Origin of the sequence: Raineya orbicola (genome assembly GCF_002843425.1) — a bacterium.
GTDB lineage: Bacteria > Bacteroidota > Bacteroidia > Cytophagales > Thermonemataceae > Raineya > Raineya orbicola.
On record NZ_NKXO01000001.1, the window covers coordinates 57,672 to 115,342 of the forward strand.

At 37.4% G+C, this 57,671-nt stretch carries 50 protein-coding genes and 1 riboswitch (2 of these 51 cut by a window edge); of the genes, 25 read left to right on the top strand and 25 right to left on the bottom strand.

From position 1 onward, the window contains the following. Positions 1-766, bottom strand: the 5' portion of a protein-coding gene (locus Rain11_RS00290) for an SPOR domain-containing protein (protein WP_101357318.1). The gene continues 389 nt to the left of window position 1, outside the view; only the first 766 of its 1,155 coding nucleotides appear in the window; the start codon lies at positions 764-766; the stop codon falls past the left edge of the window. A gap of 180 nt (positions 767-946) precedes the next feature. Between Rain11_RS00290 and Rain11_RS00295 the strand changes: the two genes are divergently transcribed. Then, on the top strand, positions 947-2,257 hold the full coding sequence (locus Rain11_RS00295; protein WP_101357319.1) for an NAD(P)/FAD-dependent oxidoreductase: 1,311 nt from the start codon (positions 947-949) through the stop codon (positions 2,255-2,257). Positions 2,258-2,333: 76 nt separating this feature from the next. On the opposite strand, the gene metH is transcribed toward Rain11_RS00295, so the two are convergent. From metH to Rain11_RS00330, 6 genes are all read right to left on the bottom strand, one after another. Continuing rightward, positions 2,334-6,578, bottom strand: a complete 4,245-nt coding sequence (gene metH, locus Rain11_RS00305; protein WP_243390514.1) for a methionine synthase — start codon at positions 6,576-6,578, stop codon at positions 2,334-2,336. Positions 6,579-6,593: 15 nt separating this feature from the next. Next, complete coding sequence (locus Rain11_RS00310) at positions 6,594-6,833, bottom strand: type II toxin-antitoxin system HicA family toxin (RefSeq protein WP_101357320.1); 240 nt, start codon at positions 6,831-6,833, stop codon at positions 6,594-6,596. Continuing rightward, a complete protein-coding gene (locus tag Rain11_RS00315) occupies positions 6,830-7,033 on the bottom strand; it encodes a type II toxin-antitoxin system HicB family antitoxin (protein ID WP_101357321.1) in 204 nt (67 codons plus the stop codon). The genes Rain11_RS00310 and Rain11_RS00315 overlap by 4 nt, the downstream gene beginning before the upstream one ends. 82 nt (positions 7,034-7,115) lie before the next feature. Continuing rightward, a riboswitch (SAM riboswitch) is annotated at positions 7,116-7,230 on the bottom strand. Positions 7,231-7,280: 50 nt separating this feature from the next. Then, the gene (locus tag Rain11_RS00320; protein ID WP_101357322.1) at positions 7,281-8,360 is read right to left on the bottom strand and encodes an agmatinase family protein; all 1,080 of its coding nucleotides are present in this window, start codon (positions 8,358-8,360) and stop codon (positions 7,281-7,283) included. Between the two features lie 7 nt (positions 8,361-8,367). Further along, a complete protein-coding gene (locus Rain11_RS00325; protein WP_101357323.1) occupies positions 8,368-8,667 on the bottom strand; it encodes a HesB/IscA family protein in 300 nt (99 codons plus the stop codon). A 58-nt stretch (positions 8,668-8,725) separates the two neighbouring features. Next, the gene (locus Rain11_RS00330) at positions 8,726-9,886 is read right to left on the bottom strand and encodes an anhydro-N-acetylmuramic acid kinase (RefSeq protein WP_101357324.1); all 1,161 of its coding nucleotides are present in this window, start codon (positions 9,884-9,886) and stop codon (positions 8,726-8,728) included. A gap of 214 nt (positions 9,887-10,100) precedes the next feature. Between Rain11_RS00330 and Rain11_RS00335 the strand changes: the two genes are divergently transcribed. Together Rain11_RS00335 and Rain11_RS00340 are read left to right on the top strand one after the other, a co-directional pair. Beyond that, positions 10,101-11,693: a zinc metalloprotease gene (locus Rain11_RS00335; RefSeq protein ID WP_101357325.1), complete on the top strand. Its 1,593-nt coding sequence runs from the start codon at positions 10,101-10,103 to the stop codon at positions 11,691-11,693. A 185-nt stretch (positions 11,694-11,878) separates the two neighbouring features. Next, positions 11,879-14,068, top strand: coding sequence for a T9SS type A sorting domain-containing protein (locus Rain11_RS00340; protein ID WP_101357326.1), 2,190 nt, complete (start codon positions 11,879-11,881; stop codon positions 14,066-14,068). A 37-nt stretch (positions 14,069-14,105) separates the two neighbouring features. Here the strand turns inward: Rain11_RS00340 and truA are convergent, their stop codons facing one another. After that, positions 14,106-14,924, bottom strand: a complete 819-nt coding sequence (gene truA / locus Rain11_RS00345; protein ID WP_317042732.1) for a tRNA pseudouridine(38-40) synthase TruA — start codon at positions 14,922-14,924, stop codon at positions 14,106-14,108. Here truA and Rain11_RS00350 point away from each other — a divergent pair. Continuing rightward, positions 14,911-15,450 carry a cyclic nucleotide-binding domain-containing protein gene (locus Rain11_RS00350; RefSeq protein ID WP_101357328.1) on the top strand — a complete coding sequence of 180 codons (540 nt, stop codon included), beginning with the start codon at positions 14,911-14,913 and terminating at the stop codon, positions 15,448-15,450. The two genes, truA and Rain11_RS00350, sit on opposite strands and share 14 nt — an antisense overlap. Positions 15,451-15,496: 46 nt before the next feature. Further along, positions 15,497-15,943 carry an acyl-CoA thioesterase gene (locus tag Rain11_RS00355; RefSeq protein WP_101357329.1) on the top strand — a complete coding sequence of 149 codons (447 nt, stop codon included), beginning with the start codon at positions 15,497-15,499 and terminating at the stop codon, positions 15,941-15,943. Positions 15,944-15,945: 2 nt separating this feature from the next. Here the strand turns inward: Rain11_RS00355 and Rain11_RS00360 are convergent, their stop codons facing one another. After that, complete coding sequence (locus Rain11_RS00360) at positions 15,946-17,028, bottom strand: alkane 1-monooxygenase (RefSeq protein ID WP_317042733.1); 1,083 nt, start codon at positions 17,026-17,028, stop codon at positions 15,946-15,948. Between the two features lie 167 nt (positions 17,029-17,195). Here Rain11_RS00360 and Rain11_RS00365 point away from each other — a divergent pair, with 167 nt between their 5' ends. From Rain11_RS00365 to Rain11_RS00385, 5 genes are all read left to right on the top strand, one after another. Next, positions 17,196-17,864 carry a DnaJ domain-containing protein gene (locus tag Rain11_RS00365; RefSeq protein WP_207764400.1) on the top strand — a complete coding sequence of 223 codons (669 nt, stop codon included), beginning with the start codon at positions 17,196-17,198 and terminating at the stop codon, positions 17,862-17,864. A 21-nt stretch (positions 17,865-17,885) separates the two neighbouring features. Continuing rightward, positions 17,886-18,413, top strand: coding sequence for a 3-hydroxyanthranilate 3,4-dioxygenase (locus Rain11_RS00370; RefSeq protein ID WP_101357331.1), 528 nt, complete (start codon positions 17,886-17,888; stop codon positions 18,411-18,413). Between the two features lie 151 nt (positions 18,414-18,564). After that, complete coding sequence (locus tag Rain11_RS00375; protein WP_101357332.1) at positions 18,565-20,703, top strand: peptidylprolyl isomerase; 2,139 nt, start codon at positions 18,565-18,567, stop codon at positions 20,701-20,703. A gap of 41 nt (positions 20,704-20,744) precedes the next feature. Then, complete coding sequence (locus tag Rain11_RS00380) at positions 20,745-21,863, top strand: glycosyltransferase family 4 protein (RefSeq protein WP_101357333.1); 1,119 nt, start codon at positions 20,745-20,747, stop codon at positions 21,861-21,863. After that, the gene (locus Rain11_RS00385) at positions 21,863-22,753 is read left to right on the top strand and encodes a glycosyltransferase family 2 protein (RefSeq protein ID WP_101357334.1); all 891 of its coding nucleotides are present in this window, start codon (positions 21,863-21,865) and stop codon (positions 22,751-22,753) included. Before Rain11_RS00380 ends, Rain11_RS00385 begins: the two co-directional genes overlap by 1 nt. Here the strand turns inward: Rain11_RS00385 and Rain11_RS00390 are convergent. From Rain11_RS00390 to Rain11_RS00425, 9 genes are all read right to left on the bottom strand, one after another. Further along, positions 22,750-23,631 (bottom strand): tetratricopeptide repeat protein, encoded by an 882-nt coding sequence (locus Rain11_RS00390; RefSeq protein ID WP_101357335.1) that lies wholly within the window; start codon positions 23,629-23,631, stop codon positions 22,750-22,752. The two genes, Rain11_RS00385 and Rain11_RS00390, sit on opposite strands and share 4 nt — an antisense overlap. Then, positions 23,628-24,104 carry a MarR family winged helix-turn-helix transcriptional regulator gene (locus Rain11_RS00395; protein ID WP_394341581.1) on the bottom strand — a complete coding sequence of 159 codons (477 nt, stop codon included), beginning with the start codon at positions 24,102-24,104 and terminating at the stop codon, positions 23,628-23,630. The genes Rain11_RS00390 and Rain11_RS00395 overlap by 4 nt, the downstream gene beginning before the upstream one ends. Positions 24,105-24,219: 115 nt before the next feature. Beyond that, a complete protein-coding gene (locus Rain11_RS00400; protein WP_101357336.1) occupies positions 24,220-24,948 on the bottom strand; it encodes an LOG family protein in 729 nt (242 codons plus the stop codon). Positions 24,949-25,043: 95 nt separating this feature from the next. Continuing rightward, positions 25,044-25,172 (bottom strand): hypothetical protein, encoded by a 129-nt coding sequence (locus tag Rain11_RS14115; protein WP_262502148.1) that lies wholly within the window; start codon positions 25,170-25,172, stop codon positions 25,044-25,046. An 84-nt stretch (positions 25,173-25,256) separates the two neighbouring features. Next, the gene (locus Rain11_RS00405; RefSeq protein WP_101357337.1) at positions 25,257-26,330 is read right to left on the bottom strand and encodes a gliding motility protein GldB-related protein; all 1,074 of its coding nucleotides are present in this window, start codon (positions 26,328-26,330) and stop codon (positions 25,257-25,259) included. A gap of 29 nt (positions 26,331-26,359) precedes the next feature. Next, positions 26,360-27,418: an ABC transporter permease gene (locus Rain11_RS00410; protein WP_101357338.1), complete on the bottom strand. Its 1,059-nt coding sequence runs from the start codon at positions 27,416-27,418 to the stop codon at positions 26,360-26,362. An 83-nt stretch (positions 27,419-27,501) separates the two neighbouring features. Then, on the bottom strand, positions 27,502-28,302 hold the full coding sequence (locus Rain11_RS00415; protein WP_101357339.1) for an inositol monophosphatase family protein: 801 nt from the start codon (positions 28,300-28,302) through the stop codon (positions 27,502-27,504). Next, on the bottom strand, positions 28,302-28,790 hold the full coding sequence (locus tag Rain11_RS00420; RefSeq protein ID WP_133121451.1) for an FKBP-type peptidyl-prolyl cis-trans isomerase: 489 nt from the start codon (positions 28,788-28,790) through the stop codon (positions 28,302-28,304). Before Rain11_RS00420 ends, Rain11_RS00415 begins: the two co-directional genes overlap by 1 nt. Before the next feature lie 185 nt (positions 28,791-28,975). Next, complete coding sequence (locus Rain11_RS00425; RefSeq protein ID WP_101357341.1) at positions 28,976-33,601, bottom strand: translocation/assembly module TamB domain-containing protein; 4,626 nt, start codon at positions 33,599-33,601, stop codon at positions 28,976-28,978. Between the two features lie 89 nt (positions 33,602-33,690). Here Rain11_RS00425 and tsaD point away from each other — a divergent pair, with 89 nt between their 5' ends. Then, positions 33,691-34,695, top strand: coding sequence for a tRNA (adenosine(37)-N6)-threonylcarbamoyltransferase complex transferase subunit TsaD (gene tsaD / locus Rain11_RS00430; RefSeq protein WP_101357342.1), 1,005 nt, complete (start codon positions 33,691-33,693; stop codon positions 34,693-34,695). Here the strand turns inward: tsaD and Rain11_RS00435 are convergent. The 4 genes from Rain11_RS00435 to hisG all read right to left on the bottom strand — a co-directional run bounded on the left by Rain11_RS00435 (position 34,692) and on the right by hisG (position 38,252). Next, positions 34,692-35,492 carry a hypothetical protein gene (locus Rain11_RS00435; RefSeq protein ID WP_101357343.1) on the bottom strand — a complete coding sequence of 267 codons (801 nt, stop codon included), beginning with the start codon at positions 35,490-35,492 and terminating at the stop codon, positions 34,692-34,694. The genes tsaD and Rain11_RS00435 overlap by 4 nt on opposite strands. 37 nt (positions 35,493-35,529) lie before the next feature. Beyond that, entirely contained in the window at positions 35,530-35,964 is a 435-nt protein-coding gene (locus tag Rain11_RS00440; RefSeq protein WP_165778043.1) for a PAS domain S-box protein, read from the bottom strand. A gap of 108 nt (positions 35,965-36,072) precedes the next feature. Further along, positions 36,073-37,368, bottom strand: coding sequence for a nucleotide sugar dehydrogenase (locus tag Rain11_RS00445; RefSeq protein WP_207764401.1), 1,296 nt, complete (start codon positions 37,366-37,368; stop codon positions 36,073-36,075). Between the two features lie 26 nt (positions 37,369-37,394). Then, positions 37,395-38,252 carry an ATP phosphoribosyltransferase gene (gene hisG, locus Rain11_RS00450; protein ID WP_101357345.1) on the bottom strand — a complete coding sequence of 286 codons (858 nt, stop codon included), beginning with the start codon at positions 38,250-38,252 and terminating at the stop codon, positions 37,395-37,397. A 194-nt stretch (positions 38,253-38,446) separates the two neighbouring features. Between hisG and hisIE the strand changes: the two genes are divergently transcribed. From hisIE to Rain11_RS00480, 6 genes are all read left to right on the top strand, one after another. Further along, complete coding sequence (gene hisIE / locus Rain11_RS00455) at positions 38,447-39,055, top strand: bifunctional phosphoribosyl-AMP cyclohydrolase/phosphoribosyl-ATP diphosphatase HisIE (protein ID WP_101357375.1); 609 nt, start codon at positions 38,447-38,449, stop codon at positions 39,053-39,055. Positions 39,056-39,121: 66 nt separating this feature from the next. After that, entirely contained in the window at positions 39,122-39,862 is a 741-nt protein-coding gene (fabG, locus tag Rain11_RS00460) for a 3-oxoacyl-[acyl-carrier-protein] reductase (protein ID WP_101357346.1), read from the top strand. Between the two features lie 38 nt (positions 39,863-39,900). After that, on the top strand, positions 39,901-41,022 hold the full coding sequence (gene dprA, locus Rain11_RS00465; protein WP_101357376.1) for a DNA-processing protein DprA: 1,122 nt from the start codon (positions 39,901-39,903) through the stop codon (positions 41,020-41,022). Continuing rightward, positions 41,019-41,405, top strand: coding sequence for a methyltransferase domain-containing protein (locus Rain11_RS00470; protein ID WP_101357347.1), 387 nt, complete (start codon positions 41,019-41,021; stop codon positions 41,403-41,405). The genes dprA and Rain11_RS00470 overlap by 4 nt, the downstream gene beginning before the upstream one ends. 18 nt (positions 41,406-41,423) lie before the next feature. Next, complete coding sequence (locus Rain11_RS00475) at positions 41,424-41,915, top strand: methyltransferase domain-containing protein (RefSeq protein ID WP_101357348.1); 492 nt, start codon at positions 41,424-41,426, stop codon at positions 41,913-41,915. Positions 41,916-41,919: 4 nt separating this feature from the next. Beyond that, the gene (locus Rain11_RS00480; protein WP_133121452.1) at positions 41,920-43,017 is read left to right on the top strand and encodes a glycosyltransferase; all 1,098 of its coding nucleotides are present in this window, start codon (positions 41,920-41,922) and stop codon (positions 43,015-43,017) included. On the opposite strand, the gene hutG is transcribed toward Rain11_RS00480, so the two are convergent. Then, positions 43,004-44,011, bottom strand: a complete 1,008-nt coding sequence (gene hutG / locus Rain11_RS00485; protein WP_101357350.1) for a formimidoylglutamase — start codon at positions 44,009-44,011, stop codon at positions 43,004-43,006. The two genes, Rain11_RS00480 and hutG, sit on opposite strands and share 14 nt — an antisense overlap. A gap of 196 nt (positions 44,012-44,207) precedes the next feature. On the opposite strand from hutG, the gene Rain11_RS00490 reads away from it, so the two are divergent. The 5 genes from Rain11_RS00490 to Rain11_RS00510 are packed head-to-tail and all read left to right on the top strand — an operon-like array spanning position 44,208 to position 53,397. Beyond that, positions 44,208-48,803, top strand: a complete 4,596-nt coding sequence (locus Rain11_RS00490) for a PAS domain S-box protein (RefSeq protein WP_101357351.1) — start codon at positions 44,208-44,210, stop codon at positions 48,801-48,803. Between the two features lie 50 nt (positions 48,804-48,853). Further along, positions 48,854-49,408 carry a peroxiredoxin family protein gene (locus Rain11_RS00495; RefSeq protein WP_101357352.1) on the top strand — a complete coding sequence of 185 codons (555 nt, stop codon included), beginning with the start codon at positions 48,854-48,856 and terminating at the stop codon, positions 49,406-49,408. Between the two features lie 4 nt (positions 49,409-49,412). Then, complete coding sequence (locus Rain11_RS00500) at positions 49,413-49,970, top strand: Uma2 family endonuclease (protein WP_101357353.1); 558 nt, start codon at positions 49,413-49,415, stop codon at positions 49,968-49,970. 27 nt (positions 49,971-49,997) lie between these two features. Continuing rightward, positions 49,998-51,260: a diaminopimelate decarboxylase gene (gene lysA / locus Rain11_RS00505; RefSeq protein WP_101357354.1), complete on the top strand. Its 1,263-nt coding sequence runs from the start codon at positions 49,998-50,000 to the stop codon at positions 51,258-51,260. 22 nt (positions 51,261-51,282) lie between these two features. After that, a complete protein-coding gene (locus Rain11_RS00510) occupies positions 51,283-53,397 on the top strand; it encodes a S9 family peptidase (protein ID WP_101357355.1) in 2,115 nt (704 codons plus the stop codon). Between the two features lie 69 nt (positions 53,398-53,466). Here Rain11_RS00510 and Rain11_RS00515 read toward each other — a convergent pair whose 3' ends face one another. Then, positions 53,467-54,165, bottom strand: a complete 699-nt coding sequence (locus Rain11_RS00515) for a CoA transferase subunit A (RefSeq protein ID WP_101357356.1) — start codon at positions 54,163-54,165, stop codon at positions 53,467-53,469. Between the two features lie 205 nt (positions 54,166-54,370). Here Rain11_RS00515 and Rain11_RS00520 point away from each other — a divergent pair, with 205 nt between their 5' ends. The 3 genes from Rain11_RS00520 to Rain11_RS00530 all read left to right on the top strand — a co-directional run bounded on the left by Rain11_RS00520 (position 54,371) and on the right by Rain11_RS00530 (position 57,219). Continuing rightward, a complete protein-coding gene (locus Rain11_RS00520) occupies positions 54,371-54,889 on the top strand; it encodes a DUF6398 domain-containing protein (RefSeq protein ID WP_101357357.1) in 519 nt (172 codons plus the stop codon). A 148-nt stretch (positions 54,890-55,037) separates the two neighbouring features. Beyond that, positions 55,038-55,709, top strand: a complete 672-nt coding sequence (locus Rain11_RS00525; protein WP_101357358.1) for a hypothetical protein — start codon at positions 55,038-55,040, stop codon at positions 55,707-55,709. Then, complete coding sequence (locus Rain11_RS00530; RefSeq protein ID WP_101357359.1) at positions 55,675-57,219, top strand: Eco57I restriction-modification methylase domain-containing protein; 1,545 nt, start codon at positions 55,675-55,677, stop codon at positions 57,217-57,219. Before Rain11_RS00525 ends, Rain11_RS00530 begins: the two co-directional genes overlap by 35 nt. Before the next feature lie 33 nt (positions 57,220-57,252). On the opposite strand, the gene Rain11_RS00535 is transcribed toward Rain11_RS00530, so the two are convergent. Continuing rightward, positions 57,253-57,671, bottom strand: part of the annotated coding region (locus tag Rain11_RS00535; protein ID WP_133121453.1) for an IS982 family transposase (this coding region is incomplete at its 5' end). 69 nt of the annotated region lie beyond the right edge of the window; 419 of its 488 annotated nt are in view.

The window sequence follows — 57,671 nt, forward strand, 5'->3', positions numbered from 1 at the left end:
TTTTCGTTGATGTATTTTCTTGTGAAGCGTTGTTTTTGGTGGTATTGTTTTGTTCTTTGGGTGGTTCTTGTATGTTGTTTTCAGCATTTTGATTATCCGAGAGGGTGTTTTCTTCCTTTTTGATTTCTTCTTTTGGGGGTTCTTCTTTCTTTTTGCTTAAAAGTTTGTTAAAGGGGTTCAAACTGCTATCTATGGCTACCACATAAATAACAGCCACCACTACCAAAGCCAGTGAGCTAATGGCGGCGATAGTTCCCCAAGCCTTTTTGCCTTCTTCTTTGGGCGGGGCTTGAATTTTTTTGGTAGAGCTTTGCGGAGAAGGTTGCGATTTGTTACTCGCATCTTTTGTATCAACTAATTTGGCATAAATTTCAGGCAAGCCAAAGCTATCATTTAGAATATTAGTTTGTTTGTTTTGTTTGAATTCTATTTCATCATTTACTTGCAAAACCAGTTCCCCTAAATTCTCCAATGCAATACGCTTTTCTATACCCAAATTCATTTTTAGGTTACTTACAAAATTACGGACTTGCTCTTTGGCTTCCTCAACGGGAATACTTTCTTTTTGAGAAATGTAATGCTCCAAAACCAAGTTGGAGGCTTTGGTTTTTGTATGGAAATTGATATTTTTATTAGGAGGAGAAAATAAGTGTGTAGCAGGGTGAATTTCAGCACTGGCATAAGAAGTCTGAAAAGTGCCCAAATCTTGCACAACGACCTCTTCATTGTCTTGCAATACTTCACGTAAATAAGCACCAATATTCATAAAGCAAAGGTTTATTAAACTGCTATTTTATAGATTGTTTATCAAAATAACAAAAAAAATATGTTTTTTTTTTCAAAAAAAACTTTTTAGGTAAAAAGTTATGAAAAAAATATAGAAATTTAGGAAATTATGGTTAATTTTAACTATTTTTACTTTCGTTATCAAGAAAAATTTTAAAGTATGAAATCAGCACAAATACCTAATAGCTCTTTTCCGCGTATAGTGATAGTAGGAGGTGGTTTTGCGGGGTTGGAGTTAGTAAAGTCTCTTAAAAATGCACCTTATCAAGTAGTATTGATTGATAGGCACAATCATCATACTTTTCAACCACTGCTTTATCAAGTGGCTACTTCGGGTTTAGAAACTTCTTCCATTATTTACCCTTTTAGAAAGGCTTTTGGTAAGCAAAATAACTTCATATTTCGCTTAGCAGAAGTACAAAAAATTATTCCTGAAAAACAACTCATAGAAACTTCAGTTGGGGAGATATACTATGATTTTTTGGTGTTAGCTACGGGGGCAACTACAAACTACTATGGAATGAAAGAAATTCAGGAAAAATCTTTTGCTCTCAAAACTATTGAAGATGCTATTCGCTTACGCAATCAGATATTGAAAAATCTTGAAGAGGCAGTTTTGGTGAGTGATGAGCAAGAACGTAATAGTCTAATGGATTACGTAATAGTAGGAGGAGGACCTACGGGAGTAGAGGTGGCAGGGGCATTAGCTGAACTAAAAAAACACGTGTTTCCCACTGACTACCGAGAGCTAAATTTTGTAGAAATGGATATTCATCTTATAGAAGCCTCGCCTAAAGTGTTGGGAGCTATGTCGGAAAAATCTTCTGAAAAAGCATTGAAATATTTACAAGAAATGGGAGTAAAAGTTCACTTGGGCGTAGCTGTAAAAAACTACGATGGCAAAGTTGTAGAATTAAGCAACGGCGAAAAAATTATATCACGTACTCTTTTATGGGCGGCAGGAGTAGCGGGTAATCCTATTGAAGGCATTGCAAAAGCAGTTTTACCCAACGGAAGAGTAAAAACGAACGCTTATAATCAAGTTGAAGGCTATGAAAATATTTTTGCTATTGGAGATTTGGCTTGTGTAGTTACTCCTGAAACCCCCAAAGGACATCCTATGCTGGCTCAGCCCGCTATACAACAAGCCAAAAACTTAGCCAAAAATTTCAAAAAAATAGCTAAAAAAGAAAACTCACTTATCCCTTTTCGCTATAAAGATTTAGGCAGTATGGCTACTGTTGGTAGAAATAAAGCCGTAGTAGATTTAAGTTTTGCAAAATTTCAGGGCTTTTTTGCCTGGTTAGTATGGATATTTGTACATCTTATGGCTTTAGTAGGTTTTAGAAATCGTTTTTTTGTATTTTGGGAGTGGCTCGTCAGTTATTTTAATTATGATAAAAGTAATCGTTTAATTATTGAACCACAACGAACCCAAGAGCATCATATCAATAAAGAAAATACCCAATAATTTTTACAAGCGAAATCATCTTTTACGGGGTATGATTTCGCCTGTAAGAGAAACATACATCAGAAACTATTTTAGTTTAATAGTTCAGTATGGAACTTAACCATTTTTCAACCTCTTCAACAGACATTTGCTTGCGTTCTGCGTACTCTACGACTTGGTCTTTGCTAATTTTACCTAAACCAAAATAACGACTTTCGGGATGGGCAAAGTACATACCGCAAACTGCCGCCGCAGGATACATTGCAAAACTTTCGGTAAGTTGTAAGCCTATTTTTTCGGTAGCCTGCAAAAGCTCAAAAATAGTAGCTTTTTCGGTATGGTCGGGGCAGGCAGGATAGCCCGGTGCAGGACGAATCCCCACGTATTTTTCCTTTATCAATTCTTCATTAGTGAAATTTTCATCAGGAGAATATCCCCAAAATTCTTTACGCACACGCTCGTGCATCAGCTCGGCGAAGGCTTCGGCGAGCCTATCAGCAAGAGCTTTTGCCATAATGCTGTTGTAGTCGTCGTGGTCTTTTTCGTATTTTTCCACTAATTTTTCAAGCCCTATGCCCGCTGTAACGGCAAAAAAGCCCATATAATCCACTTGTTCTGTTTCTTGGGGAGCAATAAAATCGGCAAGGGCGAAGTTTGGCAAACCTTCGGATTTTTGATTTTGCTGACGAAGTGTGTGAATAATTGCCCAATGAGGATTATACACCACCCCCTTCCCCTCCTCAGAGAGGAGGGGCGATGCTTTCTCCACTCCTTTCCAAGGAGGGGTTAGGGGTGGTTGATTTTTGTACCAACCATAATTATTTTTGATTTCAGCTAAAACACTTTCTATATTTTCTAAAACAAGTTTATTTTCAAAATGCAACACTTTTAAGCCGAGTTCTGCTAATCGGGTATCGCGGTACAAATCGTATTCCTGACCTACAGGCGAGAAATGTCCTTTGCCGTCCAATTCAATAGCTAATTTCTCTTCGGGGCAATAAAAGTCTAAAATGAAGTTTTCTACACTATGCTGTCTTCTAAATTTTCGTCCTAATTGCGATTTTTGTAGAAACTTCCACAGAAACTTTTCAGCTTTAGTAGCCCCATTTCTAAGAGCTTTTCTTTTTGTCTCTAATTCTTTAATATTGGAGATTCCTCCTGTGAGGCGATTTTCAAATATTAGGGGGTGTGAGTTTTTGAGTAGTAATGGCTTTTTTAGCACTTCATACTTTTTATGAGCGTGTCCGTTATGTTTGGTACAAGGTGTGATAACCTCCGTTTCTTCAAAATCATAAAGCAGAATATCATCATCATTGATAGTATTGCAGGGATAAAAACCAATTACTGCATTTGCTTGCAGAGATTTATTTTGAATGATTTCAGCAAGCATTTTTTGAGCATCTTCGTATAGCTTGCGGGCTTCTGTCCCGACTATTTCATCATCAAGTATTTGAGGGAATTTGCCTGCAAGTTCCCAAGTTTGGAAAAAGGGTGTCCAATCTATGTATTTGGCAATTTCTGCTAAATCGTAATTGATAAAGTATTTATTGCCTAAAAATTTAGGTTTGTGAATTTGTGTTTTTGCCCAATCTATTTTGAATTTATTTTTACGAGCTTCTTGCAGTGAGATGTAATTTTTCTCTTGCTTACGATTGAGAAAATCATTGCGAATTTTGTCGTATTCTTGTTTAATTTCTGCAACAAAATTTTCTTTTTCGCCTTTTTGTTTGGAGAGCAATTTAGTTGCCACAGGCACACTACGGCTGGCATCAAGTACGTGGATGACGGGTTCTGAATAATTGGGAGCAATTTTTACAGCTGTGTGAGCCTTTGAAGTGGTAGCACCGCCAATGAGCAGAGGTATCTTGAAACCTTCACGTTCCATTTCTTTGGCAACACTAACCATTTCATCAAGGCTGGGCGTAATCAATCCTGAAAGACCGATAATATCTACTTGATGTTTTCGGGCTTCTTCTAAAATTTTCTGTGTAGGCACCATTACACCTAAATCAATAATTTCAAAGCCGTTGCAAGCAAGTACCACCCCTACAATGTTTTTGCCAATGTCGTGTACATCACCTTTTACGGTGGCAAGTAAGATTTTGCCAGCCCCCATAGAGTTTTGGTTTTCTTTCTTTTCAGCTTCCATAAAAGGCAACAAATACGCTACGGCTTTTTTCATTACCCTTGCAGATTTTACTACTTGCGGCAGAAACATTTTCCCTTCACCAAACAGATCGCCTACAATATTCATTCCGTCCATCAGAGGACCTTCAATAATTTGTAAAGGGTGGGCATACTTTTGCCGAGCTTCTTCTACATCAGTTTCAATAAAATCGGCAATACCTTTGATGAGAGCGTGAGCCAAGCGTTTTTCTACGGGTTCATTTCGCCAAGCTAAATCTATTTCTTGCGTTTTTCCACTTTTATTTTTGATTTGCTCGGCAAAAGCCACCAAACGTTCCGTAGCATCAGGACGTCTGTTCCAAAGAACATCTTCTACAAGTTCAAGTAAATCTTTGGGAATTTCCTCATAGACAGCAAGTTGCCCCGCATTTACAATGCCCATATCCATACCTGCCTGAATAGCTCGGTACAAGAAAGCAGAATGCATAGCTTCGCGAACAACATCATTCCCCCTGAAACTGAACGAAATATTACTTACCCCGCCTGAAACTTTGGCGTAAGGTAGGTTTTTCTTAATCCATTCGGTAGCACGTACAAAATCTACGGCATAATTGTTATGTTCTTCAATACCCGTAGCGACGGTAAGAATGTTGGGGTCAAAGATGATGTCTTCGGGAGGAAAACCTACTTTTTCAGTAAGAATTTTATAGGCTCTTTCGCAGATTTGTATGCGTCTTTCGTAAGTGTCGGCTTGCCCTTGCTCGTCGAATGCCATTACAATGACCGCCGCACCATATTTTTTGATAAGTTTTGCTTTTTTGATGAAATCCTCCTCGCCTTCTTTTAATGAAATAGAATTAACAACTGCTTTGCCTTGCACGCATTTCAAACCAGCTTCAATGACGCTCCACTTGGAACTATCAATCATAATAGGCAGGCGGGCAATATCAGGTTCAGAAGCAATCAGGTTCAGGAATGTAACCATAGCCTTTTCGGAATCTAACATTCCCTCGTCCATATTGACATCTATCATTTGGGCACCGCCCTCTACTTGCGTGCGAGCTACCGCCAGAGCTTCTTCATATTTTTCCTCTTTGATAAGGCGGGCAAAAGCCCTTGAACCTGTTACATTGGTACGCTCTCCTACATTGATGAAGCGTATTTCTTTGGTTGCTTTCAGAGGCTCTAATCCCGAATATTTAGAAATCTCATCATCTTGGGGTAGGGGACGAGGTTTGTATTTTTGGGCAAGTTCGGCAATGAGTTTGATATGAGCAGGCGTTGTACCACAACAGCCCCCAATAATATTGACAAGTCCATCTTTTAAGAAATCCTCCACAATTTTTGCCATTTCTTCGGGGCTTTGGTCGTATTCTCCGAAGGCATTGGGCAAACCTGCGTTAGGGTGAGCAGAAGTATAAAAAGGTGCTTTCTTGGCAATTTCTTCCGAATAAGGACGCAACAAATCCGCTCCCAAAGCACAATTGAAACCTACTGAAAGCAAAGGTAAGTGGGAAACAGAAATCAAGAAAGCCTCTGCGGTTTGTCCTGATAGTGTTCGCCCCGAAGCATCGGTAATTGTGCCAGAAACCATTATAGGCAATCGCTTACCTGTTTTTTCAAAATATGTTTCAATGGCAAAAAGAGCGGCTTTGGCGTTGAGTGTATCAAAAATGGTTTCAATGAGTAAAATATCTGCTCCGCCGTCTATCAGCCCTCTAATTTGTTCGGTGTAGGCTTCTACGAGTTCATCAAAAGTAATGGCTCTGTAACCTGGGTTATTGACATCGGGCGAAAGAGAGGCAGTTTTATTGGTAGGACCAATAGAGCCTGCTACAAAACGAGGCTTTGCAGGGTTTTGGCGAGTAAATTCCTCACAAACTTCTTTGGCTATTTTTGCAGACTGGAAATTGAGTTCATAGACCAAATCCTCCATATGGTAGTCTGCCATAGAAATACGCGTACCATTGAAGGTGTTGGTTTCAATGATGTCGGCTCCTGCTTCTAAATATTTGCGATGAATTTCTTGAATAATATGCGGCTGGGTAATGGAAAGCAGGTCGTTATTGCCTTTGAGGTCGTGAGGAAAATCTTTGAAACGTTCTCCACGATAATCGGCTTCGGTGAGTTTGTATTGCTGAATCATTGTACCCATTGCACCATCAAGCACAAGGATACGCTCTTTGAGGATATCGTAAATGTTTGGGCTGGTCATTTGATAAAAAAGATTTTAAGAAATTTCTTCAATAACTTCATTTTTGCTGATATTGAAGTGTTGAGCAACTTCCAAAAGAATAGCGGATAATGTGCCAACCTTCAACGGGTTATGAGCAGGTATAGTAATGTGATGTTCTCCCTTTTCCTGGGTTGTAAGTCTGATATGACTGCCTGTTTGCCTTGTAATTTCATATCCAAATTTTTTTAATTTTTGGGCAAGCTCTAAACCTGATAAATCTCTTGGTAATTTCATACCACAAATACCTCCTCTTTTACAAAGTGTAGACGAATTATTTTAGGTGTATTGCCCTCTGCAAAATGGCATTTTACTGCATCTTTAATGTTTTCTCTTAATTCTTCCAGTGTCTCAGCTTGAGTAAAAATGCTATTTTGAAGTGATTTGGCTTCATAACCACCTTCAAGAGACTCGCTGACGATAAAAATTTCCTCCATTTGAAAATTTTAATTTTGAATTTGTAAAAAATTCCAAAAAGACAGGCAGACAAGCGAAGTGTAGGCAAGTAAGAATGGCTTACACTTATCTTTCCCATAAGCAGATTGCTTTGGGCGGGAGTTGGCACCGTTTCCAAAAATAAGGAAGGGTTGCCAAGCCTTCATAGACCCCGTGTCTCCGGCTTTCTGGATAAGTGGTGCAAAGGTAGGAATATTTTGCTATATTAACAAAACTATTGTTGAAATTTTATCTTTTTTTGAGTTTTCCTTGTGAAACGCCTGTCCAGTTGCAGAGCTTGAAAAGCATTCTTGCCCCAACATTTGCGTCCCATTCATTATTTTCTACATCGCCGCAGGCAACTTCTACTAAATCAAAACCAATAATTTTTTTGCCCGCATTGACTAATTTTTTAAGTAAAAAAGTGATTTCAGCAAATTCAAAGCCACCTGCTACGGGTGTGCCTGTATTAGGGCAAAGTTTGGGGTCAAGTCCATCAATATCAAAGCTGATATAAACATTTTCAGGGAGTTCTTGGATAATTTCATCGCAAAGGTTTGCCCAATTTTTGCCTGTGTAAAGGGCTTCTTTAAGATTTTGGTCAAAGAAAGTTTTTATTCTTTGCGGATTTTCTTGTATAATTTGCATTTCTGCTTCGCAATAATCGCGAATACCAATTTGCACCAGCTTTGAAATTTGTGGGATTTTTAGGGCATTATACATTACAGAGGCGTGAGAGAACTCAAAACCCTCGTAGGCTATGCGAAGGTCGGCGTGGGCATCAATTTGTAAAATGCCAAAATTATTGTATTTTTCGGCGAGAGCCTGTAACAATCCCAGAGGGGTGCTGTGGTCGCCGCCGAGTAGGGCTACAATTTTACCCTGATTGAGCCATTGTGTAGCAGTTTCTTTTACCCACTGATTAAGTTTAGCACATTCGTTGTTGATAACATCAGGAATTTCGTGTAAATAAGTAACTTCTTTGTCTGCTTCTTCGGGCATACCCTCTTCCAGCCAATCAATATAGGTTTCGGCTTCCTCCCGTAAGGTTTCGCTTAGGTCCAACCATTTTTGAGGAAAAGGAAGCATAGCAACTCCTAAATGCCAAGCATTTTCAATATCGGCATCATATAAATCTACTTGGGCAGAAGCATATAAAATCTCTTCGGGAGCATATGCCGTACCTGCTCCATACGAAACGGTTACTTCCCAAGGTACAGGAATAATTATCAAATCAGCAGTGTTTTCGTCAAAAGGTAATCCGAAAAGTCTTCCCAATACTCCTACATCATTGGGATTTATTTGTGCAATAAGTTCTTGCTTAGTCATTGTGATTTTATTTTGTTTTTTTTGTAAAAGTAAATCCTCGTCCTTCGGAAGTTTCTTCAAAATCTACTTGTAAATCAATTAAATACATTAAGTGTTTTTTATCTATAAGAATTTGCAAATCTTCTATTTCGTAGGTTTCGTCAGAAGGTTTGGGTTTATCAAATCCAATCAGATATGAAGCACTACACCCACCTCCTCGTATGCCTATGCGTAAGGCATATTCAGCAGGGATACCTTTATTTTGTTTGATATTTTTGATTTCTTGCAAAGCAAGAGATGTTATTTCCAAAGGCAAAAATTTATTCATTGAATTCCTCAAAATTCGGCTTGCAATATACAAATTTTACAAGAAACAATAACGAAAATTAACAAGGCAGTGAAATCTTTCCCATACAAACGCAAGGGTTTGAGCCGATAGCTATCTTGCTTCCTGTGATAGTTTCGTTGGCAAGTAGAGCAAACAAAACGGCTTCTTTGGCATCAGCTGAAATACCTAAAACCTCCAAATTTTGTACCTGATGATGCTCTTGCAAAAGTTTTATTAAAAACTGATTTTTAGCTCCGCCACCACTTACGTAAATTTTCAAATTTTTCTCTCCAACAGCCTGCAAACCTTTCAAAATGCCTTTTGCAGTAAAATGCGTAAGTGTGCAGAGTAAATCTTGTGGGCTGATTTGCAAATGATAATCTTGCAAGATACTTTCAACCCAAGCAAAATTGAAGGTTTCTTGCCCTGTACTTTTAGGAAAAGAAAGCTGAAAAAATGGGTTTTCTGATAGTTTTTGAAGCAGAAAATCATTGCAAGTGCCTGATTGAGCAATCTCGCCATTTTCATCATAGGGTTTTTGAAAAAATTTTTGGGCAAAAAAATCTAAAAGGGTGTTTCCTGTGCCTGTGTCGCTTGCCCATACAGCTTGCGGATTGCAAGAAGCAGGAATAAATGTAAAATTAGCTATTCCACCGATATTGAGCAAAATGCGATTTTCGCCTTCTTTTTTGAAAAGCAAAAAATCTCCATAAATAGCAAGTGGAGCCCCTTCGCCGCCTGCGGCGATGTGTTTTTGCCGAAAATCGCTTATGGTAATAATGCCCGTATGATAAGCAATTTGGTCGGCATCGGCAATTTGAAGTGTAGCATTACCAAACATCGGATTTTTATGAAAGTGCTTGGGAGCGTGGAAAATAGTTTGTCCGTGAGAGGCAATGAGGTCAATTTCTGCTACTGAATAATGTTCTTTTTGTAAGAACTCTTTAATACATTTTGCGTAAAACCTTCCTAAATAGTTATGTAAAAGTGTAACTTGCTCTAAATCTATATTTTTCTTGGCAAAGACTTTTTCTATTTCAGAACGAATTTGTTTGGAGTAAGGAATGGTGCCGAAGGCAAGTAAATCTACTTGTGTTTGTAATCCTGAACCTCTGAATTTGCACAAAGCAATATCCAGTCCATCAAGCGAAGTGCCTGACATCAAGCCAATTATCTTTCGTTCTTTTTTCTCGGCAATTTTGCAAAGTTTTTCAAGCATTGGTGTTTGAACATTTATCCATGTAAAATATTCCAAAAACTTACAAATAGAAAGTTGTATTTTGAAAATTTTTTAGCCTAAAATTTCAATTAAACTAAGTAAAGTCAAATTTTATTTGGTAAAAACTTACATTGGTGGTTACTTTTGTTATGCAAATGAGAATAAATTATGAACTTTGTGGCAAAACTATTCTTTACAAAAATTTAAACAACGTATGACAAAACTACTTTATTCTTTCAAGTTAGCCCTTATCTTTTTTTTGGGCTTTACGGTGCAATTGAAAGCACAAAAAATTCAAGAGGGACTGCCTTTTGAAAACAAAAGTAAAAATTTATCACAAAAAAATGCTTACCAAAGAGGGAATAACGGAATTTACCTAAAAGATTTCAACCAAGAAGCTCTACAACGTACAGGTAAAATTCGCTGTTATTCAGTAGAGTACAACGAGCAACTCCGCAAAAATAATCCCAATTTTGATAGAGATTTTGAGGCTTGGATTGCAAAAGCAATAGCCAAAAGAAGACGTGATATAGCAAACGGTAACGCTTCTACTCGTACCATTGGGGGAGTGTATTATATTCCTGTGGTAGTACACGTGATACACAATGGAGAAGCAATTGGTACAGGAAGCAATATCAGTGATGCACAAGTACAAGATCAAATCAATGTATTGAATGAGGATTTTAGAAAAATGGCAGGCACACCCGGTTGGAATACACACCCCGAAGGTGCCGATACTCGTATTGAATTTGTTCTTGCCAAAAGAACACCCGCAGGTGCGGCAACCAATGGTATCAATAGGGTAAATAGAAATACTTTGCCTAATAATGCCACTAATTGGCAACCCGGGTTTGAAGCGACCTATATTAACGGAACTATAAAGCCTAACACAATATGGAACCCTGATGAATATATGAATATGTGGACTGTTCAGTTTGGCGGGGCTGATGCAGGGTTACTTGGCTATGCCCAATTTCCTGAAAGTCCTATTGGGGGAGTTGGATGTGGGGCTGCTAATGCCAATACCGATGGACTTGTAATGGGGTATCAATACTTTGGAAGAGGTTTAGGAGGACCTTATGGCGATGGACGCACAGCTACTCACGAAATTGGACACGGATTAGGATTAAGACATATTTGGGGTGATGGAGGGTGTGGTGTAGATGATTTCTGTGCTGATACGCCTACGGCTGGTGCTGCAAATTTTGGTTGTCCGAATGTGAATTCTTGTACCGATACGCCTGTAGATTTCCCTGATATGAAAGAAAACTATATGGATTACACAGATGATTTGTGTATGAACATTTTTACCAACGACCAAGCTACGCGTATGCGAACCGTAATAGAGAACTCGCCCCGTCGTAAAACTTTGCTTACTTCGCCTGCTCTTTTAGCTCCCGCAACCAATTATGGTGGTATTGTTGATATAGTTTCGCCTTTAGGTAATGTCTGTGGCACTTTTACGCCTACGGTAATACTGCGTAATTTAGGTTCTAATAATCTTACTTCGGCTACTATTAGCTACCAAATAGACGGAGGTTCAACGCAAACTTTTGCTTGGTCGGGAAGTCTTGCTTACAAAGCTACTGCTAATGTAAATTTGCCCACTCAAACCCTTTCCACAGGCAATCATAGCATAAGAGTATGGGTAAGTGTTTCTAATGGTAGCTCGCATTCATCAGATATGTATGTTAATGAAATCATTTCTAATTTTAGTGTGGGAGCAGGCAACTCATTGCCTTTTGAAGAAAATTTTGAAAGTAATGCCTTTCCTCCTACAACTGGTACATTGAGCAAAATCCTCTAAATTGCAACACTTGGTTTGAGCAAACAGGCGATAATGGTACTAATGGAGCTACCGTAGCTCGCTTACCTCTGGGCGATGGTGGTGCTGATGATATTCTTTATTCCCCTCTCATTGATTTAACTTCTGCCAGTGGTAATGTAACGCTTTCTTTTGATGTATTCAAAAACAATGGCGGAAATGCCCGCTTGCGTGTAGATATACAGGTCTGTGGTAGTGCTACTTGGACGAATGTGTTTGACCAGCAAGGAAACACTCTTTCCAATAATGCTTGGGCGGCAAAAAGTGTGAATTTATCCACTACCTATAATGGACAACTTGTAAGATTCAGATTCCTTGCTTCATCTGTAAATACAGCAGGCTTTTTGCGTTTGGATAACATTCGTGTCATAGACCAAATGCCAAGAGTATCATTTGTAAATACTACAAGCACTGCTGCTGAAAACAATACAAATGCCCCGCTTGTAGGCGATTGTCGTCCTTTTGTACTTGTAAATATCCCTGTACAAATCAATTTGGCACCCACAGGCAGTGTAGTAGTAGGGCTGAATGTTACAGGCGGAACAGCCATCAACGGTGTTGATTTTGATATTGTCAATTCAACTCTAACTTTCCCTGCAGCAAGTACAGCCAATCAGAACTTCCAACTACGTATCTATGATGACCCTGCTCTTGAAGTACTGGAAAACATTACATTTGGTTTAACAATTGTAAGCGGAACAGCTCAAATCAGTACCTCCAATAATACGCATACGCTTTCTTTGAGCGATAATGACAGCCACCCGCAACCCTCTGTGGCAGGAGCTACTTTGTTTTCAGAAAATTTTGAAAGTGGTGCAGCAGCAGGTTGGACACAATATATTTCTTCAGGTGCAGTAAATATTTGGCGTGTGGGTACGCAAAGAGTTCTAAATGGTACAAATAGTGCTTATATTTCCCAAAGTGCTGCCAGCGGAAATTATAGTGCTACTGCTGCTGGTGCCGCATTGTTTCAAACCCCTGTCATCAATGCTACAGCATATCCCAATAATCAGTTAAGAGTAACTTTTGATTTCCAATGTAATGGGGAAAGAGCAGGTATTACGGATTATGATTATGGTTCTTTGTATTACTCACTTGCTTCTTCACCTACCACTTGGGTACAGATAGAAGGAGCTAATCCTTCACCTTACAGAGGGGTTACTACTACTACTACCAGAATAGTTAATTTGCCCGCTGCTTTACAAGGGCAACAATTTCACTTGGCTTGGCGTTGGGATAATGATAACAGCGTAGCCAATCAACCTGCTTTTGTAATAGATAATATTGTGGTAGAGGCTTTGCCCTTTACAGGCACAGCCGTAGAAACAAACACTTTTACTGCTCCTGCAATGGCAAATAGGTTATATTTGGGTCCCAATTCGCTCAATTACGCTTACAACCCTGCTAATGGCAGATTGGTAGCTCGTATAGAAAATACAACTTCTCACAATTACGGCTGTACGCAAGTGTATGTGGATAGGGCAGGTACAGGGGCTGTGCAATTTACAACAACTTCCACAGCGGAGTATTTAGCAAGTAAAACTATCCGAGTAATTCCTGCAACCAACAACCCAACAGGGGCATATAATATGCGTCTGTATTATACCAACGCCGAAGTTACAGGCTGGGAAACCGCCACAGGTCAGAACCGTACAGCCGCCGTAGTGCATAAATATGCGGGAGCAATTAGTTCGGCAACTATTGGTTCGCCAAGCACGCAAAGTTCTCCCACTTCGCAAGGAACTTTTGGGGCAGATTTCTGGATAGAGGGAGGCTTTACAAACGGATTTTCAGGTTTTGGTATGGGCTTGCCACCGAACCCTCTGCCTGTGCAACTTGTTGATTTTACCACTCAAACTCAGGTTGAAAGCATACGTCTGTTGTGGCGAGTAGTTAATGAGTTAAATATAGAGCGTTATGTAGTGGAAAAAAGCTATAATGCCAAAGAGTTTTTCCCTCTTGGAACTATCAATGCCCAAAGTGTAGAAAATTATGAGCTTTGGGATAATAACCCCAAATTTGGTAAAAACTATTATCGCTTGCGTATAGAGGAAGCTGGAAAAATTACTTATAGCAATATCGTTGTAGCTGAATGGGGTAAAGGAACAACTATTTCTGTATATCCCAATCCTGCCAGCGAAAAGATATATCTAACAATGGCAAGTTTTGAAAATACTCCTGTAAATTTACGTTTGGTAAATCCTTTGGGACAGGAAATTTGGGGTGAAAACGTGAGTGTAGCAATAAATGAAAATTATCGTAAAGAAATTAGTTTAGCCTCTCTTGCGAAGGGTGTCTATATTTTAGAAGTTACAACGCTTGGGGGTAAGCAGACTTACAAACTGATTATTCAATAAAAAATAAAGCCTGCCAGAACCGAAATTTGGCAGGCTTTTATGTACTGCTTAAAATAAAAGGATATTTTACTGAAGCCAAATACAATCCACAAGCGGGTGCGGCGGCGGAGGCTTTGCTTCGGTTGCGGGCTTGGATAATTTGCTCAAAATCTGATAGGCTCATTTTCCCTTGTCCTACTTCTAATAATGTTCCTACAATAGCTCGTACCATTCCCCACAAAAACCGATTAGCAGAAATTTGAAAGACTAAAACATCTTTGCCGCTGACTAAATCTTTTTGCACTTGCCAAAAAGCTTCATAAATCTTACACTTAAAATGGGGTGTATTCGCTTTGATTTTGCTAAAACTTTCAAAATCCTCATAATTCAGTAGTAGGCGAGAAGCCTCTTGTATTATTTCTACATTGAGCTTGTAAGGAAAATACAAAGCTAAATCTTGCAGAAAGCTGTTTTTGTTTTGCACAATTCGGTACTGATACGTTCTGCTGATAGCGTCAAATCTACTATGTGCTTTTTGCGAAACCTGATATAGCCCGCAAATAGTAATATCTTTGGGTAAAAGAGCATTCCAATTTTTCAGAATTTGTGAGGACAGAGGCGAGGCGTAATCAAAATGGGCAAATTGTTGTAGGGCGTGTACGCCTGTATCGGTTCTGCCACTGCCTACGATGCTAATAGGTTCTCGCAAACTGACTGAAAGGGCTTTTTCAATTACTTCTTGCACACTTAAAGCATTTTTTTGTATTTGCCAACCTGCATACGCTGTGCCTTTGTAAGAAATTTCTATGAAGTAACGCATCAATAAAATAAATTTTTCGTTAATATAGCGAAAAATCAGAGATATGAAGTTACTCAATCCTTTTAGAAAGGTTTATAGCACGCAAGAAAAAGAAATTTTTGATTTTTTCAAAAATGTAAAACTCTTTGAGCGTCTGACCGAAAAAGAAATGGAGGAGTTTTTGCCTTTCTTGCATCTACGCGAATACAAACAAAATGAAGCTATTTTCTTTCGCAACGACCCTTCACAAGCTCTTTATGTTATCAAGAGTGGCACGGTAGAACTCAATTTAGACCATCAAGATTCTTTTGAAACTCTTGCCACAGCCAAAAAAGGAGTAGCTATTGGTATCAATGCTTTGGTAGAAAATAGCGAAAGGGTGTATAATGCCGTAGTGCGTTCCAAGGAGGCTCTGCTTTACATTATTCCACAGGTGAATATTTTAGAAATTTTTAAGTATAAAATAAGTATTCAGGCAAAAATGATGACTTCACTTGCCGAACTTTACGACGAAAATACGAAAAACTTATTCAATTCGTACAGAAGACATATTGGGCTTTTCCATTTGGGAGAGGCATATATGAAAACCTTTCAAAGCGAGTAATTATCCAACTACTGAATACTCAATACTCAATACTTAACAACTACCTATGACAGAGAAAGTTAAACAACTATTGCAAGGCTATTATGCCGTAATTGAGCTACCCGTACAATGGGGAGATATGGATTTGGCTCATCACGTCAATAATGTAATGTATGCTCGTTATGCCGAATCGGCAAGGGTTGCCTATTTAGACCTTATTGCCGAAGGCGAAGCAGGCAATTTTGGTGCGGGAATCGGTCCTATTTTGGCTGAAATTAACATTCAGTACAAGATGCCTCTTGCATACCCCGATTTGATGTATTTAGGAACAAAAGTGATAGATTTTCCCGATGAGTTTAGCTATACAATGGAAAGCGTGATTATCAGCAAAAAGCACGAAAGAATTGCAACACGAGCCATTGCACGCATTGTAAGCTATGACTATCACAAACGTCAGAAAGCCACTACACCGCAGTGGATTGTAGAAAAAGTCAAAAAATTGCAAGGAATGTAAGTTTAAGCATTTCTTGCTTCATATACGCTTTTTTCCCAATTATCTAAACGCTTGTTCATTACAGCAAACCAAAGCGGAGGAATAAGTGCCAGAAGTACCATTGTGGGATAGCCTGCGGGAAGTTGTGGGCTATCCTCAAAGTGTCTGAGTATCTGATATCGGCGATTGGCATAGGCGTGATGGTCGGAATGGCGTTGAAGTTGAAAAAGAAAAAAGTTGCTCAATAGATGACTTGCATTCCAAGAGTGTAGGTGTTCTACGCGTTCGTATTTGCCATTTTCCAACAAACGGCGGGTGATACCGTAGTGTTCAATGTAATTGACAGCCTCCAAAAGCGAAAAACTTAATACGCTTTGTAAAATGTAAAAGACACTCACTTGCCACACAAAGTATCCTTGTAAAAGGCTCATTGAGGCAGTCAGGGTTATCATTAGCAATAAAGGTTCAAAAAGGCAGTTCCACATTTCGTTTTCCCAATTCCAATTGCTTTTTCCTTGTTTTTGTAACCTTTTAGCTTCTATTTTCCAAGCACTGCGAATACTGCCCCATACGCTTTGCCGCCAAAATCTATAAAAACTTTGATTTTTACGTGAAGTAGCGGGGTCTAAGGGAGTAGCTACATTGACGTGATGCCCTCGGTTGTGTTCTATAAAAAAATGTCTGTAAAAAACGGTATCTAATATAATTTTGGCTAAAATTTGTTCAAAACGGCTACTTTTATGCCCTAATTCGTGAGCTACCGTGATACCTACGCCCCCAAGTACCGTCATTGTACTCAGCAAAAAGCCTACATATTCGTAAGTTTGCAGGGTATTCAGCGAAACTACGTAGCAAGCCCATACAAGCAAGCCTATCTGCAAAAACGCCCACAAGTATAAAACGCCCTTGTAGTATCCTTCTTCACTGATTTGTTTTTCTGTTTCTTTGGGAAAATTATGCTTATCAATGCCTAAAAGGGCATCAAAAATGGGAATAATACCAAAAGCAAATAAGACTGTGGCGTAGTTCCAAATGCCACCTTGATAGTAGCCCCATACCCACAAAGCAGGTAAAATAAATGGGAATAAATAGCCAAACTTTTTCATCGTATTCAAATTTTTCCAAAATTACAAAATATATTTCTAAACTACAAGTTTAATTTGTAATTTTTTATTTGTTCATCATTTGTTTTTTATCTCAAATTTTAGCATTATTGCGAAACAAAATCCTGACAAAACTCTGATTTTTCAATCAACTAAAACTTTCAAAAGCGTTGAAAAACTATTATACCATTCTAGAAGTACCTGAAAGTGCTTCGGTAGAAATGATAAAAAGTGCTTACAGGAACTTGGCAAAGAAGTGGCACCCAGACCTCAATCCGGGCAATGCCGAAGCCGAACAGATGTTTATGGATATAAAAGAGGCTTATTCAGTGCTTTCGAATGCTATTAAACGCAACTTTTACGATTATCAGCTTCGTAAAGCTATTCTTGATAAAAAAGTAGAACCTACTTCTTCCACGAAAGTTGGCTCGTTTCGGAAAACAGAAACTACTACTAAAAAAACAACTTCAAATCAGGATAAAACTGAAAAAAACGATAAAAAAGAAAAACTATTCCACAATGCCGAAGCCTATAAAAATAGGCTTGATGAGCTAATGCGTAAGCATAACGAACTCATTGAAAAGCAAAAGAAAGCCGCCGAAGAAGCAAAAAAGAAAGATGCGGAAAAAGAAGAGAGTTTTTACGAGAAATTTAAGCAAAATCGTGAGAATGCTATTTTAGAGCAGAAAATCAAACAACAACAAGAACAAGAAGCCAAAGCTAAGCAAGAGGAACAAAAACAAAAAGAACAGGAGCAAAAAGAAGAAGCCAATATCACGCGTCCTCAAAAAAATAGAATTAAGGCTATTTTGAGCATTTTAGGTTTCAGAAGCGATTGAAATAAAACAACACAATATCTTATGGTAAGTATCAATGTACAAAATCTTTTGAAATGGGTGGAAGAAAACAAAGATTTCTTAAAACCCCCTGTATGCAATAAAGAAGTTTATCCGGGCGGCGATATGATTGTAATGATTGTTGGCGGACCTAACGAAAGAAAAGACTATCATTACAATGAAACCCCCGAGTTTTTTTACCAAATTAAAGGGGATATGACGCTTAAAATTATTGAAAATGGCGAGTTCAAGGATATTGTCATTCGGGAAGGAGAGATTTATTTACTCAATGCTAAAATTCCCCATTCGCCCCAACGCCCCGCAGGAACTATCGGACTTGTGATAGAAGAACGCCGAAAACCCCAAGATACTGACGGCTTTCAGTGGTATTGCGATAATTGCGGAAATAAGCTCTATGATGAATATTTCAAACTTACTAACATTGAAAAACAACTTCCCGAAGTATTTGCTAAATTCAATAACAACCCCGACCTTCATAAATGCTCTCGATGTGGGCATATTTTGCAAATACCTCAAAAAAAGACCGCTTAATTTCTCCTTGTAGTGAATAGGGGAGTGTTAAATTGATAATTTCCCCTTTTCTATTTTTCTAAAATTTCCTATTCATAAATTTGGATTTCACGCAAAAATCTTGTTTTTTTGCACGCTCAAAAATATTGTGTGAAATAAATTTTTATCAAAAATGGCTATTATTGGTAAAATCCGAGAAAAAGCAGGTGTTATCGTAGGTGTTATTGCCATAGGACTGGCACTTTTTATTGTGGGAGATGATTTTTTCCGCTATTTCCAAAAAGGTAAAAGGGGGCAGGAAAAAGTAGTAGGAGTATTTGATGGCAAAGAAATTACCCTTGATGATATAGCCTTAGAAATAATGGAAGCAGAGCGTTATTATGCTATCAATATGCCCCAACAACGCCCCAGTGAAGCTGATTTGATACGCTTTGCTTGGTCTGCTTACTTACGAAAAAATATGCTTAAACCCGAATACGAAGCTTTGGGCTTGCAAGTAAGCGAAGAAGAGAAAAAAGCAATGTATGAGGGCGATAGCATTTTTATTCACCCACAGGTAGCCAGTGCGGGGATTTTTCAAGATAGTGTAACTAAAAAATTTGATAAAAAACTTGTAAAAGAGTTTTTGAAAAATATGAAAAATAACCCCGAAGCGAAAGCTCGTTGGGAGATGTTTTTAGATGGTCTTGCTGAAAGTCGTGTACAAGAAAAATATAACGCTTTGCTTTCACAATCGGCGTATGTTACCAAAGCAGAAGCGAAAAGGGAGTACGAAAATCAAAACAATAAACTCGCACTTAAATATTTTTATGTTCCTTATACATCAATTCCTGATAGTGCTGTAAAAATCACAGATAAAGAGTTGGAAGAGTTTTTGAAAAAGAACAAAAAACGTTTCAAAGCACCTGAAAGCCGTTCTTTTGAGTATGTGATTTTTACCGTTGCTCCCTCTAAAGAAGATACTTTGGAGTTCTCTGATGAACTTCGTAAACTTGCCAAAGATTTTGCTCTTGCCCAAGACGATTCGGCTTTTGCCGTAAATAAAACCAAAGGTAACGAAAAGAATTTTAAGTATCGTAATCCCAAAGAAATTCCCGATGGTATTTATTCCGAAAATCGTCCTTTACTTAAAGGAGCAGTGGTGGGTCCCTTTTTGCATCGTAATAGCTTTATGATGGTAAAAGTTTCGGATATCAAAGAAGATAGCACCTATTTTGTACGCTCCAAACATATTCTTTTCCAGGTTCCCAAGGGGGCAGAAGCTAAAGTAAAAGACAGCATTCGTAAAGAAGCTGAAAAAGTACTTGCTAAAATAAAATCAGGCGAATTAGATTTTACCAAAGCCGCCAAACAATATGGTAGTGATGGTACCAAAGATATTGGTGGAGATTTAGGTTGGTATGATGAAAAAACAATGGTTGCTCCTTTTAGCAAAGCTACTTTTGGGGCAAAAGAAAAAGGTTTGCTCCCCAATTTAGTGGAAACTGATTTCGGTTATCATATTGTTAGCATTTCAGAGCCTAAAACCAACAAAAAATACAAACTCGCAATTATTGAGCGTCCTATTTATGCTACGCAAAATACGACAGAAGAGGTGAGCTTACAAGCAGAGGAGTTTTTGTTAGGCTTAAAAACTTACGATGATTTCAAAAAGAAAATAGAGAAAAACCCAAAATTAGTTAAAAAAGTAGCTAAAAAAGTAGCTCCCTATGCACAAGGGGTAGATGGTATTCCTTCCAATGCCAAGCCACTTATTTCTTGGGCTTTCAATGAAGCAAAAGTAGGGGAATTTCCTAAAAAGCCTATCCGTATCCCAGAACAAGGAATGTTTGTAGTACCCATTCTTACTGCCAAAACTGAACAAGATGAACCCAGTTTGGAATATTTCCGTGAAACTTTGGAATACGAAGTGCGTAATTTGAAAAAGAAAGAGCAAATTATCAGCAAAATAAACAGCTATGGCAACATTTCGCTTGACGAAATAGCCAAAAAATATGCAGGAGGCTTTGTAGTACAGGAAGCACGTGATATTACTATGCAAAACGCTTCTATAAATACTGCGGGATATACACCTGTGGGTGTAGGTACAGCTTTTGGCTTACAGAAAGGCAAAAGAAGTAAGCCCATCGGAGATGATAATGGTGTAATCGTTATGGAAGTTACGGAGCAAATGCCTGCTCCTCAAATTGCAGATTACTCGCAGTATAAAAACAATTTGCTTAACACACAGAAGCAAAGTGTAAGCAGTTTTTATTATCAGGCTTTGCAAGAGTTGTATCGTGTAAAAGACTTTACTTACAAGTTCAACTAAAAAATGAAAACCTACTGAAAAGTAGGTTTTTTTGTTAGATTATGGGGAAAAAAGTAACCTACATTATTTCAGATATAGAAAAAGCCCTTGCTTTTGAGTGGATAGTAGAAGAATTAAATACCGAAAAATACGATTTGAGCTTTATTTTGCTCAATCGCAAGCAGGGTAGCTTTTTAGAAAATTGGCTCAAAGAGAAACAAGTTCCTGTTTTTTGGGTATATTATGAAAGTAAAAAACAACTTTTTTCGGCTTTTTCGGAAGTTAGAAAAATCTTGAAAAACTGGGGTACGCAAGTAGTGCATTGTCATTTATTTACAGCATCGCTTGTGGGGCTACTTGCGGCAAAAAGTTTAGGCATTAAAAAACGAATATTTACCCGCCACTATTCTACTTTTCATCACGAGTATTTTCCGAGAGCCGTTTGGTACGATAGGTTTATAAATGCTCTGGCAACGCATATTGTAGCTATCAGCGAAAATGTGCGAAATGTGCTAATTCTGAAAGAAAAAGTAAATCCTGCTAAAATAAGGCTCATTCATCACGGCTTTCGTTTAGAACTTTTTGAAAATGTATCAAGAGAGCGAGTAGAGAACTTAAAGCAAAAATATCATTTGCAAAATAAATTTCCAGTAATAGGTGTGATAGCTCGTTGGACGCATTGGAAAGGTATTCAGTTTATCATTCCTGCTTTTGCGGAGATTTTGAAGCACTATCCGCAAGCCCATTTAATTTTAGCCAATGCCAAAGGAGATTATACTACTGAAATAGAAAAATTGCTTAAAAACTTACCTCCTCAATCTTACATTGCCATTCCTTTTGAAAATGATTTACCCGCCTTGTATCAGCTTTTTGATGTGTATGTGCATACCCCTATCAATGCGGAAGTAGAAGCCTTCGGACAAACCTATGTAGAGGCTCTTGCTGCAAAAATTCCAAGTGTCTTTACACTTTCGGGGGTTGCAAAAGAGTTTATTCATCACCAAGAAAATGCTTGGGTAGTACCATTCCAAAATTCGGAAAAAATTGTGGAAGCTATCCGAAACTTACTTGAAAATAATGAATTGCGAAGTAAAATTATTAAAAATAGCAGAGAAAGCGTAGAAAAAATGTTTAACTTGCGAAAAATGATTAGGGGTTTAGAACAATTGTATGATGAGTGATGAACTCGCCTTTATTTTCCATAGTAATTCCAACTTATAACCGAGCCGATTTCATCAAGCAAACCTTACAATCAGTGATTCATCAAAAATTTACTGATTTTGAGGTAATTGTAGTAGATGATGGAAGTACTGATAACACCGAGGAAGTAGTTAAACCCTTTCTTTCAGAAAAACTGCGTTATTACAAAGTTCCTAATGGGGAGCGTGCCAAAGCTCGTAATTTTGGTATAACGCAAGCCAAAGGCAAATACATTACCTTCGTAGATTCTGATGATTTGCTTTATCCGAATTATTTTCAAATAGCTTATGATTTTCTGCAAAAAAAGCCTGATAGCGTTTTTTGGGCTTTAAGCTATGAAATGAAAGATGAAAAAGGAAATATTTTGTTTAAGCAAATTCATCGTGGAGATATTGCTCAAAAATTGCAATTTGGTAATATTTTAAGTTGTATAGGTGTTTTTGTAAAAAAGGAAATTTTATTAGAAAATCCTTTTAACGAGAACAGAGACCTTTCGGGAACAGAAGACTACGAATTGTGGCTACGATTAGCAAGTCGCTACCCTTTACAAGGGATTTCTACCATTTGTGCTTCTATGATTAACCATAATAGCCGAAGTGTTTTGAGTATTAGCACGGAAAAACTGATTAAACGCATAAAATCGCTCTTGCAAAATACGAGCGGAGATGAAAAAATAAAAAATTTTTATGGAAGCAAGGGCATTGCTAATATAGAAGCACATTCTTATTTGTATATTGCTTTGCATTTGGTAATGGCAAAAAAGCGAATAGAAACCCTACATTATCTTTTCAAATCCTTAAAAATTAAACCTTCGGTAATTTCTACTTACAAATTTTGGGTAATTGTTAAGAAATGGTTTTGGGGTAGTTAGGGACAAATAAACTGATAATGAGCGGCACGAAATTCCCCCATTTTCAAAGCTAATTCTAAATCTTGACAAATACTTTTGCTATCAGCATTTAAACTAAACTTTATCATAGCTCTTTCAAAGTACAAATCGCTTTCTCTAAAACCGCTTTTTTCGACTTCTTGTAAGACTTGAATGGTTTCTGCTAAATGTTCTCTTTGGTATTTGTATCTACTAATTGCCCAGTAAAAACGAAAGTCGGGTGATTTTATCAAATAGGAATTATCAAGCATACGAAAAACCTCTTTGTAGTCCTGCATTTTGAAATGTACTTTGACATACAGCAATAAATAATCAAGGTCTTTTGGCTTTTTTCGCCGAATCAGATGAACGAGGCTGTCGGCTTTGCGTAATTGATAAGTTCTTAGATAAATTTGAGCCTGTGCATACATTTCACGAAGTTGATATTTTTCTTGGATAGTAAGATAAATAGCGGGGAGAAGTATCAGAACGAGAGCGAGAGCTATCCAAAAATTAGTTTTTTTATTGATTTTTTCAATTTCTTTCTGTTCAGCTTTTTGTTCTTCTTGGTATTTGCGAAAAAAATTTTTGAGAATTTCTACTTTTACTTTTTGCTCGGCTTCTTGCTTTTTTTGATAATCTTGGTAGTAATAGCTGTAATTAATTTCTTGCGTGAAGCCTAATTTTACATCATAGAAATGCCTTTTTTGAGCATCTGAGAGTGTTTGATAGGCTTCATTGATTTTTTTGAACATCTCTTCAGCTTTGGCATCGTTGGGGTTTTGGTCAGGGTGGTAGCGGAATGCCAATTTTTTATAGGCATTCTTTATTTCTAACAAACTTGCCTGAGGAGAAACCCCTAAAATTTCGTAGTAGTTCAAAGCTTTATTTGTTTCTTTCTTCTACTGTTTCTTTCTTCTACGAGTTGATAAACTTTATTGATAACTTCAAAAAATACTTCCAATTTTTCTACCTCAATATTTTCGTAAATAAGTAGATTAAATTTTTTGATAACTCGGCGAGCAATTTCTCGTTTTTCTTTCCCTTTTTCTGTAAGAAATATACGTACAAATCGTTTATCGGTTTCGCTTTGCTTTCTGAAAATCAAGCCGTCGGCTTCCATACTTTTTAGGGTGCGTGTAATGCTACGAGGTTCTAAACCAAACTGGGGAGCAATTTTAGTGGCGGGAGTACCTGCTTCGGGGTCAATATTGATAAGAATAAAACCTACGGAGGCAGTAATGCCATATTTGCTTCCTTCGGCATTATACATACGCGATATAGCGTACCAAGCAAGTTTGATATTGTAATCTACGGACTCTTCAGGCTTGATTTTTGTAGGGGTATGAAGCATTGCAAGAGAGTTTTTACAAATTTACAATAAAATTGCTAAAAGTCAAACACTTCAAAAGAGCAACAACATCACAGCAAAAGAGTGATGTTGTTTGAAAGTATCCAAGGAGTATTTTTTAGAAATTTGGTTGCAACAAATATTGCGTATAAAAATTATCAATTACTTCTACGGCTTCGTCTGCGGTATCTACAAGACTAAAAAGGTTCAAATCTTCGGCGTTGATGTTTTTTTCTTGGGCAAGTACGGTGTTTTTGAGCCAGTCAATCAGCCCTCCCCAATATGATTTACCAACCAACACAATCGGGAAACGTCCAATTTTTTTAGTTTGAATAAGCGTGAGAGCTTCAAAAAGTTCATCTAATGTACCAAAGCCCCCGGGCATTACTACAAACCCTTGTGCATATTTTACGAACATCACTTTACGAACAAAGAAGTAGTCAAAAGTGATGAGTTTATCAGGGTCTATGTAGGGGTTGCTGGTTTGCTCAAAAGGTAAAATGATATTGATACCCACTGATTTACCACCACGGCTTTTAGCCCCCTTGTTGCCTGCTTCCATAATGCCTGGTCCGCCACCTGTAATGATACCGTAGCCCAAATCTACAAGTTTAGCGGCAATCTCTTCGGCAATTTTGTAGTAAGGATTATCGGGAGTGGTGCGTGCCGAGCCAAAAATAGAAACACAAGGACCTATCCGAGCCAGTTTATCAAAACCATCAACAAACTCCGACATTATCTTGAACAATGCCCACGAGTTGGTGCTTTTGATTTCGTGCCAATCTAACTTTTTGAAAGCTTTTTTGATACGATTTTCGTCTTCTAAACTCAAATTTTCGTCTGACATAGGTTTTAGATTTAAAGTATTACTATTCGTGAAAAAACGCTTATAGCTTTCAAAAAAGCTATAAGCGTTTGAAAAAGGATTTTTTCCAAATTGTTTTAGGATTGACTTTGCTTTTTGCGGTTATTTTCGGCTTTCTGAAGCCAAAATCCAATAGCAAAAGAAACTACACCCAAACCGATGAAAAAAGCATAGGCAATGGTTTCGGTCATTCTAAAATCTATCATAAAGGTATGCTTTGAAGTTTCTTAATTTTTGTTTGCAAGAAAATAATTTTTGCTTTCAAAAGCAAGAAAAATTTGCTTTTTATGTCATTCACCTTTATAGCCTGAATTTTGTAAAATTTCTTTAGCATCTTGCAATTGCATCACTTGTGGTAGAGAAAGTTTGTTCTTTTCAGCATATTTTTTTAGCATACGCAAAGCACTCCAACGGGCTATTCCTCCTGGGCATTCTTGGCTGATAGGGAGCGTAAAAGGTGAATCTTCTACATAATCTCTGCGAAACTCGCGAGTTGTATTGAAAAATACTTGTTTGTCTAAATAGTGTTTCCAAATTTGCTCTTTATTTTGAGCTATGTACTGCATTTGTTCGGTAGTATAGCCTAAAACAAGCGAATCTGCGAGACAGGGAATAACACTTTGGGCAAAATAGTAGGTCTTGGCGTAAGCAAGCATTTCATTGAGCACCGTTTTATCATTTGGATTGAAGGCATTATAGCGATTGCCAATGAGTTCTGCTACAAAAGTAGGAATATTCTGCCATACATATCTGCGAGCTATGTATGTGGGTATATGCGTAGGGAGGGGGTATTTGTAAGTAGGTCCTAAAAACCAATCTAAACCTATTACTAAAATTTCACCATTGGGCGAATAGTAAATATCAGTTACGGTATTGAGCGGAAAAGAGCCTATCCCCGAGACACTGAAATACACTTTTTCAGGCTCTTTGAAATTGGGATAATGAGCTTTGATTCGCTTAAAAAGGTCAAGAATTTGATTTTGTAGCTTTTCCAAAGGAATAATTTTCTCATAATCCATTCGTAAGCTATCTAAATGAGGTTCTTTTGCCATAGAGGCAAGAATTTCTACCATAAAATCCTTTTCTTTATTTTTTTGAGGATTTTCACGTTTTTCCCAGCCTTCACGTACTAAATACAATTTGTTGTAAAGTGGATTTTTTTCTAAAATTTGCTGAATTTCAGTCTCATTTTGAGCCTCTAAGATGGCTTTATCAATGCGTTCAAAAGTAGTTTGAAGCTGAATTTTACTAATATCCACATCAGGAAGGCAAGATGTTTGTAAAATGTCTTGATTATTGTTTTCTTTTTTTTCTTGACAAGCAAAAAGTATGAGACAACTCAACAATAAAAAAATTTTACGCATAGAGTTTTCAAGGTTTTATGGAGAATAAACTATTGCAAACGAATACGAGGGTCTATAAAAGTGTAAAGAATATCCACTACTACGGTGATAAAGATAAAAATTGCCGCTACAATAAGCGTAGAAGCCATAATAACAGGCAAATCTAACGTGAAAACTGCATTGACGGTTTCATAACCAATTCCTTGATACACAAAAATAGTTTCCACAAAGAAAGAGCCGCCTATGAGCGAAGCCAGCCAGCCCGATGCCGAAGTTACCACGGGGATTAGGGCATTTTTTAGGGCGTGTTTATAGATAAGTTGATTTTTTGAAACTCCTTTTGCTCTTGCGGTACGGATATAATCTTGCGAAAGAACATCAAGCATTGCACTACGCGTGATTTGCACAATGAGCGAAAGTGGGCGAATACCCAAAGTAAGTGTAGGCAGAATAAGATTTTTCAGAGCAAGTACGCTTTCTCCTGTGTAAGTATCGTAATCCCAGAGCGAACCTGTACCGCTCAAACCTACGTAAGGTCCGAATTTGTAACCGATATAATTGGAAATCAAAGCCGCTGCTACGAAGGAAGGTACTGAAAAGCCAAGCGTAGTAACGGGAATAATGGTTCTATCAATCCAAGTACCTTGTCGGCGTGCCGCTACAATTCCTAAAAAAACCCCTACTATTACTGCAAAACTCATTGCCGAAACTGCTAGTACAATTGTGTTCCAAATTCTTTCGTTGATGATTTCCGAAACACGTTTTTGCGTTTGGAAAGAACGCCTGAAATAAGGAAATTTGACGACAAGCACATTTTCACCCATCGGAATGAGCCGTGTATAGCGATATTTTTCTTGCTCTTCGGGTGTATCCTTATGAATGGAGATGATAGACAAATCTTTGAAATACAAAGCGAGTTGTTCAGGTAAAGGTTTATCCAAACCTAAATCTTCACGAATAATTTTGAGAGTAACTTCATCAGTTCTCTGCCCTGCAATCATAGAGACAGGGTCGCCGGGGAGAGCGTGAAAAAGTAAAAAAACAACTACCGTGATACCCACTAGCGTAAAAAAACCATAAACTATCCTTCTGATAATGAATTTCAGCATCGTACTTGTAGTTCAAACACCTTTTGCCAAAAATACAAAAAAATCTTTGCGGGCAAAAAATTATGCAAGGAATTGTAGAAGTTTTAATGCCAGAGCTTTTGGATAATTTCTTGCATTTCTTCAAAAATAGCACCAGCCGCTATAATTTCTTTGCCAAAAATAAAGTCTTGGGCTTTCCCGAAAGTGCCTACTTTGCCTCCTGCTTCTTGTACAAGTAGCGAGCCTGCGGCAACGTCCCAAGGGCTCAAATTAAATTCAAAAAAGCCTTCAAAACGTCCGCAAGCCACATATGCCAAATCTACAGCCGCCGACCCCATTCGTCGTAAGCCGTGAGAACGCTGCATTAGCTCATTAAGGATTTTTAGGTAGATTTCGTTTTTATCAAACCAATGATAGGGAAATCCTGTGGCAAGCAGAGCTTCTTTGAGTTGTAAAATAGGTGAAACTTGAATTTTCACGGCATTGCAAAATGCTCCTCCCCCCAAAGTGGCATAGAAACACTCTCTCCGATTTACTTCATACACTACTCCCAAGACCATTTGGTTTTCGTGCATCAAACCTATACTGATAGCAAATACAGGTAAGCCGTGAATAAAATTCGTGGTGCCGTCGAGAGGGTCTATAATCCAATGCAGTTGCTTCGTTGAAATTTGATGTGTCGTTTCATTTTCTTCAGTAATAAAACCTGCTTCGGGTAATAACTTGCTCAAAGCCTCCACTAAGCGATTTTCGGCTTCTCTATCTACATACGAAACCAAATTGTTAAGCCCTTTGTATTCGGTGGCTTTTCTATCAAAACTTTGGCTTTGTTGGGCGATGAAAAGTCCTACTTTTCGAGCAATATCATTGACTTGCGGGCAAAGTGTTTTCCATTCTTTTACCATTACTTAATTCCTTTTACGACACCTTGTATAAGCTCTTCGGCGGTTGCTTCGCGAATATCCAAAATTTTACCCTGATAGTGCAAAGTGCGTCCTGCAAGAGGGTGATTGAAGTCTAAAGTTACAAAATCACCATCAATTTCGGTAATTACAGCATCTACGGGATAGCCCTCTTCATCTTGTAAAGGTACAATTTCACCGACTTTTAAGTATTCCTGTGGGAAATTACTTTGCAAAAATTCGCTTATAGGAAACACGACAACGCCTTCTTCGTCATATTCGCCAAAGGCTTCTTGTGGGGGCAATATAAAATCAAAACTATCGCCTACGGCTAATCCAAGCAGTTTTTCTTCCATTGCGGGCAAAACAAAATGATTTCCGTACAAAAAACCATAAGGCGTAGAAGCGGGGACGTGTTCAATAACCATTTGGTCATCAAGAGAGGAAATGGTGTAAGTGATAAAAACTACCTTATCTTTGGCTACTTGCATAAAAAGAAAATTTGAACCTAAAATTTTGCCAAATTTACAGCAAAAAACACAGAAAGGCAAAAATATGAGTGCTTTTTCAGAAAGTTGGTATTACAAGACAAGATATAGCTAAAAAGAGGGGTAAATTTTCGGCGGTGCAAGACTTTTAATGCCTGTTTCTTGTTTCCAGCATCCTGCTTCCAATACTATTGGATAGCTTGTTGTTTTTGTTTTTGGCGTTTGGCTTCCTTTTTCTTTTTACTTTGGAAAAGTTCCCAAAATGTATTCCCCGAGCGTGAGGTTGAAATACTAACTCCTGTGGAATTAGCGGTAGTATTCATAATATTACTACTACCGAAGGTGCTACGGTTATACATTTTAAGTTTGTAGCGACCGTCTTCGGTCATTAGAAATTCTACAATCCATTCGCCTGTGTAGTTAGAGCCTCGTTGTTGGTTATTAAGACGATTATCACTAATGATACGCAACCTGCCGTCCATTAGGTTATAGGCAAACCTTGCCCCAAGTACGGTAGAATTATTTTGTCCTGCGGCAATTAGGTCGCCTGCACTTATATCAATTTCTAAGTTTTCATCAATTTGTGAAACAATACTGCTGAATTGGTTAGAGAGAAACTCGCCAAGTGTTCTGCCCGAAGCGGCACCTACGTTACTATTGTTGGAGGCAGAGGTAAATTGTCCTAAAATTACCAAACTACCTACTTGTCGGTTGAGTTCAAGTTCATTAGTTTCAATATCCGATTTTACCTTAAACATAGCGGCTTGTAGCGTAGGATTGGCAATTTGCTTTTCAATATCTTTGAAATCAATGTTAAAAGTAACTTTGGGAGCAAGCAAATCGCCCAAGAGATGAGCCACTACTGCCACAGGAAAACGCCTTGAAGTTTCAGGATTGATTTCGGTTTGAGGTAAGAAAGCCGTAAAAGAAGTATGGGCGTTGTAAGATGCTTTTACGTCCATATAGGCTTTATAGACATCGCCTTCAAAGTAAATTTTACTACCGGGTAAAATGTTAAACTTTTTGCTAATCAGATTTTTCATTGTGAAAAGATAACTGCCATCGGTGATGAGGTAGTCGCCCCAGATGCCAAAATTTCCTCGTTTATCAATACTCAGTTGCATAAGCCCTTTGCCTACGCCTTGCATTTTATCACCTGTTTGTCTATCCAATTGTATTTCAAAATAGGCATCTTCGGTTACATTCAGGTTCATATCCAACTCTAAACCTGTAATTTTTACACTTTTAATTTGTTTTTGCAAGTGTAGGCTATCTTGCTGATTTTCTTTTTCAAAATTTGTAAATTGATAGTAACTTACTTCACCTACTTCGCTGTATCCATCAAGAGGCAAGTAAATTTTTGTACCTTTGTTGCTGGTAGCATCAACGCGTATGTAGAGGTCGGTAGGTTCGCCTTGCATAAGTATTTTGCCTGATGCAATGGCATTACCATAAAAAAGGGCGTTGGGAGTTTCTTTGATTTGCAAAAGTGTAAATTTGTTGAAATCGCCCTCTAAGTTCAAAAAGAAATGCGAAAAATTATCGTGAGAGATGCTCCCGTCAAAAGTTATTTTTTGCTTATCGCGGTCGTAGAAAATGAAGTGATTGAATAAAAATTCATTGTGAGCAATTTCAATTTGGCTATTGGTTTCGTAAGTTGCTCCCAAGAAATCTACTTTGAGTTTGGCGTTTTGGAATCGTGCAAAGCCTGAAAGTTCAGGTTTATAGATTTTACCTGCAATTGCCAAATCTCCTGATATAGTACCTTCTAACTTTGAAAATAGTCCTTCGGTAAAAGGCTCTACAATGTTGAGCGGTAGGTTGCGTATTTTAGCCCAAAGGTTCAAATCTTGGTTTTGGGGTTTGTAGTAGCCTGTAAGAAAAAGCACATAATCTTTTTTGTGGTAAATATCAGTAGCAATTTCTACAATTTTTTGCTCGTTGTTCCAAGTAGATTTGCCGTGCAAATCACCTATTAAAAACTGATTGATAGCCACTGAATCGGCGGTAAATTGTGAATTGATTTTGATTTGCTCATAGACATCTTGCAGGTCAATATGAGTGTTTAGTGTGCCTTTCAATTTTTGCTTACTCAAAAGTACGTTGAGAGTAGCAAGCTGAAAATTCTCAATATCAATATTTAGCTTGTCATTATTGCTATTGGAGGCAATATTTCCTGTAATTTTGATTTCTTGCTTTTCGTTGTAAAGACCAAATTTTTCAAAGAGTATATTGCCATTTTCAGCGGTGAAAAGGGTGATTTTACCTTCTTTAAGAAAGTGCCAATCTTTTTCTAAAACTTTCACCAAAGACTCATCAAATTCAATTTCTGTTCTATTGGTATCTAAAGTAATATGTCCTTGCAAATCTGCTTCGTTAGTGCTATTTTTTTGTTTGATTTTCGTCCTAAAATCAATAATGCCATCTAACCAAATTGCATTAAAGCTCAACTTTTCAGTTTCTACACCGCCCATTTTTTGCTCATTAGAATACACATAGAGTTCGGCGGATACATTGTTGTTAGAGCCTTCTTTATAGGCTTCAAAGCGAAAGCTATTACGTTGAAACTGATTTTTGCCAAAATGTAGCTTTTCAAAAGGTTTTTCAGTTTTGATAGAAAAACGAGTTAGTTCGCCGCCTTGTAGTTCGCCTTGCAAAGGAATACCCTGCGATATGCGAAAAGTGCTATCAAAAAGATGAGCAATAGGGTTTATATCATTGAGGTTTATTTTGAAATCAATGCTTACTTCCTCACTTTTTTCTTTCTTTTTAGCTTCGTAATAGGCTTTTTGCTTGGCTTCTTCGTTTTTGATACCCAAAACTATTTCGTTAGTGAAGATACTTAAATTCTTTTGCAATTGGGCAAGTGTAAATTTGCCTTTGAGTTCAGCGGAGATATATTGCGAGTAAATATCAATAAAACGATAACCATAAGGATTTTGAGAGGAGCTAATCATCAGCGAATCAATAGGCAGGGTTCTGTTTTTGTAATGAATTTTAGCTTCTTTCATCAATACTTCTCCCAAGAAATTATCTAATTTGAGGTTTTCGCTGTTGATATGTAGAAATCCTTTGAAAATGAGTGGCTCATTCCATAGATGTATCTTGAAAAAGTCTAAATTTTCAATATCAGTAGTAATGCGTAATTCGGGTTCAGGCTTGTTGAAGTTCATAGAACCTGTTAGTTCTAAATGAGCATTTTCATCTTGACTATTGATTTTTCCTTCAAAAGATTTATTTTTGAAATGTCCTTTGAGGTCAATATTGCGATAGGGGTAAGTATTAAACTCAAAAAATTCAACGTGTCCGTCCAAATCAGTATCTAATGTTTGAATGGTAAAGCCTTTGCCTTTGATGTTGGCATCAAGAGAGAGCATTCCCAAACTTTTTTCTTCCAAGAGCGTACCTATCTGAAAGTTTTGCAAGCGGATAATGCCCTCGTAAGCAGGTACTTGCTGGTCTTGTTGAATGAAATAAGTATCTAAATCGGCATTTCCCAAATCGGACTGCATTTGGCAATTTGCTTTGAAGTCTGTAAAGTAGCCATCAAAGCGACCCTGCAAGGCAATATTTCCGAATTTTTGTACAAAATGATTGCTGTTCTCGTCCAGATATTGTTTCAAATCGGGTGCATATATTTGCGTACCTTGCTCCAATTGCAAAGAAGCGAGTACATTTTGAATGGTTGGTAACCCTTCGGCGGTCAGAGAACCGATAAGTGAAGTATTTTGCCCAATTTTCAAAGCAAAATCCGTAAAGCTAAAATTGCTTATTGTACCACTGAAATAGCCTTTTATTCTCCAAACATCATCATATTGCATCAGGTCAGGGGCAAAGAGAGCCAAATCGCGTGTATGTAGCAGGGTATTGTTCAGGTTGGCTTCCAAGCGTATTTTTTCATTGAAATGTGCAAAATCTTTCTTGCTTTCATAATTAAACACAAGGCTATCTCGTAGTGTAGAATTATTGATTTCTGCGTAAAGGCGATTGAATTGCATGGAATGTTTATTCATCAGAAAGCGAGTAGTAAAATTTTTGATGGTAAGTCCTGAAATTTTATCCTCTGCTTTGAAGTGTTCCAAGTCAAAAGCGATAGTATCGGCAACAATAAGCATATTTCTCAGGTAGCCATCTAAATCCGAAAATTTGAAATGGGCATAGTCAAAGCCATTACGGATAGAATCCTGACGGCTATCATAGTAAGAGAAACGCATTTTATCCAAAGTAACCTCTTCTATGGCAAATACAGGGGCTCTTTCACCGGGTTTGCGTTTTTTCTTTTCTTTGGGGGCGGTAAGGCTATCTATGACGGCAATGAACTCATCAATATTAAGCTGTTTAGTTACAGGATTTACTATTAAATTCACCTCACCATTCTGTAAAAGAATTTTATCCAAAAAAATATCTTTACCACGCATAAATGTACGCAACTGCAAATCTACTTCTGTTTTTTCTATATCAATCATCACATTGCCTTGTCTATCAATAATTTGCAAATTTTTGAGATAAACATCTTGATTGATAAGGTTGATACGGAGTTTTTCAATTTTGACTTCAAAGCCTGTTATTCGTGAAAAATAGCGAGAGGCTTTTTGGGCTAAAAAGGTTTGCGTGGCAGGAATAGCCAAAAGTGCCAGTAAAAACAAAATTACACTAATGGGCATTATTACCCCCCATTTAAAGTATTTCCACGCAATTCTGAAAAACTTTAGAGTAATACGCTTCTTTTGAGCTTTTTTTATTTGCTCAGCACTAAACTCGGTCTGTTCTATTGCCGATTTTTGAGGTTCAATATCTTGTTTGATTACGCTCAAATTTATAATTTTGCATTTATTGCTTTAAGGCTCAAAGGCTATTTCTCAAGCCTTAACTTCTAATCTTTAACTTTTTTCGTTCAATTTCTATGCCAATACACATTTTAGCGATAGAATCTTCTTGTGATGAAACATCTGCTTCCGTGGCACAAGATAGCAAAATTCTTTCAAATATCATAGCCAGTCAAGAAATTCACCAAAAATATGGTGGAGTAGTGCCTGAACTTGCTTCGCGTGAGCATCAAAAAAATATTGTAGCGGTCGTAGAAGCGGCTCTGCAAGAAGCCAAAGTCAGCAAAAACGAATTAAATGCAATTGCTTTCACACGTGGTCCTGGGCTTTTAGGCTCGCTTTTGGTTGGTGTTTCTTTTGCCAAGGCAATGGCTTTGGCTTTGGATATTCCTCTTATAGAGGTCAATCATATGCAGGCACACGTGCTTGCTCATTTTATTGATGAGCCTCAACCTACTTTTCCGTTTTTATGCCTTACGGTTAGTGGGGGACACACGCAAATTGTTTGGGTAAAAGACTATCTGCAAATGGAGATTTTAGGCGAAACCCAAGATGATGCCGTAGGCGAAGCCTTTGATAAAACTGCTAAACTGCTCGGTTTGCCTTATCCTGGGGGTCCTTTGATTGATAAATTTGCGAAAAATGGTAATCCTTTGGCTTTTAGTTTTCCTAAAAGCGAAATGCCTCATTTAGATTTTTCTTTCAGCGGGATAAAAACGGCTATTTTGTATTTTTTGCAAAGGCAAACTGCTCAAAACCCCAAATTTATTGAGGAAAACTTACCTGATATTTGTGCCAGTGTTCAGCATACACTTGTAGAAATGCTTTTGGATAAATTGCGAAAAGCCGCTCAAGCAATGAATTGCTCACAAATTGCTATTGCAGGAGGAGTTTCGGCAAATTCGTATTTGCGAAAAAGGTTGCAAGAAGAAGCAGAGAAAAATAATTGGCAGGTATTTATTCCTGCTTTTCAGTATTGCACGGATAACGCCGCAATGATTGCCATAGCCGCTTATTACAAATATCTGCAAAAAGATTTTTGCCCGCAAAACGTAGGAGCTTTGGCAAGATGGGAGTTTTAGTTACCCCCTCCCATCATCTCTTTGGCTTCACGCTCACGCATACGGCGTTTCTCTTGCTCTACTTTTTTGATTTTTTCAGCTTTGATTTGCTCGGGAGGTTTTTGTCCCGTTCCTTTGCAACGCAAGCAAGGAAGTACCCCCGAACCATTACACTTGTGGCAAAGCCCCGAACCTTTGCAAACACGGCACTTGCCGTCAGTACATTCAGGACAACCCTCTAAGTGTTCAAATTTGAGATAGTCGGCTTTTTCTTTAAGTTTCATTGTGCCATCTGTGCAATAAATACACCTTCTTGCTCCGAACTTCGTATCTTTACAATAAGGACATTTTTCAGAACTTTTACCTTCTTTTATATCTTTGCAAAAAGGACAGGCAACTGCACCCTTGTACATAGTGCCATCGCAATGAATACATTTCTGATACCCTTTACAAGCGGAACATTTACCGCTGTAACAATACAAACCATCGCAGGCTCTATCGTGTTTGTAGCCTTTGCAACGTGGGCAAGTGGAGTCTATTACAATAGATTGCTCTATCATTTGCTCCAAAGTGAGCATAGATAGAGAGTCGTTTTGAGGTTTGGGAGGTTTGTAGGGTTTTACGATTTTATTTTTTTTGGTTGTATCTTTTTGAACTTTTTGTTCAGGTTTGGTAGTGGTATTTTTTTGAGAAGTAGGTTTGTTGGAGTTTGTTTTAGGGTCTTTCACATTAGGTTTGCCTTGATTGGGTTTTTGTACTTGCCCCCAAGCAAATTGAATAAGCAAACAAAAAATAAAAGAATATGTGTAAGTTTTCATAAATGCAGTTTTGACAAAAATATCAAATTCCCAAGACTTATCCTAATGCTTTTTTGATTTTTTCGGCGTTTTCAATAACATCAGTTACATCAATACTAAGCCCTGTGATACCAATAATTTGGTTGTGCTCGTCGTAGGTAGGCTGATAGGCTACTTTCCAATATTTGCCGTCCAGTTTTAGAACATCAACCAAACTTTCACCCCGCAAAGCTCGTCGTATATTTTCAATAGCTTTGGGGTTTTTCTCAAAAAATTCAAAAGCGTTGCGAGTTTTTAATTTTTTAGCTTGTAAGCCCATAGCTTTCAGGGCGTATTTGCTTGGTAAGATAAAAAAGCCTTTCTTATCAATAACAAATGGTACAATGTGTTCGTTGTTGATGATTTGTTTCAAACGAAAGTTTTCTTCCTTGATGCTCAAATGCTCATCAACTAAACGCTCTCCGATTTTTTCTAATAGTTCAAAATCTTCCATAAAAGGTTTTGCGTTGTATTTAACTCTGCAAAATAAAAAAAAATACATCAATCAATAAACATTCATTGATGTTTTTTTGAAAAACACTTTATTCAAGGCTTTTGTTCGTTACAAACTCCAATAATTCATCTGCTTGATTTTCTTGCGAAAACTACCTTTAATATCTACAAAAAGCGTTTTTTCCTTTGCCCAAGCTAAAAAGTCAGACTCTTGCAAAGCTAAGTAATTTTGATGATTGACCGCTACTACAATGACATCATATTTACCTTGTGGCTTGGTTTGTAATTGTAACCCATATTCGTGAAAGAACTCTTTCTCATCAGCCATATAATCAACAGCGTGAGCTTGCAAGCCAAATTCTTGTAATTCTTTGATAATATCTACTACTTTGGTATTGCGAATATCACTTACATTTTCTTTGAAAGTAACCCCCAAAATCAGCACTCTTGCCTCCTGCGGGTTAATGCCCTGTTGAATGATTTTCTGCACTATTTTTTTTGCAATATAAGCACCCATTCCGTCATTGATAGCTCTACCGCTTAAAATGACAGCAGGCGTGTAACCCAATTCTTTGGCTTTGTAAGTGAGATAATACGGATCTACTCCTATGCAATGCCCTCCAACAAGTCCAGGAACAAATTTGAGAAAATTCCACTTTGTACCCGCCGCCGCCAGCACTTCGTAGGTGTTGATTTGCATTTTGTCAAAAATAATAGAAAGCTCATTCATTAAAGCGATGTTCAAATCTCTTTGGGTGTTTTCAATGATTTTTGCCGCTTCGGCAACTTTGATACTACTTGCCCTATGCACGCCTACACGTACTACCAATTCATAGACTTGGGCTATTTGCTCCAAACTTTCTTCATCACAACCCGAAACTACTTTGACAATATTTTCCAAAGTGTGTTCCTTATCGCCTGGGTTGATTCGTTCAGGGGAGTAACCTACCTTGAAATCTTCGCAAAATTTCAGATTTGAGTATTTTTCTAAAATCGGAACGCAATCCTCTTCGGTACAGCCCGGATATACCGTAGATTCAAAAACTACGTAATCCCCTTTTTTCAAAACTTTTCCTACGCTTTCCGAAGCGGAAAGTAGCGGTTTCAAATCGGGTTGGCAGTGTTCGTCAATGGGAGTGGGTACAGCTACAATGAAAAATTGAGCCTTACGTAAATCCTCTAAATGATGTGTAAATTCAATGTCGCAATTTTCAAAGGCTTGTGGAGGTAGCTCTCGGCTAGGGTCTTGATGATTTTTGAGCATAGCAATACGCTCTGCATTGATATCAAAGCCAATAACTTTCAATTTTTTAGCAAAAGCCAAAGCTATCGGAAGCCCTACATAACCTAAACCAATAACAGCCAAATTTGCTTTTTTAGCAAGAAGTTGTTCGTAAATACTCATATTTGTTTTTTGAAGTTTGATGAGGTTTATCGTATCATTTTTTCAATAGGGACAACCAAAATGCCCTCTGCTCCTGCGGCTTTGAGGCTCTCTATTATCTCCCAAAAATCATCTTCGTGAATAACCGAATGCACCGAACACCAATCCTCAATTGCTAATGGCAACACGGTAGGGCTTTTCATTCCGGGTAAAATTTCTACAATCTTACCCAAAGCATTTTTAGGGGCATTGAGCAAGATGTATTTATTTTTTTTGGCATTCTGAACGGCGTGTATGCGAAAAAGCAGTTTTTCCAGAATTTTCTGCTTTTCGGTGGAAATATTTGGGTTGCCAATTAGCACTGCTTCTGAATGAAAAACTACCTCTACTTCTTTCAAACCATTGCTCATCAGGGTACTACCCGAGCTGACAATATCACAAATAGCTTCTGCCAAGCCAATGCTCGGAGCTATTTCTACTGAGCCACTAATTTCGTGAATACGAGCCGAAATTTGGTGCTTTTGTAAAAAATTGCTTAAAATGCGAGGGTAAGAAGTGGCAATATCAATGCCTTGCAAGTCCTGTAAGCCTTTGTATTCTTTTCCTTTGGGAACAGCCACTGAAAGCCTACATTTAGAAAAGCCCAAACGCTCAATAAGGCGTACTTCTTGGTTTTTTTCAACCATTACATTTTCGCCAATAATGCCAATATCAGCCACTCCATCAGCTACGTAGCCGGGTATGTCATCATCTCGTAAAAAGAGAAATTCGGCGGGAAAATTACTTGCTTCGGATTTGAGCTTGCCTGTGCCATTCTGAAAATCAATGCCACATTCTTTGATAAGAGCCAAAGAACTTTCGCTCAATCGCCCTGACTTTTGTAATGCGATGCGTAAAATACTCATAGCGAGGTATATTGATTTAGTTGTAAATGTTTAGAAGGTTTTAGGTTTAATGGTTTGAAGTTCAAAAGTTTTAAGTTCAAAAAAAAAACAAAATTTTTGCTGAAAGTCCTAAATACTTTCAAGCAAACGCACAAAATTAAGTATATCTTGTAGAATTGCAAAAAATTGTAAATTGCAAGGCAATTGAGAAACCTATGAATACACCTATTTTCAAGACTGCTGAAACGCTTTTGCCCGTCATAGTGCAAGATTTTTACACACAAAAGGTACTTATGCTCGGCTATATGAATGAAGAAGCCTATCAGAAAACACACACAGAGGGCATAGTAACCTTTTTTAGCCGAAGCAAGCAAAGACTATGGACAAAAGGGGAAACTTCAGGAAATTTTCTGAAAGTGAAAGAAATACGCATAGATTGCGACCAAGATACTATTCTTATCAAAGCTGAACCACAAGGCGTCGTTTGCCATACAGGAGCAGATACTTGCTTTGATGAGCAAAATAAAAGCAATTTGCATTTTTTGGAATACTTGCAAAATATAATTCGGGAACGTAAAAATCAAATTCCTGAAACATCTTATACTGCTTCGCTTTTTGCCAAAGGTATCAATAAAATTGCTCAAAAAGTTGGCGAAGAAGCGGTAGAATTGATTATTGAAGCCAAAGACACAAATCAAGACCTTTTTTTAGGTGAAGCCGCTGATTTGCTATTTCATTTTTTAGTGCTTTTGGAAGCGAAAAATCTTTCTTTCAGCCAAGTCATTGAAGTTTTAGAAAAAAGGCATCTTAAAAAAACGCAATGATTTTTTTCGTTTTTTTGAGTTTTTTTACATTTTTGAACCCTAATCAAATCCAAAATTTTTGAAGCGATGAAGTTATTAGAAAACAAAGTAGCCCTCATTACAGGGGCATCCAAAGGCATTGGCAGAGCCATAGCCAAAGAATTTGCCAAACAAGGAGCAAAAGTAGCTTTTACGTACCTTTCAAGTGTAGAAAAAGGACAGGCATTAGAGGCTGAACTACAAGCTGAAGGCGTTTCTGCCAAAGGGTATCGTTCCGATGCCTCTGACTACAAACAAGCTGAAGAACTCGTAAATCAAGTTTTGCAAGATTTTGGCACAATTGATATTTTAGTCAATAATGCGGGTATCACCCAAGACGGCTTACTTTTACGTATGACCGAAGAGCAATGGGATAAAGTTATCAATATCAACCTAAAATCTGTTTTCAACCTTACCAAAGCGGTTTTGAAACCTATGATGAAAGCCAAAAATGGCTCTATTATCAATATTACTTCGGTGGTGGGTATTCGGGGCAATGCAGGGCAAGCTAATTATGCTTCTTCTAAAGCAGGAATTATTGGCTTTACAAAATCAGTGGCTTTGGAACTCGGTTCTCGCAATATTCGCTCTAATGCTGTGGCTCCGGGTTTTATAGAAACAGAAATGACCCACGAACTTGCCAACAAAGAAGAATGGCTCAATCAAATCCCGCTGAAAAGAGGAGGTAAAGCAGAGGAAGTAGCTCAAACTTGCGTATTTTTAGCCTCTGATATGTCTTCTTATATCACAGGGCAAGTAATTCAGGTAGATGGGGGTATGCTTACATAAAGGTTGTTTTTTTGTATCTGAAATTTAAAGTTTCTTTTGTGGCGAATTTATACGAAGTTGCTCTACATTTAGCAGAAGGCATTGGTGGCGTAATAGCTCGCAGGTTACTGGCTCGTTTCGGCACAGCAGAAGAGATTTTTAGAGCGAAAAAAAGCCAAATTCTCAAAGTAGAAGGCATTGGAAACAAACTTGGAGAAGAACTTTTTCAAAAACAATCTCAACTGCTGAAAAATGCTGAAAAAGAGCTTCAAAATGCTCAAAAGCTAAATGTAGAGCTAATTTTTTTTACAGACAGCTGCTATCCTGTGCGTTTGAAGCAAACTGACGATGCCCCTATTTTGCTGTATCAGAAAGGTACAACTTCTTTGAACGAAGATAGGCACATTGCTATCGTAGGCACGCGTAGTGCAACGCAATATGGCAGAGAGTTTATTGAGCAATTTATGACGGAAATCAAGCCATACAATCCGCTTATTATTAGCGGAATGGCGTATGGTATTGATATTACAGCTCATAGAGAGGCACTGAAAAATAAACTTTTTACCATTGGCGTTATGGCAAATGGTTTGGATACGGTGTATCCTGCTGTTCATAAGGCTACTGCTTTACAAATGCTTGAAAATGAAGGGGCTTTAGTTTCAGAAACTCCTCTTTATACCAAATTAGACCCTCGTAGGTTTCCAGCCCGAAATCGTATTATTGCGGCACTCGCCGACTTGGTTTTAGTGGTTGAAAGTAAAAAGAAGGGGGGAGCATTAGTAACGGCTCAATATGCCAACGATTACAATCGGGAGGTGGGAGCAGTGCCGGGGAATATTTGGCAAGAAACCTCGCAGGGTTGTCATTGGCTCATTCGTAAAAATTTAGCTCATTTGATTACTTCGGCAAGTGATATAGCCGAAATTATGAATTGGGATATTGCCAAAAAACGTGAGCAAAAGATAGCTTTCAAAACTTTGGAAAACTTGCAACTCTCTGAAAAAGAAAAAGTTATCTTAAACTTACTTTCAGAACGCAATCAGGCAACTATTGATGAGATGAGTTTGGCTTTATCTTTTTCGCTTAATGAACTCGCAGTAGTGCTTTTAGACTTGGAAATGAAAGATTTAATCAATGCTTTGCCGGGCAAACGATTTACTCTTAAAAAATCTCTTGTATGAGCAGTTATGCAGTAACTTCTCCGCTTATTCCTGATGAGCCTGTAAAACCTGTTCAAACACTTTCAGTGGCTAAAATTGTAGAAAGTTATCAAAAGAGTTTTGGCATTGATGTACAAAGCTACTTTCGCAATTTGCAAGAAATACAAATCTGGGAAGGGGAAAATTCACTTCTAAATTTTTATTTTCCAACTATTGCAGGAGATGAAAAATTCTATGCCGAAATATCACAAAAATATGTAGGTTACTACCAAACTTGGAAGTGGGAACACGAAATAGCAAGGCAATTTGTAAAAAAACAGCAGAAGGTTTTAGAAATTGGTTGTGGGAATGGGTATTTTTTAGAAAAAATTAAAGCCGATAAGTGTGCAGAAGTTTGGGGTTAGGAGTTTAATCCCAATGCCATTGAGTCTGCTCAAAAAAAAGATTTGCAAATAAATGCAGAAATGATTGAGAATTTTTGCCAAAACAACCCTGAAAAATTTGATGTGTTGTGTGCTTTTCAAGTACTGGAACACGTGACTAATCCAAAAACGTTCTTGGAAAGTTCCTTAAAAACATTGAAAAAAGGTGGATATTTGTGTATAGGTGTTCCTAATAACGACTCATATTTATACGCCAAAGATACTTATCAAACCTTAAACTTACCGCCTTATCATACTTTACTTTGGCGAGAGGCTTCACTGAAATACGTAGCTCAAATGTTTGATTTGCTGGTACAATTTTTCAAAGAACCTGTTAAACCTACGCATAAAAGTTTAGCATACAGGTTATGGTTACAAGAAAAACTACCTTTTGGAACAAATATAATTTGGCAAGCAACTCGTTGGCTCGTAAAAAGGTTGCCTATTTTGCCCTACGGAGGAACAATTGTTGCAGTTTATCAAAAAAAATAGCAAAATGAAATTGTGTGTAGTTTATCCTAATCGCTACAATAAATTTGAAACCTTTATTAGAAATCATATTCAATACTTAAAGCCTGATTATGGTCTTACGGGCGGTTGGTGGGCGTATAAAGAGCCTGACGGCAAAAGCCTTTTCGGTGGTGTATGGACAGAGCCTATAAGAGTTTTGCTAAAAAGATTTTTCCCAGCTTGGTATGATAAAATTTACACATATTTTTTGGTGAAGTTTTTACGGAAAAACAAAATTACTCATTTGCTTGCGGAATATGGTATTACGGGGGTTAGGGTAATGCGAGCTTGCCAGAAAGTAAATGTTGCCTTGATTGTTCATTTTCACGGCTTTGATGCATCTAATTACAAAATTTTGCAAGAGTTTGCATTTGAGTATCAAGAAATGTTTAGGATAGCAAAAAGAATTGTGGTAGTTTCGGAAGATATGAAAAACACTCTCATTAGGCTGAATGCTCCTGAAAGTAAAATTTTTAATATTCCTTATGGAATAAATTATGAACTATTTACGCCCAAAATCAACTATCTGAATACCAAAATAATTATTTCCGTGGGCAGATTAACCGCTAAAAAATCTCCTATTCTTAACATTAAAGCCTTTAATGAGGTTTTAAGGGTTTTTCCCGAAGCTCAATTTTGGATAGTAGGTGAGGGAGAACTTCGCAAAGAAGCAGAAGATTTGGTAAAATCTTTGGGTATTGAAAGAAATGTAAAATTTTGTGGCTATCAAACTCCCAATCAGATTATAGAGCTTTTGCATAAAGCTGATGTATTTATTCAGCATTCCATTACTGATACCAGAGGAGATACAGAAGGTACGCCCAATACAATTTTAGAGGCTTCTTGTGTGGGCTTGCCTGTGGTAAGCACCTTTCACGCAGGTATCAAACAAGCGATAGAACACGAAAAAACAGGCTTTTTGGTATCAGAAGGAGATTATCTCAAAATGGCTGAATATATGATTTATTTGCTTCAAAACCCGCAAAAGGCAGAAGAAATGGGCAAAAAAGGGCGAGAAAAAATCGTAAAAGAATATAATCTGGCTTTACAAATAGAAAAACTGCAAAAAGCTATCTTTGAGTAGTTTCATTTACACAAGCATCTATGTAGGTAAAAACAAGGTTAGAAGCCAATCGGGCGGTGCGGTCGTCGGTATCGTGTTTGGGAGAAAGCTCGGCAATATCAAAAGCAAGAACTTTGCCTGTTTGAGCAATGAAGCGTATTAGGTCGGTAACAATAGTAGGGTAAATACCTAAACCATTCAAAGCACTTACGCCCGGTGCGTAAGAAGCCGAAAAAACATCTAAACACACGCTTACATACAAAAAATCTTGCTTTTCAATGAAAGCAGAAAGTTGCTTGTAAATATCTTGAATAAACATAAAATCCATTTTCTCGGAAGTAATATACTCTACGCCCCAATCGTGAGCAGTTTGAAAAAGTTTAGGAGTATTACTTACCTTTTGTACACCTAAAACAAAATAAGAAAATTCTTCGTTGCTTGCTTTTCTATCTTGTGCTATTTGTAGAAAAGAAGTTCCTGAAGTGGATTGTTTTTGAGGATTTTCACGCATATCAAAATGGGCATCAAAATTGATAATACCTAATTTGCGTGAGTATTGTGTTTGCAAAAATTTCTTAACACCCAAATAATGTCCCCAAGCTATTTCGTGTCCGCCACCTATCAAAATACTTTTATAGCCTGAATATAAAATCTTAAAAACTTTTTCTCCTAAAAAATTTTGAGCTTCTTCTAAAAATTTGGCAAGACAAAAAACATCTCCACCATCTACCAAAATAGTATTATTACCAAAATGCCAAGGTAAATTAGAAAGGTGTACTCGCATTTGAACAGGACCTTCTACGGCACCAACTCTTCCTTGATTACGTCTTACGCCTTCATCGGAGCAAAATCCAAGTATAGTAAAGCCTTTGCTTGTACCAAGCAGTCGGGGTAATTTATCTACTTCCTCTAAATTGATACGCTCTACTTTTTGGTGCCATCTTGCTCCTAATTCGCCATCAATAAGCATATCATCTCTGCCTGTCCAATTTTTTTTATTTGGTTTGCGATACATAGAGAGTTAAAGGTTTTACTCAAAATGATATGGTTTTATTTCTTGGTAATTTATATTTCAAATACAAAAGTAACAAACTTCTGCAATGCACAATTAAGATTTTTTTACAAAAATGTTCAAATTCTTTTTCGTAACAAAAAAAACTACTATTTTTGATAGCCTACTTTGAATTTGAAACTGCAAAATTTTGTGAGCAATGAAAGTAAAATCTTGGAGTATCAGACGAATTACTGCTTTTTTCTTCTTTCTCGCTGTGGTACTGATAGCGATTGGTTATAGCCTTGTGTTACTTTCGGGCTTTTTGCTTAGGCAAGATGCCGCCCGAGTGGATCTTTCTCGTGAGGCAGAAAAGATACTTGGACAGATGCCTTACCGAGCGGGGCTTGTGATTGGTGGCGATGCAGAAAATAAACTTGCTCTGCAAAACCTGATTATGGAGTATGATGATAAATTGGATATTCTTTCCAAAGGACGAAAAGTAGTCATTTTTACCAATGAGGTTACTATTAAACCTGTATCAGGAACAAAGCAAATTGTAAAATTCAACAAACTTCGTGATGATTGGCAACTTTATAAGAAAAATCTCAACATAATTCTTAATGAGGTTGTTGAAATAGATAGCACTGTCATAAAATCGGCTACCAAGCAGGAAAAAGTAAATGATACACTTATCAAGGAAATTCCTGTGGCTATAAAAGCAATTGAAAAGGTAGAAAATCCGACCGTGCAGAAGGCTTATATCAATATGGTAGAAACAACTGCCAATATTCAAAATGTTCATAATGAACTCACAACGCTTTTCATTGCTGAATATACAGCAACGCAATCGGGTATTCAAGTTACTATTTTTTTTATCATTGTTCTATTAGTTGCTTTTCTATTAGTGGGGTATGTGTTTTTCAGCAATCGCTTCATCAAACCTTTGGATAAAGTAGCGGTAGTTACCCAAGAAATCGCATCGGGAGATGTAAATCAAAAGGTTATTTATGATAGAAAAGATGAAATTGGAGTGCTTGCTACCAACATCAATATGCTTGCTAGTAACCTGAAACGTACTTCTGAATTTGCAAAAAATATCGGCGAAGGTAAATTTGAATATCCTTTTCAAGCTCGCAGTCAGAAAGATGTTTTGGGCTTTGCTCTCTTGAATATGCGTGAAAACCTTTTGAGAGTAGCCGAAGAAGACCGCCGTCGCAACTGGGCAAACGAAGGTTTTACGCTTTTTGTAAATATTTTGCGTGAAAATTATGAAAACCTAAACGACCTTGCGTATGCCGTAATTTCCAACCTCGTCAAGTATGTAAAGGCAGAGCAAGGGGGGCTTTTCTTAATGGTGGAAGATAAAAATGAAAACAAATTTTTAGAACTCAAAGCCGCCTATGCTTACAATCGTAGAAAATATGAAGAAGCTCGCATAGAAGTAGGACAGGGGCTTGTAGGGCAAGCAGTTTTGGAAAAAGATATTTTACATTTGGACAAACTCCCCGAAGACTATACGAAAATCAGTTCGGGTTTGGGTGATGCTCCCCCACGTCATCTCTTGGTTGTTCCTTTGCTCTATAATAATGAGGCTTATGGAGCTATTGAGATAGCTTCCTTCAAGCATTTTGAAGATTATGAAATAGCTTTTATTGAAAAACTTTCCGAAAATATTGCTTCTACTTTTGCTTCTGTACAGAATACACAAAAAACGAAAACGCTTCTTTTGGAATCGCAGCAGGCAACAGAGCAGTTGCGTACTCAGGAGGAAGTTATGAGAGCCAACCTCGCAGAACTGGAAAGAGCCCAAAAAGAAGCTGAAAGAAGCCAAAGAGAACTTGAAAAAATGAAGGAAAACTTGGAGCAACAAATCCAAGAACAAACGCTTGAACTTCGTGAAAAAGAGGCTCAACTATCAGAGGCTTTACGCTTAGCTTCACTTGCTCCTTGGCAGTTAGATGTAAGAAATAAAATGATTATTGCCACCGACGAACTCTATGAACTTTTACGTACCAGTAAAGATTTGGAAGGAGGCTATCGTATGCCTTCGGCGAAGTTTATAGAGAAATTTATTGTGGAAAAGGATATAGAACTTGTAAATTCAAAAATTGCGGAAGCGATTAAGTCAAAAGACCCTAACTATGAAAGCACCTTTGAGTACCAAATGAAGCGTGCTAATGGTGATATCAGAGATGTGGTGATTTCGGTAAAACGTATTTTAGAACCCAATTCTGATAGAACTGCCATTGTCTATGGTACAATGCAGGATATTACTCGCCAAAAACGTATAGAAGAGCAAATTCGTATTCAAAGAGATGCCCTTGAAAAACAACAAATTGAACAACAAAAGTTTGTGGCAATGGTGGAAAATGCCACTGACTTTGTAATTATGATGAACCCTAATGAGGAAATCATTTATGCCAACAAAGTAGGACAGCAACTCTTTGGAGCAGATAATTATCTTTCCAAACGTCTGTATTTCAAAAACTTTTTCTCTGAAAAAAATTGGGAAAAAGTACAAAAAGAGGTTATTCCAAGTGTGAAAAGCAATGGTTTTTGGGAAGGAGAATTAGAAATGATTAACCTGAAAACCAATGAAGTTGCTTTTATGAGTGGTAACATTGTAGCTATTAAAAATGCACAAGGTGATATTACGGCGATTGCTACTATTATGCGTGATGTTACAGAAAAGCAAAAAATGCTTCACGAAATTGAGGAGAGCAACTCGCGTATGAAAGCTATCTTGGATAGCACTACTGATGAAATTTACTCCATAGATAAAAACTTTAATATTCTTTCTTTCAACGAGAAATGGGCGGAATTTATACTGAACGAAACAGGCAAACGCCCCCAAGTAGGAATGAACCTATTTAACGATTTTGAGTTCAAGCGTCAGGAACTACCTCAATTACTCAAAGAGCAATTCACGCGTCTTTTTGAACAAGGGGCATTTTCTTTTACCGAGGGTTTTAAGGTTTTTGAAAAGAAAAAGGTAAAAGTGAAAGGAAAAGAAGTAGAACAAGAAGTTTTGAAAGATGAATATTTCTTTCAGCGTTACTATAATCCACTATACGATGCCGAAGGAAATGTGGTAGGTGGAGTTTCTTTTACCCAAGATATTACTCCTATCAAAAAAGTGGAATTACAAATTCAGCGAAGCGAAAACCGCCTCAAAGCCATTGCAGACTCTACTCACGAAGCCATTATCATTCACGAAAAAGGTTATATTCGGGAAGTAAATACTGCTTTTACTAAAATTACAGGTTATGGAGCAGATGAAGTTGCAGGGCAATATCTGTTTAACTTCTTTGCACCTGAAACCAAAGCTCTCTCGGTTATCAATATGCAACTTGGTTATGACAAGCCTTATGAAGGAGTGCTTATCCGTAAAGATGGCTTGGAAGTACCCATAGAAATTCACGGAAGGGTAGTTGCTTTTGAAGATCAGCGTATCCGTATTTTTGCCATTCGTGACATTTCGGAGCAAAAGGCTTTCAGTAATGCCTTACAAAAATCCAAAGATACTTTACAGAAAATCATTGATACACTGCCGCAAAGTGTTTTTTGGAAGGATAAAGAGTCTAAATTTTTGGGTTGCAATCGCCGTTTTCTGCAAATGGTAGGAGCTAAAAATGTTGAGGATATTATCGGAAAAACAGATTTAGATATATGGACAAGCCAAGAAGAAGCTGAAATGTATATCCGTAGCGATAAAAAAGTTATGGAAACGGGCGTTCCCGAACTTGACGTACTTCAAACGCGTGTGCTTGCTAATGGACAAACTGCTTGGCTCAAAGTGAGTAAAGTGCCTTTTCAAGATGCCGAAGGAAATATTATCGGAATTATTGGCACATACCAAGATGTAACCGAACAGAAAAAAGCAGAGGAGAACATTCTTGCCAGTAAAGAGCGTTTGCGTAAGCAAATTGAAACTCTCACCTTGCTTGGCTCTCAGAAACTGCAAGAAGTGGGTATCAAAGAGTATGCCGCCGAAATCAACAAAGCTATTGCTGAAACCCTTGCTATTCCCAGAGTGAGTATCTGGGAGTTTAAGAATGGTTCTCTAAATTGCATAGATTTGTTTGTGAAGGAAGATAATGCCCATTTAGAAGGTATGCAAATGTCGCAAGATCAGTTCCCTGTTTTCTTTGAAAATCTTTACAAGGAAAGTTGCATCATTGCCTACCCTGCACAAATTAGCCCTATGACCAAAGAGCTAACTCCTACCTATTTGGCAGAAGCAAGCATTACATCTATGCTCATTTATCCTATTCGTGTGGGCAACAAGCTCAAAGGTATGCTTACTTGTGAGCATATACGTACCCCACGCGAATGGACGTTAGAGGAGCAAAGTTTCATTACTTCTATGCTTGATTTGGTAATGCTCAAAATGGAAGAGACCGAAAAAACCGTGGTAGTAGAATACAATTCCGATAAAACTTTCGTTATTAGTGAGCAAATTATTGAAAAATCCAAAGAAAGCATTTTGGCGGTTGATGAAGATGAGAGAATTGTGCTTTTCAATACCAAAATGGAAGTGATTTTTCATAATTTGTACGGTATTACTATCAAAAAAGGTATGCCTTGGACAAGCCTCTTTGAAAGTGATGCCGATGACCTCGCTCACATACGCAAAGACTGGTATCACGCTATCCAAACCCGACAGCCCTACGAAACAGAGCATATTTTTGGCAAAGGAGAGAAGCGTAGTAAATTGCGTTATATGATTGAACCAATTGTAGTGGATAATATGCTTGCGGGTGTTGCTCTTTATGTAAGACGTGGTAGTGCCTTGCTTACTATTGAACGCTAAAAACTTGATACAAAATGTTGATTTCTTTCAGAATAAAAACCTAAAAAATTATGAAAAAATATCTTTTTCTTGCGGTTTGGTTATTCGTGAGCTATGGAGTTATGGCTCAGGACCTAGAAAATGCTAAAAAAGAAGTAAGTAAAAAAATGTTTAAGCAAAATATTGTTGCTCCTGATTTTGAACTTAAAAATTTAGAGGGCAAGAATGTAAAACTCTCTGACTTGAAAGGCAAAGTAGTGGTTTTAGATTTTTGGGCTACTTGGTGCGGACCTTGCGTGGCATCTTTTCCAGGTATGAAAAAAGCCTCCGATAAGTACAAAAACGATAAAAACGTGGTATTTTTATTTATTGCCACCAGTGAAGAGCCTCGCAATCGTACTGAACGCCTCAAAAGATTTATTGAAAAGAAAAAATATGATTTCAATGTACTTATTGATGATAATGATGCCGTAGCGGCTAAATTTGGGGTAATGGGTATTCCTATGAAATTTGTGGTAGATACACAAGGAAACATACGTTTTGCTTCGGAAGGTTTCAATGGCTCTACGGATAACACTGCTCTTGAAATAGAAGCAATGATAGAACTTGCAAAGACAGGAAAGTAATGTTATGCAACTTGAAACTAAAATTTCTGCTCAAGATTATTTGCTTGCTGAAAGTCAGAGAGAAATTAAGCACGAATTTTATGCAGGTGAGATAATTGCTATGGCCGGGGCAAGTCCTAACCATAACCTCATTGTGAGCAATCTAATATTTTTATTGAATAGTTGCCTTCGCTATAAAGACTGCATCGTTTTTCCAAGTGATATGCTCGTGAAAGTGCCTGAATGTGAAAGCTATTTTTATCCTGATGTGATAATAGTTTGTCAAAAGCCTGAATATGAGGAACATCAAGGGCTTTCTGTCTTGCTCAACCCAAGCATAGTGATAGAGGTGCTTTCACCCACAACGGCATTACGAGATAACAATGAGAAATTAGAATGTTATTTGAGTTTGGCAAGTTTGCGGGAGTATCATTTGGTTGATAGTCGAAAAATGCGAATTAAAAGTTATAGACGGGCAGGGGAAGATTGGCTTTTGCATATTAGCCAAAATTTTGATGAAAAAATTTCTGTGGGCGATTGTGAAATAGAGTTAAAGGAAATTTACTGGAAAGTTGAGTTTTAATAAAGTAATTCGCTTACTTATATTCATATGCAGCTAATAGATAATCGTTATTACATTCAAAATGTAGATGTACTTTCGCTTTGTGAGCAATTTGGCACGCCATTGTACGTGTATGATGCCGAAAAAATGCAAAGTCAGGTAGAAACCCTGCAAAATGCCTTTGCAAGCGTAAAAATGAAAATTAAATATGCTTGCAAGGCTCTAAATAATATTTCGGTGCTGAAACTTTTCAAACATTATGGTACAGGGTTAGATACAGTCTCAATTCAAGAAGTGCATTTAGGCTTAAAAGCAGGATTTGAACCACAAGAAATTATTTTTACGCCCAATTGCGTAAGTTTTGAGGAAATTCAGGAGGCAGTAAGTTTGGGGGTAGTCATTAACATTGATAATATTTCTATTTTAGAGCAATTTGGGCATATTTATGGAAGTTCTGTTCCTTGTTGTATAAGGTTCAATCCGCATATTTTGGCGGGAGGAAATCACAAAATTTCCACAGGACACATTGACTCCAAGTTTGGCATTTCTGTTTTGCAAAGCAGGCATCTTTTGCGAGTTATCAAAACCTACAATATTCGGGTTACGGGTTTGCATATGCATACAGGTTCAGATATTGTTGATGCTGATGTCTTTTTGCAGGGAGCTAATATTCTTTTTGATTTAGCCCCTGATTTTCCTGATTTGGAATTTATGGATTTTGGTAGCGGTTTCAAAGTTGCCTACAAAGAAGGAGATATTACTACGGATATTGAGGATTTAGGAAAAAAATTAAGCACAGCTTTTCAGAAATTTTGCCGTAATTATGGTAAAGAATTAGAATTGTGGTTTGAGCCGGGGAAATTTTTAGTCAGTGAAGCGGGAGTTTTGTTAGTTAAGACGAATGTTATCAAAACTACCCCTGCCACGGTGTTTGTGGGCGTGAATTCAGGCTTAAATCATCTGATTCGCCCTATGATGTACGATGCTTATCACGAAATTGTGAATGTATCCAATCCATTTGCTCCCCAAAGAGTTTATACCGTAGTGGGCTATATCTGCGAAACGGATACTTTCGGCTGGGATAGAAAGCTCAACGAAGTGCGAGAAAATGATATTTTGGCTATCAAAAATGCAGGGGCATATGGTTTTACGATGAGTTCGCAATACAATGCTCGTACTCGCCCCGCCGAAGTGTTGATTTTTGAAGGCGAGCCTTATCTCATTCGTAAAGCTGAAACATTGGACGATATTCTCAAAAATCAAGTTGAAATCAATTTTGAGCAAATAGTTCAAAACTTACAAGAAATTTGATTTTTCCAAAACTCAAAACTATATGAAACACATCAGTCTTGTTTTTCTTTTGTGCATTTTTATGAAAGCAAAAAGTCAGAATTTACAACCTATTGCTCCCAAAGCGGCTATCAAACCCAAAGAACTTATCACACACGGACACAAACGCATTGATAACTACTATTGGCTCAATGAAAGAGAAAATCCCGAAGTAATTGCTTATCTGAAAGCAGAAAACGAATATTTAGAGCAAATGCTTGCACCCAGTAAGGTTTTGAGAGAAAAACTATTTGAAGAAATCAAAGGTCGCATCAAAGAAGATGATGAAAGTTTGCCTTACAAATACAAAGGTTATTACTACTACACACGTTTTGAAAAAGGCAAAGAGTATGCTATCAATTGTCGCAAAAAAGGCACTTTGCAAGCCAAAGAAGAAATTCTCATAGACCAAAACGAGCTTGCCAAAGGCAAGAAATATTTTGCTTTGGGGGCATTGAGTATTTCTACGAACAATCAAATTATGGCTTATGCCACTGATACTGTGGGTAGGCGTATTTACAATATCTATTTCAAAGACCTTTCCACAGGCAAAAATCTACCTGATGTAATTCAGAATGTTACAGGGAATATTGTTTGGGCAAATGATAATAAAACGCTTTTTTACAGCCGTCAGGATTTGCAAACCTTGCGTTCTTTTCAAATCTATAAGCATACGCTTGGCTCGGATAGCAGTAAAGATGAGCTCATTTATGAGGAAAAAGATGTACAATTTAGCTGTTACCTTGGCAAAAGTAAATCTGAAAAATATTTAATGATTATTTCCAGCAGTACTCTTTCCAGCGAAACTCGCTATTTAGACGCTGATAAACCCAATGGTTCTTTCAAAGTATTTTTACCCCGCCAAAAAGACCATTTATACAGCGTTTCGCATTTTGAGGATAAATTTTACATTGTAACCAATCTCAATGCCCCCAATTTCAAACTTATGGAAACTGCTATCAAGAAAACTGATGATGTTTCGGCTTGGAAAGAAGTGATAGGGCATAGGAAAGATGTTTTCTTGGAAGATATTGAAATTTTCAAAGATTTTTTGGTGGTAAGTGAGCGAAAAGCGGGGCTTTTGAATTTGCGTGTTATCCGTTGGAAAGATAAAAGTGAGCATTATCTTGATTTTGGTGAGCCTGCCTACACGGCTTATGTTTCTGTAAATCCCGATTTTGATAGCAAAATTTTGCGATACGGATACACCTCTTTTTCTACTCCTAATTCTATTTACGACTATGATATGGAAAAACGCACCAAAAAACTGATGAAACAGCAAGAAGTTTTAGGAGGAAAATTTGACCCCAAAAATTACATTACTGAAAGAATTTACGTAGAAGCTCGTGATGGTGCAAAAATTCCAGTTTCTATTGTATATCATAAAAATACCAAAAAAGATGGCTCTGCACCACTTTTGCAATATGCCTATGGTTCGTATGGGGCAAGTATGGACGTTTATTTCAGTTATTCACGTTTGAGCTTGTTGGATAGGGGCTTCATTTACGCTTTGTGTCATATCAGAGGCGGTCAAGAAATGGGGCGTGCTTGGTACGATAACGGCAAGATGTTCAAAAAGAAAAACACCTTTTATGATTTTATTGACTGCTCTATTTATTTACTTGAAAACAAATACACTTCCAAAGACCGACTCTTTGCCGAAGGAGGCAGTGCAGGAGGTTTGCTAATGGGAGCAGTGGCTAATATGCGTCCTGATTTGTATAAGGGGATTATTGCCAAAGTACCTTTTGTTGATGTAGTTACCACTATGCTTGATGAAAGCATACCCCTCACAACAGGTGAATTTGATGAGTGGGGTAATCCTAAAAATATTGATAGCTACATTTATATGCTTTCTTATTCGCCTTACGACCAAGTAGAGCCTCAAAAATATCCTCATATGCTTGTTACCACAGGTTTGCACGATTCGCAGGTGCAGTATTGGGAGCCTGCTAAATGGGTAGCCAAATTGCGAACTATGAAAACCGACAATAATATGCTTTTGCTTTATACTAATATGGATGCAGGACACGGCGGAGCATCAGGTAGATTTCAAGCTATCAAGGAAACAGCACTCAATTATGCCTTTATGTTTCAGATTTTAGGAATAAAGGAGTAAAACGAACAGAATTGCAAAAAATAAAAAATGCCTTCGTGATAAACGAAGGCATTTGATTTAAGTTTCTTTTCAAGAAACTCGTGTAGTTCGCTGTTCTATGCGTTTTTCGTAATGTTTGCCGTGATAGATGTAATCTACGTAAATGCCCGGTGTATGGATATAATTAGGGTCTAATTCGCCTTCGGGAACGAGTTCTTCTACTTCGGCGATAGTAACTTTGGCGGCGGTTGCCATCATAGGATTGAAATTGCGGGCAGTACCTTTGTAAATCAAATTTCCTGCGGTATCGCCTTTCCAAGCCTTCACGAGGGCAAAATCGGCTTTGAGCCAACGCTCCATAAGGTATAATTTGCCATCAAATTCTCTTACTTCTTTACCTTCGGCAACTTCGGTACCTACCCCCGCAGGTGTAAAAAATGCAGGAATACCCGCTCCACCTGCCCTGATTCGCTCTGCCAAGGTACCTTGCGGAATAAGTTCTACCTCCAATTCACCACTGAGAAGTTGTCTTTCAAATTCTTCATTTTCGCCCACATACGAAGAAATCATTTTCTTCACTTGGCGTGTTTTCAGAAGCAAACCAATGCCAAAATCATCAACTCCCGCATTGTTGGAAATGCAAGTCAGATTTTTCACACCACTTTTCAGAAGTGCCGCAATGCTATGTTCGGGTATGCCACACAAACCAAAACCACCTAACATCAATACTGCTCCATCAGGAATTTTGGCAATAACTTCGTCTAAATTCGTTATGACTTTATTTACCATACACTTTCTTGTTTGCAAGCAAAACTAAAAAAATTATTTTTTACCTCAAAAAAAATTTACTTTTATGCGATGTAATGATACACGTTGATTTATTACCTTTTCTGGTGTGTAGAGTAAGTATAGTTATTCATCTATTTTTTGGAAATTTGACAAAATATACGTATTATTGCTTGCAATTTTTTAGATTAAAATTTTGTAAATCTTTATGGATAAACAACAAATAAAAGCAAAAAAGCAGGCGATTCTTGACCTGATAAGAGACTTTTGTGCCAAAAAACTAGACGAGGAATATATGGAACTCGCCGAAAAGGTTCTACAAAAACTTGGACGCAAACGAAAAGTACCTTTTACAACAGGAAAATCAGAAGTATGGGCGGCGGGGATTATTAATGCACTCGGTACAATCAATTTTTTGTTTGATAAATCTTTTGAGCCTTATGTTTCATTAGATGAGATTAACAATTATTTTGGTACTAGTAAATCAACGACCGCAAGCAAATCTAGGCAAATCCGAGATATGCTGAATTTGAATCATTTTAGTGATGAATTTTTAACACAGCGAATAAAGGAACTCAATCCATTTACTAATCTTGTGATGGTTGATGGTTTTATAGTTCCCTTGCAAATGTTGCCCGAAGAGCATCAAAAAATCGTAAAAGAAGCACGAGCAATGGGTATGGATATTTCATTTACAACTACGCCAGAACCAGAATCAGAAGAATAATAGGAGCAACAACAACAGCTGTGTAATCATAAAAATAATGGGTTATACTAAAACAAAATTGATTTTGGTAAAAATAGCATAAAACTTACATTGAGATTAGGCAAACCATTAAAAAATTGAGAAATTTTTAGCTTTGCAACTTATTTTTATGATGAGTTACGAAACAATATCTGAAAAAATTGAACTTGAAATAGAACTGATATTTGAGGAGTTACGGTCGGGAATTTCTGAAAGGGAAGATAGTAGGGCTTTTGGAGCTATGATTGAGAAGCGAATAACAGAGAATTGGGAAAGAATTTGTTCTAATTTGGGTTATCAGGCAGTTAAAATACCGGGTAGAAGAACAATCTTTGATTTTGCTTGTAGCATAGAAAATAAACTTTTTGGATTTGATGTAAAAACCAAAGATCTTGACTCTACAAGATATTCTGATGGTGGTGTTTGTGCAGTGGGGAATCTTCTTAAATTTCTTGCAAATGACAAGGGGGTTTTTATGATTATTGAATTTGGTCACGACAAATCAACTACTAAAAATAATAGCAGGGATATTGAATATATTCGGGTAGCTCCACTTCATTGTTTGCCTGAAAATACCTATCGTATTGAAAACTTAGGTACTGGGCAGGTAAGGCTAAACTATACAATTAATCAAGTATGGGACGAAATTGACTGGGGCAGGTCTTACAACGATTTTTTTGACATTTTTTGTAATCTTGCAATAACTCACTATAAGAGGGTGAAAGCTGACGCAGAAAAAAGAATTAAATCAATAGAACAATTCAAGAATGGAGGATATCAAAACTTTAGATTTGTTAGATAAAGAACTAAAAATTGGTGATATTTTTACTCCTCTCAGATGGGCTGAATTCGCCATTGAAAAGTTTAATCTATTTCAAAAATGGCTCAATGGTGCGTCTGTATTTGACCCTACTATGGGAGAGGGTAATTTATTAGAAGCCTTAATAACGTATGGTATAGCAAAAGGTTTTACAATAGATAAACTTCCAACCAATAAACTTTTTGGCAATGAACTGAATACTCACTATTTCAATCGGGCTTTGAATAAGTTTAATGTCAAGTATGGTTTGGATATGTCTAAAAACTTCACAAACGAAGATTTTTTGCGATTAAAACCTCAAAAGTATGATATTATTTTTGGTAATCCGCCTTGGCAAAACTTTGTTGATTTGCCAACGGGTTACAAACAGCGAATAAAAAGTTACTTTTTTGAATTTGATTTAGTTGGAAATAGTCAAAGTTTATTATTAGGCGGAAGTAGAATAGATATATCAGCACTTATCATTCAAATTGCGATTAAAGACTTCTTAAAGCAAAACGGGGAGGCTATCATATTTATACCACTTTCTTTATTATTAAATGATGGAGCAAATAGAAATTTTAGAACGTATAGTGTTGGGGAAGTAAAATATTGTGTTAGTAGTGTTTTTGATTTTAACGATGAAGAAGTATTTGATGGAATATCAACACGTTATGGTCTTAGTCATTTTATTCGTGATAGGGAAAGCCATTTTCCAATACCTTATTTCAGAAATGAAAAAGGCTCTTGGAATAAATATATTGCTAAACCAATTTTTCATCAAACAGACCCTTTAAGTATCATCTCTGATGAAACAGAACATCATTTTGAAGATATCCAACCTATAACGATAAAACGCGAGTCAATGCCAAGGCAGGGAGTTAATACCTGCGGTGCGAATGATGTTTATTTCTTTGATAACCTCGTAGAGGTGGATGAAAAACTATCTTGTGTTTCTAATAAGACTAAAAGCAGTGTTTTTTTACCTAAGAAGTTCTTGTTTCCTCTCATCACATCAAAAGATTTCAAAACAAATTCTGAGTTTCCTTCCAAATGGGTTCTTTTACCTTACAACAGCAATGGAAAACCTTTAGAATGGGAACAAATTCAAAAGTTTCCTGAGCTAATGCTTTACCTTGAAGCAAACAAGGATCTTTTACAAAGCAGAAAAGGGGTAATGCTTAATGCTTTACTTAAACGTGGCTATTGGTGGGCTATGTTGGGGGTGGGAGAGTATAATTTTTTCCCTTACAAAGTGGTATGGGAAGCTTACGGTATGACCAGCTTTAATCCCAAAATTTTTGAAGGTAACTGGCAAGCTAACCAATCTTTGCAGGCATTTATCCCTGTTATGACCTTATCGGAAGCCGAGAGAATACAATTGCAATTATCAGAAAAAAGAATAGAAAATTACCTACGTTCCCTAAAAATGGAAGGGACGATGAATTGGGCACAACCAGGAAAAATAAAGAAGATAATCAAATACGAAGATGAAATTTTAAACTTATTCTGAAAGACTTATGGCAATATATTATATTAACGTGAGTTAAGCGGCAATATCTTGAAAAAGTTCAAAATTTGTAAGTAGATTTTTTTCTTGAAAATCTCTAATAGTGGGCTTTTTATCTAGGAATTTGTAGGCAATAATTCCAGACCACAAATTGACCAGAAAGTTTTTAGGACTTCTATGCCTTGTGTGTTCAATTTGACACACGTTTTTGAGTGTGTCAATCACTGCTTCAATTAAACCTCTTTTAGCGAGGAAGTATTGCTCTTGTTGGCTCAACTTTTCAGGTTTCATATTTTTGCGAACTTTGGTAATCAACTTTACTTTTTTTTCCTGAAAATAGGGTTTGAGTTGGGTGATATAGCCTTTATCTCCGTAAAAATTCCCTTCCAGTCCTGATAATAGTTCCATAAGCACCTTCTCATTATTATCCGCTTTATTGCCCGAAGTAAGTAGTA

Bases quoted from the DNA above. Each gene is read 5' to 3' on its own strand.
- Rain11_RS00295 (WP_101357319.1), top strand. From the start codon at position 947: ATGAAATCAGCACAAATACCTAATAGCTCTTTTCCGCGTATAGTGATA.
- metH (WP_243390514.1), bottom strand. From the start codon at position 6,578: ATGACCAGCCCAAACATTTACGATATCCTCAAAGAGCGTATCCTTGTG.
- Rain11_RS00310 (WP_101357320.1), bottom strand. From the start codon at position 6,833: ATGAAATTACCAAGAGATTTATCAGGTTTAGAGCTTGCCCAAAAATTA.
- Rain11_RS00315 (WP_101357321.1), bottom strand. From the start codon at position 7,033: ATGGAGGAAATTTTTATCGTCAGCGAGTCTCTTGAAGGTGGTTATGAA.
- Rain11_RS00320 (WP_101357322.1), bottom strand. From the start codon at position 8,360: ATGACTAAGCAAGAACTTATTGCACAAATAAATCCCAATGATGTAGGA.
- Rain11_RS00325 (WP_101357323.1), bottom strand. From the start codon at position 8,667: ATGAATAAATTTTTGCCTTTGGAAATAACATCTCTTGCTTTGCAAGAA.
- Rain11_RS00330 (WP_101357324.1), bottom strand. From the start codon at position 9,886: ATGCTTGAAAAACTTTGCAAAATTGCCGAGAAAAAAGAACGAAAGATA.
- Rain11_RS00335 (WP_101357325.1), top strand. From the start codon at position 10,101: ATGACAAAACTACTTTATTCTTTCAAGTTAGCCCTTATCTTTTTTTTG.
- Rain11_RS00350 (WP_101357328.1), top strand. From the start codon at position 14,911: ATGAAGTTACTCAATCCTTTTAGAAAGGTTTATAGCACGCAAGAAAAA.
- Rain11_RS00355 (WP_101357329.1), top strand. From the start codon at position 15,497: ATGACAGAGAAAGTTAAACAACTATTGCAAGGCTATTATGCCGTAATT.
- Rain11_RS00360 (WP_317042733.1), bottom strand. From the start codon at position 17,028: ATGAAAAAGTTTGGCTATTTATTCCCATTTATTTTACCTGCTTTGTGG.
- Rain11_RS00370 (WP_101357331.1), top strand. From the start codon at position 17,886: ATGGTAAGTATCAATGTACAAAATCTTTTGAAATGGGTGGAAGAAAAC.
- Rain11_RS00375 (WP_101357332.1), top strand. From the start codon at position 18,565: ATGGCTATTATTGGTAAAATCCGAGAAAAAGCAGGTGTTATCGTAGGT.
- Rain11_RS00380 (WP_101357333.1), top strand. From the start codon at position 20,745: ATGGGGAAAAAAGTAACCTACATTATTTCAGATATAGAAAAAGCCCTT.
- Rain11_RS00385 (WP_101357334.1), top strand. From the start codon at position 21,863: ATGAACTCGCCTTTATTTTCCATAGTAATTCCAACTTATAACCGAGCC.
- Rain11_RS00395 (WP_394341581.1), bottom strand. From the start codon at position 24,104: ATGCTTCATACCCCTACAAAAATCAAGCCTGAAGAGTCCGTAGATTAC.
- Rain11_RS00400 (WP_101357336.1), bottom strand. From the start codon at position 24,948: ATGTCAGACGAAAATTTGAGTTTAGAAGACGAAAATCGTATCAAAAAA.
- Rain11_RS14115 (WP_262502148.1), bottom strand. From the start codon at position 25,172: ATGATAGATTTTAGAATGACCGAAACCATTGCCTATGCTTTTTTCATC.
- Rain11_RS00405 (WP_101357337.1), bottom strand. From the start codon at position 26,330: ATGCGTAAAATTTTTTTATTGTTGAGTTGTCTCATACTTTTTGCTTGT.
- Rain11_RS00410 (WP_101357338.1), bottom strand. From the start codon at position 27,418: ATGCTGAAATTCATTATCAGAAGGATAGTTTATGGTTTTTTTACGCTA.
- Rain11_RS00415 (WP_101357339.1), bottom strand. From the start codon at position 28,302: ATGGTAAAAGAATGGAAAACACTTTGCCCGCAAGTCAATGATATTGCT.
- Rain11_RS00420 (WP_133121451.1), bottom strand. From the start codon at position 28,790: ATGCAAGTAGCCAAAGATAAGGTAGTTTTTATCACTTACACCATTTCC.
- tsaD (WP_101357342.1), top strand. From the start codon at position 33,691: ATGCCAATACACATTTTAGCGATAGAATCTTCTTGTGATGAAACATCT.
- Rain11_RS00435 (WP_101357343.1), bottom strand. From the start codon at position 35,492: ATGAAAACTTACACATATTCTTTTATTTTTTGTTTGCTTATTCAATTT.
- Rain11_RS00440 (WP_165778043.1), bottom strand. From the start codon at position 35,964: ATGGAAGATTTTGAACTATTAGAAAAAATCGGAGAGCGTTTAGTTGAT.
- Rain11_RS00445 (WP_207764401.1), bottom strand. From the start codon at position 37,368: ATGAGTATTTACGAACAACTTCTTGCTAAAAAAGCAAATTTGGCTGTT.
- hisG (WP_101357345.1), bottom strand. From the start codon at position 38,252: ATGAGTATTTTACGCATCGCATTACAAAAGTCAGGGCGATTGAGCGAA.
- hisIE (WP_101357375.1), top strand. From the start codon at position 38,447: ATGAATACACCTATTTTCAAGACTGCTGAAACGCTTTTGCCCGTCATA.
- fabG (WP_101357346.1), top strand. From the start codon at position 39,122: ATGAAGTTATTAGAAAACAAAGTAGCCCTCATTACAGGGGCATCCAAA.
- Rain11_RS00470 (WP_101357347.1), top strand. From the start codon at position 41,019: ATGAGCAGTTATGCAGTAACTTCTCCGCTTATTCCTGATGAGCCTGTA.
- Rain11_RS00480 (WP_133121452.1), top strand. From the start codon at position 41,920: ATGAAATTGTGTGTAGTTTATCCTAATCGCTACAATAAATTTGAAACC.
- hutG (WP_101357350.1), bottom strand. From the start codon at position 44,011: ATGTATCGCAAACCAAATAAAAAAAATTGGACAGGCAGAGATGATATG.
- Rain11_RS00490 (WP_101357351.1), top strand. From the start codon at position 44,208: ATGAAAGTAAAATCTTGGAGTATCAGACGAATTACTGCTTTTTTCTTC.
- Rain11_RS00495 (WP_101357352.1), top strand. From the start codon at position 48,854: ATGAAAAAATATCTTTTTCTTGCGGTTTGGTTATTCGTGAGCTATGGA.
- Rain11_RS00500 (WP_101357353.1), top strand. From the start codon at position 49,413: ATGCAACTTGAAACTAAAATTTCTGCTCAAGATTATTTGCTTGCTGAA.
- lysA (WP_101357354.1), top strand. From the start codon at position 49,998: ATGCAGCTAATAGATAATCGTTATTACATTCAAAATGTAGATGTACTT.
- Rain11_RS00510 (WP_101357355.1), top strand. From the start codon at position 51,283: ATGAAACACATCAGTCTTGTTTTTCTTTTGTGCATTTTTATGAAAGCA.
- Rain11_RS00515 (WP_101357356.1), bottom strand. From the start codon at position 54,165: ATGGTAAATAAAGTCATAACGAATTTAGACGAAGTTATTGCCAAAATT.
- Rain11_RS00520 (WP_101357357.1), top strand. From the start codon at position 54,371: ATGGATAAACAACAAATAAAAGCAAAAAAGCAGGCGATTCTTGACCTG.
- Rain11_RS00525 (WP_101357358.1), top strand. From the start codon at position 55,038: ATGATGAGTTACGAAACAATATCTGAAAAAATTGAACTTGAAATAGAA.
- Rain11_RS00530 (WP_101357359.1), top strand. From the start codon at position 55,675: ATGGAGGATATCAAAACTTTAGATTTGTTAGATAAAGAACTAAAAATT.